The sequence below is a fragment of the Novosphingobium indicum genome, assembly GCF_014645195.1.
Taxonomy (GTDB): domain Bacteria; phylum Pseudomonadota; class Alphaproteobacteria; order Sphingomonadales; family Sphingomonadaceae; genus Novosphingobium; species Novosphingobium indicum.
In genome coordinates, this window is record NZ_BMLK01000001.1 from 170,685 (window position 1) to 224,450 (window position 53,766).

Below are 53,766 nucleotides of genomic sequence, written 5' to 3' on the forward strand. Positions count from 1 at the left end.
GCCGCGCTCGAAGACATTGTGCCAGACGGTGAAGAGCGTTTCGGGCAAGGCGGCAGCGGAATCGAGCGGCATGCCGTCCGGAACAGGGAGGCAGTGGCCGGCCTTGGCGAGGCAATACTGCGCATAGCCGCCGCCTGACACCAGAGCGCAAACCTCCTGCCCGACGGCCAGTTCGCTCACCCCTTCGCCAAGTACCGCGACGATGCCTGCAACCTCGAGGCCGGGGATCGGCGACGCGCCCGGCGGCGGCGGATAGTTGCCCTTGCGCTGCACGACATCGGGCCGGTTAACGCCCGCAAATGCCACCTTGATCAGCACTTCCCCCGGACCGGGCCGGGGAAGCGACAATGTCACGGGTTTAAGGACGTCCGGATCGCCCGGCGTCTCGAACCCGACTGCAGTCATGGTTGCGGGAAGATTAGCTAACATGAATTCTCTGTTGCCACACAGTGCCAGTGGAGGGGAACTCTTTTCCGGGCATTGACAGCAGAGAATTACAGTCCGATGCTGCACTGCAATGGACGAGGACGATCGACCGCGGCGGCGGTCGCCCGAGAGTAATCTCGGTGCCGCCAGCCTTCTCGCCAGCGAAAGCCTGGAGCGCTATTCGCTGGACGAACTGGATGCACGCATCGTTTTGCTCGAAACCGAGGTCGTCCGCATCCGCGCCCACCGCGACAAGTCCTCTGCGCACATGGCCGCTGCCGAAGCGCTGTTCAGGCCAAAGACAACGTGAACCGGCCAAGGTTCGCCTCGTTGCCCGTAGCGGCACCTCGCATCCGCCCTGAGCGTTCCTATATGTTTCTTAAACCCTGCTCCGCCCACACACTCCCCCAAGGAGAGTCCTTCCTCCCAATGAAAGTGTCCTAAATGCCAAGTTTCGCGCAAAGCCTAGAAAAGACCCTGCACTCGGCCCTGTCTCACGCGTCTGAGCGGAGCCACGAATACGCGACGCTCGAGCACCTCCTGCTCGCGCTGATCGACGATGCGGACGCAGCCCAGGTCATGCAGGCTTGCGGCGTGGACCTTGGCGATCTCGGCGATGTCGTGCGCCAGTATCTCGACCAGGAATACCAGTCGCTCAAGACCGAGGAAAAGGGCGATCCGGCCCCGACCGCCGGCTTCCAGCGCGTAATCCAGCGGGCCATCCTCCACGTCCAGTCTTCCGGCAAGGACACGGTGACCGGCGCCAACGTGCTGGTAGCCCTGTTCTCCGAACGCGATTCTTATGCCGTGTATTTCCTGCAGCAGCAGGACATGAGCCGTCTGGATGCCGTCAGCTACATCAGCCATGGCATCGGCAAGGGCGGCAAGCGCATCGAGGACCGCAGCCCCAAGGGCAACGAGGACGGCGCCTCGCCGCAGGAAGACAAGGCCGAAACCAAGGGCGCGGGCAGCAAGAAGGACTCCGCGCTCGACCAGTTCTGCGTCAACCTCAACGAGAAGGCACTCGCGGGTAAGGTCGACCCGCTGATCGGCCGCGGCCCCGAAGTGGACCGCACGATCCAGATCCTGTGCCGCCGTTCCAAGAACAACCCGCTCTATGTGGGTGATCCGGGCGTCGGCAAGACCGCCATTGCCGAGGGTCTGGCCCGCAAGATCGTCGAAGGGGAAGTGCCCGAGGTTCTGTCCGAAGCGGTGATCTACTCGCTCGACATGGGCAGCCTGCTGGCCGGCACCCGCTATCGCGGCGATTTCGAGGAACGCCTCAAGCAGGTCGTCTCCGAACTGGAGAAGATGCCGCACGCGATCCTGTTCATCGACGAGATTCACACCGTGATCGGCGCCGGTGCCACCAGCGGCGGCGCGATGGACGCCTCCAACCTGCTCAAGCCCGCGCTGTCGGGCGGCACGATCCGCTGCATCGGCTCGACCACCTACAAGGAATTCCGCAACCACTTCGAAAAGGACCGCGCGCTGCTGCGCCGGTTCCAGAAGATCGACGTGAACGAACCGACCGTGGAAGACACGATCAAGATCCTGCGCGGCCTGCGCTCGGCTTTCGAGGAACACCACAAGGTCAAGTACACCACCGACGCGATCAAGACCGCCGTCGAGCTTTCGGCGCGCTATATCAACGACCGCAAGCTGCCCGACAAGGCGATCGACGTGATCGACGAAGTGGGCGCGATGCAGATGCTGCTGCCGCCCAGCCGCCGGAAGAAGACCATCGGCGCGCGCGAGATCGAACAGGTCATCGCGACGATGGCCCGCATTCCACCCAAGTCGGTCAGCAAGGACGACAAGAAGGCACTCGAAAACCTCGAGCGTGATCTCAAGCGCGTCGTCTTCGGTCAGGACAAGGCCATCGAGGTGCTCTCGACCGCGATGAAGCTGAGCCGCGCCGGCCTGCGCGATCCGGACAAGCCGATCGGCTCCTTCCTGTTCTCGGGCCCGACCGGTGTCGGCAAGACCGAAGTCGCCAAGCAGCTTGCCGAGATCATGGGCATTCCGATGCAGCGCTTCGACATGTCCGAATATATGGAACGCCACTCGGTCAGTCGCCTGATCGGTGCCCCTCCGGGCTATGTCGGGTTCGACCAGGGCGGTCTGCTTACCGATGCCATCGACCAGCAGCCGCACTGCGTCCTCCTGCTCGACGAGATCGAAAAGGCACACCCGGACCTGTTCAACATCCTCCTGCAGGTGATGGACAACGGCAAGCTGACCGATCACCACGGCAAGACCGTCGATTTCCGCAACGTGGTGCTCATCATGACCACCAACGCGGGCGCGGCGGACATGGCCCGGTCCGGCATCGGCTTCGGCGACGTATCGAAGGCCGACGCGGGCGACGAGGCGGTGAAACAGATGTTCACCCCCGAATTCCGCAACCGTCTCGATGCAATCGTACCCTTCGCCTACCTTGCCAAGGAAACGATCAGCCGCGTCGTGGACAAGTTCATCCTCCAGCTCGAACTGCAGCTGGCCGACCAGAACGTCCACATCCAGTTCGACTCCGATGCCCGCGCATGGCTGGGCGAACGCGGTTACGACCGGCTCTATGGCGCGCGCCCGATGGGCCGCGTGATCCAGGAAAAGGTCAAGCAGCCGCTCGCCGAGGAACTGCTGTTCGGCAAGCTGGCGCTTGGCGGCGAGGTTCATGTCTCGGTTAAGGAAGATGCGCTCAGCTTCGAGCTGACGCCCTCTGCGCCGAAGGTCAGCAAGGCCAAGAAGCGCAAGGCGCCTGCCAAGAAGGCGCCGACCCAGAACACCGGCGAGCAGCCGGAGGAAAGCACCGACGACTGAGCCGCGAAGGCTCCAGTAGTCCGATAACTGCACCATGGGGTGGAACCGGAACGGGTTCCGCCCCATTTTGCTTTCATGCCCCGCGATTTTTCCTGGATCCGGCCAGAGCCCTGGGGGGTCCACGTCGTACCCGCCGATTGCTGGATAGACCCGTCACGCCCCGTCGACCGGGCGCTGGTCACCCATGGCCATGCCGATCACGCGCGCGGCGGTCATGGCAAGACCATGGCGACGCCCGAGACGCTGGCGATCATGAAACTGCGCTACGGCACCGACGAAGGCGCGCTCCCGGTCGCCTATGGTGAAACGCTCAAGTTGCCGGGCGGTGTGTCGGCCACCTGGATTCCCGCTGGACACGTTCTGGGCTCGGCGCAGATCCTGCTCGAACATGCCGGCGAGCGCATCGTCGTCACCGGGGACTTCAAGCGCCGGCCCGATCCGACATGCGCCCCCTTCGCAGTAACCCCTTGCGATGTCCTGATTACCGAGGCGACATTCGGTCTTCCGGTGTTTCGGCATCCTTCTGCTGAACAGGAGATCAGCAAAATTCTCTCGACGCTGGTGGCCAATCCGGAACGCTGCGTCCTCGTCGGCGCCTATGCGCTCGGCAAGGCGCAGCGAGTCATAGCAGAATTGCGCCGCGCGGGACATCGCGATGTGATCTGGATGCATGGCGCCATGGAAAAAATGTGCCGACTTTACGAGGACCACGGCGTGGATCTGGGCGAACTGCGTCTCGTGTCCGATGCGAAAAAGGAGGCGCTGCGCGGCAGCGTGGTGATCGCCCCGCCCTCCGCTCTCAACGACCGCTGGAGCCGCCGCCTACCCGATCCCGTCACCGCCATGGCCTCGGGCTGGATGCGCGTGCGCCAGCGGGCGCGGCAGCGGATGGTCGAATTGCCGCTGGTCATTTCCGACCACGCCGACTGGGACGAGCTCACCCAGACCGTGATCGATGTCGACCCCGGCGAAACCTGGATCACGCATGGACGCGAAGAGGCGATGCTGCGCTGGTGCCAGCTCAACCAGCGACGCGCGAAGGCTCTTGCGCTGGTGGGTTACGAGGATGAGGATGATTGAGTTGGTTCACGCAGAGGCGCAGAGACGCAAAGAGGGCGCGCCTGCGGCAAAGCCGCTTTTTCCTCCGCCCAGCGGACCATTCGCGACCGTAGTGACGAGGAAGGCGCCTTCGGCGCGGCCCTGTTCCTCCGCGTCTCCGCGCCTCTGCGTGAAACCCATTTGATGGAACGCTTCGCCGCCCTCCTCGACGCGCTAGTCTATACCCGCAGCCGCAATGCCAAGCTCAAGCTGCTGGCCGACTACTTGCGCGACACGCCGGATCCCGACCGGGGATGGGCTCTCGCCGCCCTCACCGACGGCCTCGATTTTCCCGCAGTAAAAAGCGCCACCATCCGCAACCTGATGAGTGAGCGCGTCGATCCGGTGCTGTGGACACTAAGCCGCGATTACGTCGGCGATTCTGCCGAAACGGCAAGCCTGCTCTGGCCGGAAAGCGGCGAGGCCCCCTCCCCGCCGACGGTCAGCGAAGCGGTCGACCAACTCTCACGCATGACCCGCGCCAATGTCATGGCCGAACTGCCCAAGCTGCTCGACCGGCTCGATGCCAATGGCCGCTATGCCCTGCTCAAGCTGGCGACAGGCGCCATGCGCATCGGAATTTCCGCAAGGCTGGGCAAGACCGCCTTCGCGCAGGCCTTCGATGTCGCTGTGGAGGATGTCGAGGAGCACTGGCACGGGCAGGAGCCTCCCTATACCGAACTGTTCGCTTGGGCCGCCCATGGCGCCGCGCCCCCGGATACCGAAAACCGCCCGCTGTTCCGCCCGTTCATGCTCGCGCATCCGCTCGAAGAAGCCGAAGTCGACCTGAGCGAGTTTGCCGCAGAGTGGAAATGGGACGGTATCCGTGTGCAGGTCGTACGAGCCGGCGGCGAAACGCGGGTCTATTCGCGCTCGGGCGACGACATTTCCGGTACCTTCCCCGAGATCACGCGGGCGCTCGACGTCGATGCGGTGCTCGATGGCGAATTGCTCGTGCGTGGTAGTCATCAGGGCGGCGAAACGGGTGGTGCCGCCAGTTTCAACGCCCTGCAGCAGCGGCTCGGCCGCAAGACCGTGTCGAAGAAGATGCTGGCTGAATTGCCCGCCTTCGTGCGGCTCTACGATGCGCTGATTGTCGAAGGCGCGGACTTGCGCGGGTTGCCCTGGAGCGCGCGGCGCAAGCGGCTGGAGGCCTTGGCAGGCGATCTCGACCCGGACAGGTTCGATGTATCGCAGATCATAGAGGCCGAGGACTTCGCTGCGCTAGCTGCTTTGCGTGAACGTGCGCGGGACGATGCCATCGAAGGCGTCATGCTCAAGCGCCGCGACAGCCCCTATCTTGCCGGCCGCAAGACCGGGCTTTGGTACAAGTGGAAGCGCGATCCGCTGCTGATCGACTGCGTGCTGATGTATGCCCAGCGCGGATCGGGTAAACGTTCCTCGTTCTATTCGGACTACACCTTCGGCTGCTGGGACGGTGACCCGGATGCGGGCGCCGACCTCCTGCCGGTTGGCAAAGCCTATTTCGGTTTCACCGACGAGGAACTGAAGTGGCTGGACAAGTACGTGCGCAACCACACCGTCGACCGCTTCGGCCCGGTACGCGAAACCGACAAGTCGCTTGTTTTCGAAGTGGCTTTCGATTCCGTCCATGCCAGCAAGCGGCACAAGTCCGGCCTTGCCATGCGCTTTCCCCGCATCAGCCGCATCCGCGCCGACAAGCCCGCGCATGAAGCCGACCGGATCGAGGCTCTCCGCGCCCTCGTCCGCGATTGACCCCGATCAAGGTTCCACGTGAAACGCTTGCGCTAAGGAGGCATCATAAGCCCCCACCGTACGGAGAGTTCAGCCTGTGACCGTCGACGCGCCTGCCAAGCCGACCGCCAATCCCAATGCGCCGTTCTACCGCCTCGGCGGAGCGCCCGTATTCGAGGCGATCTGCAACCGCTTCTACGATCTGATGGAGCAGGACCCGGCCTATGCCGAACTGCGCGCCATGCACGCACCTGACCTCGCGCCGATGCGCGAATCGCTGCCCAAGTTCCTTGCCGGTTGGGCCGGAGGCCCGCGCGACTGGTTCGAAGCCAATCCGGGCCGCTGCATGATGAGCATCCACAAGCCCTTCACCATCACCAAGGACACTGCCGGCCAGTGGGCCGAGGCGATGGAACGCGCGATCGCAGACGTCGCCCCCGAACCCGCAGACATGGCCAAGGCCATGGGCGAAGTGCTGGGCGATCTCGCACGCGGTATGGGGCGCTGATCCCCCTCGTCAGTCGGTATTCGGGGCGCTAAAACCCGCCCTGTGCATAATCTCGATCGACCCCGAAAGACACTGGCGGCCTTTCTCTCCGCACTCGCGGGATATGTCGACGCTGTCGGCTATCTGTCGGCGGACCGATACTTCGTGTCGTTCATGTCCGGTAACACCACGCGGTTCGCGACCGATCTGATTACCGAGGGGGTCCGTGCCGCTATTCCTGCGCTGTTGATCACAGGATTCGTGCTGGGCGTGGCGGCAGGCAACGTCACCGCCTACAAGGCCGGGCCGTGGCGCAAGCCGGCGGTGCTCTCGCTGGTGACGTCACTCCTGCTGCTGGGCGGAATCTGCACGGCACTGGGTTATCGCTCGGCCATGATGGGCTGCCTCGTGCTGGCCATGGGGGCGCTCAACAACGCCCTGCAGCGGGATGAGATCCCCGTTCCGCTGACCTATCTTACTGGGGCACTTGTGCGGATCGGGCAAGCATTGGGCACGGCCATCACCCGGCGGCGCGACCAGACGCCAGCCTGGCCATTTTTCGCCATGTGGGCCTCACTCGCCGGGGGCGCAGCTTTCGGCGCACTCGCATTCCTCTCGCTTGGACGGGCGAGCCTGTGGATAGGGGTTATAGCCTCCGCCGTGCTGACACTGGCCGGATATCGGATCGCACGCGCTAACCTTCGATCCTGAACTGCTTCTCGCGCGAAGTTGCGCCGCGCAACAGCTCCAGCCGGGACGGCGCCAGCCCCAGCGCTGCTGCGAGAAGCCCACGAACAGCATTGTTGGCCTTGCCGCCTTCGGGTTTAGCTCGAACTTTCGCGAGCAGGCGCCCTTCGGAAATCTCCAGCGCCTCCACGCGCGCGCCCGGCGTCACGCGCACGGCAAGCCGGTCTCCGTCCACCAGCGCGCGAACGGCCTCTGGATCGGGCAAGACGGCTTTCGGCTTGGCCATCAGTCCTTCAGGCCGAGCGCCTCGGCATGCATGCGGCCATTGATGACGTAGCCGTTCACCCCGGCCTGGTTGCCCTCGACCGCGGCATCATCGAGATCGCGCAGGTACTTGGCCGGGCGGCCCATCCAGAGCTGGCGCGCACCGATGCGCTTGCCGGTGAGCATGGCCCCGGCGGCCAGCATCCCGTCGCTTTCGATATAGCTGCCGTCCATGACGATCGCGCCGAGGCCGACGAAGGCGCGGTCCTCCAGCGTGCAACCATGCACCATGGCCATGTGGCCGATCAGCACGTCCTCCCCGATGATCGCCGGGAAACCGTCCGGATTCGAAGGCTTGGGGCTGTCGCAGTGAACGACGGTACCGTCCTGAATGTTGGTCCGTGCCCCGATTACGACGCGGTGCACGTCGGCACGGATCACGCAGTTGTACCAGACGCTGGCATCAGGCCCGATTTCCACATTGCCGATGATCCGGCAACCCGGCGCAATGAACGCGCTCGAATGGATTTTCGGGGCCTTGCCGTTGATCGCGGCCAGGGTGATGTCGGTACGCTCAGTCATCACAGCTCCAGTATCTTCTCCCAGCGGATGTAGGGCAGGATCGATGCATAGTCATCCCTCCAGACCCGGCCGGTCGGCGGATCGAGCGGTCTCCATGCCACGTCGGGACGGTGCGCGCGCATCCGATCCAGCACCTCCGGGGTGCGGGCGAGCGCGATCCAGCCGGAATAGGTCAGAAGCCGCGAGTCGTACTGCGGGTCCATTCGTAGCAGCGCCGCCATGCCGCGTTCGCGCGCGATGGCCGACAGCACCGGCTCGAGATCGATGAACCGGTTGGAGATATGGATCAGCAGGATACCATCTGACGTCAGCGCGCGCTGATAGACCCCAACCGCTTCCGCCGTCAGCAGATGCAGCGGAATCGAATCGGAGGAAAACGCATCTATCGCGAGCGCGTCGAAGCTGCCGGGTGGTTCTTTCTCCAATTGCAGCCGCGCGTCGCCGATAACGACGCGGGCATCGGGCGCGCAGACCTTCAGGAACGTGAAGGTGCCCTTACGGGAGAAGGCCTCCACCACCGGATCGATCTCGAAGAAGGTCCAGTCCTGTCCCGGCTGGCGATGGCAGGCCAGCGTTCCCGTGCCTAGCCCGACCACGCCGACGCGCGCGCGGTCCCCATAGAGCGCCGGCACCGCATCGAACGCCAGACCCACGCCCGATGTGGGACCATAGTAGCTGGTGAGTGCACGCTCCTCGCCCGGCCGCGTCGATTGCTTGCCGTGGAGCGTCGTGCCGTGGACGAGGTAGCGCTGCTCACTCTGCTTGTCCTCGCGCACATTGTAGATGCCGAAGTAGCTGCGGGTACGCGACCCTTCCAGGCTGCCCATCATTGTCAGCGCGCCGCCTTGCCCGACCATCGCCATGGCCAGTACCGCGACGAACAGCGGACGGAAGGGCGTCAGCATCATGCCGATCCCGACGAGGAACACGGTGGTGATCAGCGCAGCGAAATGGGTGCTGGCCTCGTACGAGAAGTCGTAAAGCTGCTTCGAGAGAAAAGCGGCCATTGCCACCAGCAGGATCACGGCGAGACGGAACGAGGCAGGCTCCATGCCTTCCTTCTCATGCCAGCGAAGCAGCGGTTCGAGCGGCATCAGCATGGCGGCGGCGAGCAGCAGCAACGGATGTTCCCACACCCAGTCGAACACCAACGGCGCTATGAGCGCGGTAAACAGGCCGCCCAGCGCCCCGCCGAGCGACATGAAGAAGTAGAACCTTGTGAGATTGCCCGTACCCGGTCGCAGGTCATAAAGCCGCGAATGCAGCGCGGTCGCCACGCAGAACAACAGGACGCATGGCCCCAACAAGCCCCACACCCCGTTGATACCGGTGGAAAGCATCGCGTAGCTGCCGGCGAAGACCATCACGATCGGCGCCACCAGCGTGATGGCACGCGCAGCCTGCCGCCGATCGGCGAAGGCAAGGCTGAAGCTGAGCAGGTAAAGGCCGAGCGGGATAACCCACAGCAGCGGGACGGCCAGAATGTCGGTGGTGATATGCGTCGTTGTCGACAGCATGAGCCCGGACGGGACCGCAGAAAGCGCAAGCCACAGCAAGATGCGGCGCAGCGCAATCGCTTCGCGCGGCAAATCTTCAACCCGGTCCTTGCCGGCATCCAGGCTCTTTCGCCGCGCCAGAATGCACAAAGCTACCAGCACGACTAGCAACGCATACCCGCTTGCCCATGCCCAGCTCTGCTGGTCCAGCGTCAGGAAAGGCTCCGCCAGCAGGGGATAGGCGATCAGGCCGGCGAAACTGCCGAGATTGGAGGCCGCATAGAGCGCCCATGGCGCGCCCGCCTCGGGACCGGCCGCAAACCAGCGCTGCATCAGGGGAGCCTGCGCGGAGACGACCACGAAGACCGGCCCGATGCTCAGCCCCAGCAGCAGCGGCACCCAGAGCACCTCGCGGCCCGCTCCGGAGATTGGCAAGTCCACCAGGGCAACAGGCAGGGTCAGGGCAGCGAGGGCAAAGACTGCCAGGTGGATCAGGCTCTGATAGCGCAGCGATACTTTGCCGAGAAAGTGCGCGTAGCCATACCCGGCGAGCAGCAGCCCCTGATAGACCAGCATCGCGCTGTTCCAGACGTTGGGCGATCCGCCCAGCCTCGGCAGGGCCATGCGCGCCACCATCGGCTGCACCAGAAAGAGCAGGATACTGCCCAGCAGGATTGTCGCCACGAAGAGCGGGCGATGGGCAGCGGCGGCCGAACGCGTCACGCCGTGCGCGAGTCCCAATCCTCGCGCGTGACGCTGTAGGTGACATGCCGCAGCAGCGGACTCGCAGGATCGACCTTGGGATGGTCGAAGTCGCCTTCCGCGAGCCGCGTCATCCCCATGCGCTCCATCACCGCGCGGCTGCGCTGGTTACCGTCGCTGGTGATTGCATAGACGGCAGGATCGGGCAGGTTGGCAAAGGCCCAGTCGATACTGGCCCGTGCCGCCTCGCTGGTGTAGCCCTTGCCCCAACAGTCGGCGGCCATGCGCCAACCGGCTTCAGGCTGATCGACTACCGGACCGACACTGCCGCGAATGATCCCGCACCAGCCGATCAGCCGTGCATCCTCCCTGCGCTCCATCGCCCAGAAGCAATGCCCGACATCGGCCTGCAATCCCTGCATCCGGGCAACGAGCGCTTCGGTCTGCTCATACGAAAGCGGAGCACCGAGCGTCGCCATGACGGTCGGGTCCGAGCAGATCGCATGAAACGCCGGGACATCCTCGTCACGCCAGCCTCGCAGGACCAATCGCTCGGTTTTCAGGCAGAAGTCAGCCATTGAGGAGACGGGCGGCGTGGGCGGCATGGTAGGTCAGCACGCCCGAGCACCCCGCGCGCTTGAATGCGAGCAGCGTTTCCAGCACCAGAGCATCGCGCTCGCCCGCGCCTGCGGCCACGGCAGCCTCGATCATCGCGTATTCGCCGGAGACCTGATAGGTGAAGACCGGAACTTCGAAGGTCTCCTTCACCCGCCGCACGATATCGAGATAAGGCAGGCCTGGCTTGACCATGACGCTGTCGGCGCCCTCGGCGAGGTCCATTTCGACCTCGCGCAGGGCTTCCTCGGCATTGGCCGGGTCCATCTGGTAGGTCTTCTTGTTGCCCTTGAGCAGACCGCCCGAACCGACCGCATCGCGGAACGGACCGTAAAAGGCGGAGGCGTATTTCGCCGCGTAGCTCATGATCTGGACATTGCGATGGCCCCCATCCTCGAGCGCATCGCGGATCGCACCGATGCGGCCGTCCATCATGTCCGAAGGGGCAATGATGTCAGCCCCCGCCGCCGCCTGGTTGAGCGACTGGCCGACGAGCATTTCCACCGTCTCGTCATTGAGGACATAGCCGGCCTCGTCGATCAGCCCGTCCTGCCCGTGGCTGGTATAGGGATCGAGCGCCACATCGGTCAGCAAACCGATGGAATCGCCGAGCGCATCGCGAATCGCACGGATCGCACGGCACATCAGGTTGTCCGGATTGAGCGCTTCCTTGCCGTCCTCGCTGCGGCGGTCGGGCTGGGTGTTCGGGAACAGGGCGAGACAGGGAATGCCCAGATCCACAGCCTCTTTGGCACGAACCACGACCTGATCGACGGACCAGCGCGACACCCCGGGAAGCGAGGCAACGGGCTGTTCGATGGCATCGCCTTCGGTGATGAAGAGCGGCCAGATCAGGTCTGCAGGCGCAAGCTGCGTCTCGCGGTGCATGGCACGGCTCCAGGCCGTGGCGCGCACGCGGCGCAGGCGGGTGTGGGGATAGGTTCCGGACATGGCCGGGTGATTGCCGGAAAATGCCTTGCGGTTCAATTGCGCAAGATGCGCCGCGACTTGCGCAATCGGCGTCGTCAGCCGACCTTCTTGGGTGCCAGCCGGTCGATCTCGCGTTCTGCTTCGGCATGGGCGCTCGTAACCGGGGCGATCGTGCCAAGCGCCGCGCCCGGTTCAACCGTCAGCAGGGACTTGAGGCGGGCCTTGAAAGCCTCGCGTTCCTCGCCCGCGATCTGCGGCCGCGACATGATGCTGAGACCGGCGGGATTGATGGTGTGGCCGTTGCGATAGGCCTCGAGATGCAAGTGCGGTCCTGTCGAAAGGCCGGTGGAACCGACATAGCCGATCACCTGCCCGGCCCGCACATGCGTGCCCGAAGAGACGGCAATACGGCTCATGTGCGCGTAGCCCGTGCCGAGCCCGCCGCTATGTTGAATCCGCACGTATTTGCCATGCCCGCCATGGCGGCCGGCATAAGTAACGGTCCCATCGGCGACAGCGTAGATGGGCGACCCGTAGCGGGCACCGAAATCCAGACCCGCATGCATACGCACGTACCCGAGGATCGGGTGACGGCGCATGCCGTAGCGCGAGGTGATGCGGCCCGCGACCGGCTGACCGATCGGCACCGCGCGGGGCCTGTCGATCGAGGATGCCGAGAACATCTGGTCACCCTTGCCCCAGCGCAGCAACTGCAACCGCGGCTTTCCGTCGCGCTCGATGCCCGCATAGAGCAGCTTGCCCACCTGACGCTCGCCCTTGGCCGAGCGCTTGTAGGCGACAATCATGTCGTATTCGTCCGACGAGCCGATATCGTCTTCAAGCCTGAGATACTTGTCGACGGCCTGCAGGTACGACTGGATCGCCGCAACTGGCGCGCCGGCGTTGCGGGCAGAGCGGTAGAGACTCGAGCCGACCGTTCCGCGAATGCGCAGCGGCGTCTCGTCCACGGCGATGGGGTGACGAACGAGGGACAGGTTGCCGTCGTCGCCGCGTTCGATGGAGAGATCGAGATCGAACCGCGCACGGAAATCGATGGCATCGAGCGCACGCGGCGCGTTGGGTGCGGCACGTTTGCCCAGTGTAATGTCGAACTGGGTACCCGATGCGATGTCGTTCACGGGCAAAGCATTGGCGACGAGTTCGGAAACGCGCGAAATGTCGCTTCCGCCCACGCCGGCCCGCTCGAGCATGCGGCCAAAGCTGTCACCCTGCCCCAGCGTCGAGACCAGCTGGATGGTCGGACGCTCCGGAACGTGCGCAAGCGGTTTCACCAGAGTGCTTGCGCCCATGTGACGGCCACTGTCGGCACCGAGCGCCAGTGGCGCTATGCTCTGGCTGCGGAACTCGTCGCGTTCGCGGTGTTCCACCGGCATGGCGGTAGCCGCTTCGACTTCGGAAAAGTCGGGCCACAGGGCGATCGCGGCAGCGCTCAATCCCAGGAATGTGGCGAGGCCGCGCATCCATTTGCGACTACCGATCTCGCTGGCGAGGTCAGGCGCAAGATCGACATGCGCGCACCAGGCTTCGAAGCGGCGGCAGCGATCTGCGAAACGGTCGAACAATCCCGGGCGTTCAGCGGGCTCATCGGGAGCATGGAGCCAGACTTCCTCCGGCGACGCCGGAGCGGCAACGACCTGCGCATGCGAAAGGGATGCTGCCTCTGCGCCATCGCGGATATATCCGCCGTTTTCTTCAAGCGCCTTGAACAAAACGCCCCGCTTCCCGTTTAAACTGCGTGTGCAACCCGTGGATCCCCTTCAACGGGGAGAAGATCCAAATGCGGACCTTCGCCATTTTTTCTGCCCGCTCAAGGTTAATGCACCCCTAATCCTGTGGATTCTTGCCGGGTTTTTCGGTGAGCCGACACTTGCGAGCGGCAGGCGGGGGTGCCACATTCACACGCGAGATGGTTCACGCTCCGCACGTCTCCTCACGTCAGGACACCCCAAGCGGGGTGAAGGCGGTGCTCGGGCCGACGAATACCGGCAAGACGCACCTCGCCATCGAACGCATGTGCGCGCATTCCAGCGGCATGATCGGCTTTCCCCTGCGCCTGCTGGCGCGCGAGGTCTACGACCGGGTCTGCCACATCAAGGGCGAAAAGAGCGTCGCGCTGATCACCGGCGAAGAACGCATCGAGCCCAAGGAAGCGCGCTACCTGCTGTGCACGGCAGAAGCGATGCCGATCATGGACCGCTCGATGGCCTTCGTCGCCATCGACGAGGCGCAGCTCGCGGCCGACCGCGAGCGCGGCCATGTCTTTACCGACCGCCTGCTGCATGCACGCGGCCGCGAAGAGACGATGATCCTCGGCTCCTCCACTCTTGAACCTATGGTCAAGGCGCTCGTGCCCGAAGCCGAGATCGTCACCCGCCCGCGCTTTTCCACGCTTACCCATGCCGGCGCGAAGAAGCTCAGCCGCATTCCGCCGCGCAGCGCCATCGTCGCGTTTTCGGCCGAGCAGGTCTATGCCATCGCGGAAATGTTGCGCCGCTTCCGGGGCGGAGCCGCCGTCGTCATGGGAGCGCTCAGCCCGCAGACGCGCAATGCGCAGGTCGAGCTCTACCAGTCGGGCGAAGTGGACTATCTGGTCGCCACCGACGCCATCGGCATGGGGCTCAATCTCGATGTCGAGCATGTGGCCTTTGCCGGCCTTTCCAAGTTCGACGGCCGCCGCCATCGCCGCCTGACCACAGCGGAAATGGCGCAGATCGCGGGTCGCGCCGGACGTCACCAGAAAGACGGCAGCTTCGGCACGCTGACCGGGTCGGGCGGACACGATTCCGAATTCGAACCCGAAGAAATCTACGCCATTGAAGAACACCGTTTCGCACCGCTGACAAAACTGTTCTGGCGCGAACCCGAACCGCGTTTCGACAGTCTGGAACGACTCATCGCCGATCTCGAGACGCCGCCGCTGCGCCCGGAACTGGCGCCCGCACCCGAAGCGATCGATCTCGCTGTGCTCAAGCGGCTATCCGACGACCCGCAGGTGGCCGAGACCGTGCGCAATGCAGCGCAAGTGGAGCGCTTCTGGGATGCCTGCCGCCTCCCCGATTTCCGCCATCAGGGCGTGGAAACGCATTCGCGCTTCGTCGCCCGGCTCTGGCAGGACCTGCGCGAAGGCGAACTCGGCGCCGATTTCGTGGCCGGACAGATCGCCCAGCTCGACCGCACCAGTGGCGATATCGACACGCTGCAGGGACGCATCGCCGCGATCCGTTCATGGGCCTACATCGCACAGCGACCCGACTGGGTCCTGGCGCGCGATGAGATGGCCGCCCGGGCCCGTGCAGTCGAGGCTCGACTCTCCGATGCGCTTCACGGCAAGCTGACTGAACGATTCATCAATCGCAGGACCGCTGTACTTATGAAGAAACTGGGGCCCGACGCGGGGCTGTTGTCCGTCCGTCTGGAGGACGAGGAAGTTCTGGTGGAAGGCGAGCATATCGGCTCGCTGCGCGGATTCGCGTTCAAGGTCGATCCCGGTACGCGATTGTCCGATCGCAAACTGCTGCTCGCAGCCGCAGAGAAACACCTCGCCTCGCTGCTGCAGGAGCGCGCCGATGCCCTGTCCGATGCCATCCACGCCGGAACGGCAGAGATCACGCTGGAAGACGGCGCTCTCGTCTGGGACGGCGAAACGATCGCCACGCTCTACGCCGGACGCTCACTGCTCACGCCCGTGCTCGTGCCGGACCGGACGCTGGATGCCATTCCCGGCCCATCGCGCAAGGCGCTGGTGGCAGCTCTCGAAACCTGGCTGGAAAGCGCACTTTCGCCGCTCGATCCCTTGCGCAAGCTCGATGAAGCGAGCCGCGCCGAAGATGCCGGCCCGGAACTGCGCGCCCTGCTGATCACGCTGGTGGAACGTGGCGGGATGACGTCACGCGAACAATCGGGTGTCGACAAGCTCGACAAGCAGCGGCGGACCATGCTGGCGAAGCTCGGCGTTCGCGTTGGAGCGCTGGATCTGTTCGTGCCGGCCATGCTCAGGACCCGGCCCATTGCCTTGTGGCAACTGCTCGCCCGTCTTGCCGGCAAGACGGGAACGGGCGGCAACCCAGAGGCGGAAATGCCGCCCGCCCTGCCCGCAACCCGCCACGGCCGCGTGCCCGGCTACCGCAATCTCGGCAAGCAATTGGTCCGGCTCGACATGGCGGAAAAGCTCCTGCGCGAAGCGCATGAAGCGCGCAGTGCGGAAAATGCCCGCGATTTCAAGCTCGATCCGGCACGGGCGGTCTCCATGGGGCTGACGACCGGCAGCTATTCCAAGCTGCTGCGTCTTGGCGGCTTTCAGGCAATCGTGCCGCCGCCTCTCGCGGAAGAAGCCCACGGGCCCCCTGCCCCGGTGCGCTGGCGCTGGCGGCCTCCCCGCCGACAGGCGCGGCAGCAGGAACATCCGGCCCGTGTACGCAAGGACAGTGCCTTTGCCGCGCTCGCGGACATGGTGCGGTGATACGCCGGCCGCTCGCGATCATCCTGGCAGATGGAAGCGGTGCCTGCCGAAGGGCGATTCAGTGAGGGTAGACAAGCTGCTTTGGTATCTGCGGCTGGCAAAGACCCGCCCCGTCGCCCAGGCGATGGCTGAAGGCGGCCACATGCGGCTCAACGGCCGGAGGGTGGACCGTGCCCACCAGAAGATCGCGACCGGAGACGTGCTGACCATGCCCGTCGGCGGCGCCGTGCACGTCATCGAGATCATCGCCCTTCCACCGCGCCGCGGACCCGCGCCCGAAGCAAAAGCCTGCTACAGAGTGCTTGACGGACAGGCCGTTGATCCCATAGCAGCGTCCGTCAACGATGCCTGAGAGAAGGAATTTGCAGCCATGACCTATGTCGTCACCGACGCATGCATCCGGTGCAAGTACACGGATTGCGTGGAGGTCTGCCCCGTCGATTGCTTCTACGAAGGCGAGAACATGCTCGTCATCAACCCCAGCGAATGCATCGACTGCGGCGTGTGCGAGCCCGAGTGCCCGGCCGAAGCCATCCTTCCGGATACCGAGAACGGTCTGGAACAGTGGCTTGAGCTGAACACCAAGTATTCGGCCGAATGGCCCAACCTGACCTCCAAGAAGGATGCGGCCCCCGATGCCGATGACTTCAAGGACGAGGAAGGCAAGTTCGAGAAGTACTTCTCGGCGGAGCCGGGCGAGGGCGATTGATCGCTGCGGACGAAAGTCCGTCAAGCCCCTGACATTTCACGGGACGGTCTCATTTTTGACTGCCCCGTGATCGATATGTCCGTATCGAAATCGGACGATTGCGCTTCCGCTGGGTGAGCCGGAGGGATTCCTCCGCTCGCCTCTGGATATTTTGTCACATCGATGCTATATAATGTGTCAACTGCCCGGGCGGTCTGCTCGTCTGGCAGGCGTTTTCATTGCGAGGCAGGGTTCGAAAGCAAGCGGTTGGGAGAGTGATCTGACCGGGCGGCGGAGGTTTTGCCTCCAGGTCGCACGCCCCCCGGAACACCCTCCGCTACAAATTGCATCGCCCCCTGCAGGTGAAAGGACGATACATGGCAACCAAGGCCGACGCCTTCGATGTTGGAGACTACGTTGTATACCCGAAGCACGGTGTTGGCCGTGTGATTGAACTGCAAAAGCAGGAAATCGCCGGGATGCAGCTCGAACTTTATGTTCTGCGTTTCGAGAAAGAACGCATGACGCTGCGTGTTCCGATGAACAAAGTGGAATCGATCGGCATGCGCAAGCTGTCTTCGGACAAGACGCTGCGCGAAGCGCTCGACACCCTCAAGGGCAAGCCAAAGGTAAAGCGCACCATGTGGTCGCGCCGCGCGCAGGAATACGAAGCCAAGATCAATTCGGGCGATCTCGTTTCCATCGCCGAAGTAACCCGAGACCTGTTCCGCGCCGACGATCAGCCGGAACAGAGCTATTCCGAACGGCAGATCTTCGAGGCGGCTTCGTCGCGCCTGGCCCGCGAACTAGCGGCCATGGAAAAGACCGACGAGCCGGCCGCGCTGCAGAAGATCCTCGCGATCCTCAACGAGCACGCGCCGAAGTACTACGAGAGCGCCGAAACCGCCTGATCCGGCGTTTTTCGATGCACAGGAGGCCGCTTCCGCAAGGAGGCGGCCTTCTTGCTTTGAGTCTTTGGCTTTCAGGCAATCGTTCATTGCCCCGTTACCCCGATCATGAGATGACCCGGGCATGAGAGCCCCCCGTCTTCTTCCCGTTCTGGGCATTTGCCTGCTTCCCATGCTGTCGGGCTGCATTGCCAAGACGGCAGCAAACGTCGTGACTGCGCCGGTTCGCGTGACCAGCAAAGCCGTGGACATGGCCACGACCAGCCAGTCCGAAGCCGACGAAAAGCGTGGCCGGCGCATGCGGGAATACGAGGAAGACCTGGGCAAGCTGGAACGGCGCTATCAGAAGCATATGCGCCAGTGCGACGACGGCAGCGATTCCGCCTGTCTCAAGGCGCGCAACGACTATGCGGACATCCAGCAGCTTCGCGCATCGGCGCCTTACTGAAACGCCTCAGGCTGCCGCGCGGCGCAACCGGTCGTTGATCGCGGTACCTATGCCGTCGTGCGGAATCGGCGCCACGGCAATCCGCTTCTGCTGGGAAGCCGCCGCTTCATGCAGGAGCGCATAGAGCCGGGCGGCCGCTTCATCGAGATCGCCCGATGCCGACAGCGTGACGTCACCAGCGACATCGCCGAAACCGATGTGGAACTCGTCCGCCTGCGCGGTGGGGGCATCGAGACGCACGGGCTTTCCCGGCGCGTAGTGGCTTGCAAGTTGTCCGGGGGCCTCGATCGCCTGTGACGTCACGGCCTCGCTCGAGGTCCCGAGCACGGCAGCAATGCGCCTTTCGGAGATCGGTCCCGGACGGAGGACCTGCCAGCGCCCGCCTTCGCGCAGAGCGATGATCGTGGATTCGAGCCCCGCTTCGCAGGTACCCGCGTCGATCACGGCATCGATCCGATCCTCCAGCGACGAGACGACATGCGCCGCATCGGTCGGGCTGACACCGCCACTGCGGTTGGCCGAGGGCGCTGCCAGGGGCAGGCCCGTCTCCGCAATCAAGGCGCGCATGACCGGATGAGCCGGACACCGCAGCGCGACTGTTGCAAGCCTTGCCGTGACAGCAGCTGCCACTGGCGCATCATCACGCAGCGGCAGGACCAGAGTCAGCGGCCCCGGCCAGAACGCGTCCGCAAGCTGCAGTGCACGTGCATCGAACGTCGCCAGTGCCTGTGCCGCCTCGAGGCCGGCAACATGAACGATCAGCGGATTGAAACTCGGCCGCCCCTTGGCCTTGTAGATCGCAGCCACGGATTCGTCGCGATCCGCACGCGCCGCAAGGCCATAGACTGTCTCGGTGGGCACCGCGACTAGTCCACCCTCGCGCAGGATTCGCGCCGCCTCGGCAATTCCTTCCCGATCGGGCGTCAGAATGGCGGGTCGGCTGGCGTGATCCATGCCCCGCCGCTATAGCCGCGCGCGACGAAAGCCAAGGAAAAGCGTGCGAATGACATCCCCCTCGCCCGATCAGACTGCCGATCAGACCGAACTTCTCGCCCGTATTGCCGAAGCGCTGGACCGGCTGGCGCCGCCGCCTCTCGCATCCTGCGACTGGCTGAGGCATCCGGCCTATGTCTGGACGGGTGAAGCGGCCCGACCCGTGCCGGTGCTCGATGCTCCTGCGCTCGGCCTGCTGCAGGGTATCGACGATCAGAAGGATCGGGTCGTCACCAATGTCGAACGCCTAGCTGCAGGCCATGCCGCCCACGACATGCTGCTGTGGGGATCGCGCGGCATGGGCAAGTCCGCGTTGCTGCGCGCCGCGATCCGTTCGGCGCAGAACGTCCATCCCGGCAGCATCGCCCTGGTGCAGGTCGCGCAGGAAGCGCTCTCGGGCGTCGCTGGCCTGTTTGCAACTCTGGGCAAGATTGAACGCCATTTCCTCGTTTTCATCGACGATCTGGGCTTCGAGGAAAACGATGGGTCCGGCCCGCGATTGCTCCGTTCCTGGCTTGAAGGCGGCGTCGAGGCACGCCCCGGCAACGTCCGTCTCGCAGTGACCTCGAACCGCCGCGCGATCGTGGCCCGCAACATGTCGGAGCAGGACGATCCCATAAATCCGCGCGATGCCGTCGATGATCGTCTCGCCCTGGCCGACCGTTTTGGTCTTTCGATCGGCTTCCACAATTGCGATCAGGACGCCTACCTCGCGATCATCGCAGGCTATGCGCGCGCGTTCGGCCTCGACTGGGAAGAAAGCGACGCGCTGGAATGGTCGCGCCGCCGCGGTGCCCGTTCGGGACGCGTGGCTTGGCAATACGTCAACGAACTCGCCGGCCGCGCGGGCAAGACCATCTGATCACCGATCTGGCCAGGCCGGATCAGGGAAGCAGCTTGTCCGTCTCATCGCGGAAACCCGCTTCAAGCTGACCGCCACCACCGGGCAGCGTCGGGTCCTTGAGTTCCTTCTGCGGCTCCAGATGGCCGGTTTCCACCGGCTTCACCTCGGGCGAAGGTTCCGCGCCCGGCTTGACGACACGCCAGATGATCCCGGCCGTATCGTCGCTGACGAGCAGCGCGCCGGTCTTGTCCCAGGCCACCCAGGTGGGGCGGCCATGGGTCGTACCTTCACCGGTGTTGAACCCGGTCAGCACGCGCTGCGGTTTCACGTCCTTGGGATTGCCGTTGGCATCGAAGGGGATGAAAACGACATCGTAGCCTACCGCCGGGCGACGGTTCCACGACCCGTGGCGCGCAATGAAGGCGCCATTGTCGAACTTCTTACCCAAGCGGCTGCCGCCCTTGTCGAACACCATGCCGAGGACGGCCGTATGCGCGCCCATCGCGTATTCGGGCTTGCGGGTATATTCGATCATGTAGGTCTGCATCGGCCACTGCACGCGGTCGTCGAAGGTGTTCTTCCAATAGACCCAAGGCCAACCGTACTGCGCGCCGACGGGCACGTTGGTGAAGTAGTCGGGAACAAGATCCGGGCCCAGCATGTCACGTTCCTGCACGGTCGCCCAGAGTTCACCGCTCGATGGATTCCAGTCCATGCCGTTGGGGTTGCGCATGCCCGCCGCGAACTGACGGCGCTTACCAGTGTCAGTATCAATTTCCCAGATCGATGCGCGACCGGCCTCTTCCTCCATCCCGTTTTCGGCGATGTTGGAGGCGGAGCCAACGGCAACGTAAAGGTGCTTGCCATCCGGGCTCAGCACCAGATTGCGCATCCAGTGGTTTCCGCCGGGCCACAGGTCCATCAGCTTCTTGGCGGAACCTTCCAGCTTGGTGGCGCCCGGTTCGAAGGGAAATTCGAGAATTTCGTTGTGATTGGCGATGTAGAGCTTGCCGTTGCCATAGGCCATGCCCGAGGGCGAATGCATGTCGGCAGTGCGGAAATCGAATTTCTGCTCGGCCTTGCCGTCCCCATCGGCATCGCGCAGCAGCATGATCGTATCGGGCGAAGGAACACCGGCACCGACCTTGTTCATCATCCAGCCCATCACCATGCCGGTAATCCCGCCGCTCTCCGGACGCGGTGGAGCATTGGTCTCGGCAACCAGAACGTCACCATTGGGTAAGGTGAGCATCGTGCGCGGATGGTCGAGACCTTGCGCGAAACGGCTGACTGTCAGTCCGTCCGCCGCCTTAGGCTTCTCGTTCTCGCCCCAGCCGACCGTCTCGAGTAGCTTTACGCTCGGCAGCCACTGCGGATCGGGTTCGACCAGCTTCGGGTCCTTGCCTGCGGTCGCATCGCTGGGAAGGTCCGAGGAATTGGAATATTGAGTCCAGGCCACCACCCCGATCAGGACGAGGATAATGGCAACTATGGCAAGGGCAGCCTTCTTGAGGATCGAGCGCATGGCAAGGAGATAGGCCCACGCCGCCTAGGCGGCAACCGCGAGTTGCGCTAACGGAGGCCCTATGTACGACTTTGCCCCCCAGCACGACCTTGAAAAGCCTGAACTCTATAGCGCCCTCTCGCGCGCAGCGAGCGCTCTGGTGGAAGGGGAGCCCGATCCGATCGCCAACATGGCGAATATGGCAGCCCTGATCTGGCAGTTTGTCCCCGACCTCAACTGGGCCGGATTCTATCGCGTGGTTCCCGGCGCGAAAGGCGATGAACTCGTTCTCGGTCCCTTCATCGGCAAGCCTGCCTGCATCCGCATTCCCATCGGCAGCGGTGTGTGTGGAACGGCTGCAGCCCTTGGAACAACGCAGGTCGTGGCCGACGTTCATGCCTTTCCCGGCCATATCGCCTGCGATGCGGAAAGCCGTTCCGAGCTGGTCGTGCCTGTCGTCAGCAATGGCCGCGTGATCGCCGTGATCGATCTCGACAGTCCGAACCCGGGCCGCTTCGACCAGCAAGATGCATCGGGAATGCAGCTGGTAGCGCAGGTGGCAGCGCTCTCTATCTGAGCGCTGAACTGCACCGATTCGGGACATCGCCGAAGGATCCGGGCAAAACGCTTGGTTTTCTGCGGATTGCGATGCTAAATTTCGCGTTAACTTACGGAACTAACCGTAACGCTTTCGCGAAAGGGTACTCCCGATGCGCTTACCAGTTTCCGCTGCGGCTGCAGCATTCGCCATTCTCGCCACGCCAGCCATGGCGCAGGACGCCCCTCCGCCAGCGCCTGTTCCCTATCCCGGCGCTCCGGTCGGTGCGCAGGTGCCGTACCCCGGTGGCCCGCAGTACGGCAGCTATGATCCCATGGCAACGCGCGAAGCCTGGCTCGCCGATTGCCGCAAGCGGCTTTCGAAGCGCGACTCCGGTGTGGGCGGCGCCGTAATCGGGGGTGTAATTGGCGGGCTCGCGGGTAACCGTATCGCCGGCAAGGGCAACCGTACGGTGGGTACCGTGGCCGGGGCAGCGATTGGCGCGGTGGCCGGGGCCGCGATCGACAAGGCCGAGGACTCCGGCCGGAACCGCGATGAGTGCGAAGCCTATCTCGACAATTACTACGCCCAGTACGCGCGCGGCGGTTATCCCGGCTATGGCTATGGGTACGGACAGGGTTATGGTTACGGCAACCAGCAAGGCTATTACCCCGCGTACGGATATGCCGCGCAGGGTTGCTGCATGACCCAGCCGATGATGGCGGTTCCCATGATGATGGTTCCGGTTACGCAAGCGCAGCCGCAGTGCAAGGAGACCGTGGAATACGTCTACGAAGACGTGCCGGTCCGCCCTGTTCCGAAAAAACGTTACATTCCCAAGCGGACCAAGATCGTGCCCGACAAGCGCGTGAAAACGGTTCCCGACAAACGCATCAAATCGGTGAAGTAAAAAAAGAGGCCGGAGAGTACGAACTCTCCGTCCTCTTTTTTCAGAACAGCGTGGAAACGCCCAGATGCGGATCCACCCAACCGTCGTAGATCATCTTGCCTGCGACGTAGAGGATCACGACCAAGCCCAGATACGCAATCCAGCGATAGCGCTCGATATACCGGGCGATGAAGTTGGCTGCCACGCCCATGAGGATAACCGAAAGCAGCAGACCGACGATCAGGATACCCGGATGATCTCGTGCCGCACCCGCCACCGCGAGAACATTGTCGAGGCTCATCGAGACGTCGGCCAGGGCAACAGCCCATGCGGCACCGGCAAAGCTCTTGGCCGCATGCAGCCCGCTTTCCTCGTCGCCCTCGATCTCGGGAGAACCGGCGCTCTGCCCGCTATGGTGCAATTCGCGCCAGAACTTCCAGGCCACCCACAGCAGCAGCAGACCGCCTGCAAAGATCAGCCCGACAATCCCCAGCAGCCAGGTCACCATCAAGGCAAAGACGATGCGCAATACGAGCGCAGCGCCGATGCCGATCATGATGACCTTCTTGCGGTCGGCCGCCGGCAGTCCTGCTGCCAGGGCGCCGACGACAATCGCGTTGTCGCCGGCGAGCAGGAGGTCGATCATCAGAACCTGACCGAAAGCGGCCAGCGCCGCCGGTTCGGAAATGTTGGAGAAATCGGCGATGATATGCTGCCAGATTTCTGCCGGACCTCCGAGCGAAGCCGCTTCGGCTAGCATTCCCAGGATGATCAAAACTCCAGACCCCGCTTACTGGTTCATCGTGGCGAAGAAGTCCTCGTTGGTCTTCGAGTCCTTCATCTTGTCGAGCAAAAACTCCATGGCGTCGACAGTTCCCATCTGCATGAGAATTCGGCGCAGCACCCACATCTTCGAGAGCTGATCCTTGGGAACCAGCAGCTCTTCCTTGCGGGTACCGGACTTGCCGACATCGAGCGCCGGGAAGATGCGCTTGTCGGCCACCTTGCGGTCGAGCACGATTTCCGAGTTACCGGTGCCCTTGAATTCTTCGAAGATGACTTCGTCCATGCGGCTGCCGGTATCGATCAGGGCCGTGGCGATGATCGAGAGCGAACCGCCCTCCTCGATGTTACGCGCGGCACCAAAGAAACGCTTCGGACGCTGCAGGGCATTGGCATCGACACCGCCGGTCAGGACCTTGCCCGAGCTGGGCACCACGGTGTTGTAGGCACGGCCCAGACGGGTGATCGAGTCGAGCAGGATGACGACATCGCGCTTGTGCTCGACGAGACGCTTGGCCTTCTCGATCACCATCTCGGCAACCTGGACGTGGCGCTGGGCCGGTTCGTCGAAGGTCGAGGAGATGACCTCACCTTTCACCGAGCGCTGCATGTCGGTGACTTCCTCGGGACGCTCGTCGACGAGCAGCACCAGCAGAAAGACTTCCGGATGGTTGTCGGTGATGGCCTTGGCCATGTTCTGCAGCAGAACGGTCTTACCCGTACGCGGCGGCGCGACGATCAGCGCACGCTGGCCCTTGCCCTGCGGGCTGATGAGATCGATGACGCGTGCCGACTTGTCTTTGACCGTCGGATCGAGGCTATCGAGCTTGAGGCGCGAGTCGGGATAGAGCGGCGTCAGGTTGTCGAAGTTGACACGGTGACGCACCACATCGGGATCGTCGAAATTGATGCTGATGAGCTTGGTAATGGCAAAATAGCGCTCGCCATCGCGCGGCGCGCGGATTTCGCCTTCAACCGTGTCACCGGTGCGCAAGCCCCACTTACGGACCTGGTTGGGCGAGACGTAGATATCGTCGGGACCGGCAAGATAGTTCGCCTCCGGGCTGCGCAGGAAGCCGAAACCGTCGGTAAGAACCTCGATCGTGCCCTGGCCGACGATTTCCTCGCCGTCCTCTGCCACTTCCTTGAGGATGCCGAACATGAGATCCTGCCGGCGCATGGTCGAGGCGCCTTCGACGCCCATTTCCTCCGCCATTTCGACCAGTTCTGCCGCGTTTTTCTTCTTGAGTTCTTTGAGATGCATTTTGTGTAGATTCCGAATGGAAAAAGAGATGTCGGCCGGCGGATCGTTGGGCTTGGGGAAAGCAGACCCGGGCATGCGAAAGGGCTTCGCTGCCCCGTGCCGGAGTACCGTTCAAATAAGCGTTGCCATCGCTACGGTCAACGTATCATCGGCCGGCGCGCGTACAAAGCGCGTCGGAACGATCATTTATCAGGGTCGGCCTGCGCCTCTCGGCCTTCCTTGATGATCTTGCCGAACGCGGACAACTTGCCGGCTTTGGCCTTCATTTCGGCTGAACACCGTTCCGCATCGGCCTGTATCTCGGTGCGGTAGGTTTGCGTGGTTGTCAGTTCGCGCAGACTTTCCACCGTTGGAAAGTCCGGCTGACGTCCCTCGATCCGGCCTACGTAGAACATCATCGCCCCGATAACGCCGGACTTTTCACTTTCGGTCATGCCCTCGCTGTGCGCCACTGCAATCGCGAAGACGCCCATGCATCGCAAGTCGCTTTCGATAGCAGGATCGACCCCCGCCAGAGCCGCCGCTGCCACCAGACCGACGATCATGACATGTCTCCCCTAGAACGGTTTGACGACCACCAGCACCACGATGATCGCAGCGGCAAGGCCCGGCACTTCGTTAAGCAGGCGCAGCTTCTTGCCGGTAAGCGGCCTTTCGCCTTTCGCCAGCTTCTTCCCATAGCTCACGAGCCAGCCGTGATAGCCGCTGAGGGCAACCACGAAGAGCAGCTTGGCATGGAGCCAGGGAGCAACCCACCAGCTGCCGGCATATGCCAGTGCGAGACCGAATACCCAGACGAGAATCAGCGATGGCGTCAGGATGATCTTGCGCAGCTTGGCCTCGCGATCGATCCAGCGCGCTTCCTCGGCCGAACCGGGCTCGGCCTCCTGATGATAGACGAAATAGCGGGGTAGCATGAACAACCCGGCCATCCAGAAGATCACGAAGATGATGTGCCCGGCTTTCAGCCAGAGGTAGGTGGTCTGCAAGATCTGCTCCATGAGGTCAGCCTCTTAGCGCCTGCCCCCGGCGCGTGTCAGCCCCTGTTTGTCGTCGCAAGGTCCAAGTCTGCCGATCAGCGTTCCCAGGCCCGCAGCACACCGAGCAGCCGCTCGACGTTCTCGATCGGCGTATGCTGGCCAATACCGTGCCCGAGATTGAACACATGCGGACGCCCCGCAAAGGCATCGAGCACATCGCGTGCCTGACGGTCCAGATCGTCGCCGCCAGCCAGCAGCAGCAGCGGATCGAGATTGCCTTGCACGGGCATGCCGTCCGGAAGATTCCCGGCCGCCCAGACGGGATCGACGGTTTCATCCACACCCACGGCATCGACACCGGTTTCGCGGGCATAAGCGACCAGCTTCTCTCCCGACCCCTTCGGGAAACCGATGATCGGCGTTTCGGGATGACGCGCCTTGAGGGCCGAGACGATCCGGGCATTGGGCGCGATCACCCATTTCTCGAATTGTGCCGGGGCAAGACTGCCTGCCCAGGAATCGAACAGCTGCACGGCTTCGGCACCAGCCTCGATCTGACCGGAAAGGTATTCCACAGTGACCTCGATCACCGCATCGATGATCGCCTGGAATGCCACCGGATCGCGATAGGCCATGGCCCGGGTCTCATGCTGATCGCGGCTGCCTTCGCCAGCCACCATGTAGGTCGCGACGGTCCAGGGTGAGCCTGCAAAACCGAGCATGGTTTTGTCCACAGCCAGCGAAGTCCGCACTTTCCGTACGGTTTCGTAGATCGGTGAGAGCCGCTCGGGCACCGCTGTCAGCCCTTCCAGCGCATGATCGACGAGCTTGGGGGACAACTTCGGTCCTTCGCCTGCCAGGAACCTGAGATCCTGACCCATCGCATAGGGCACAATCAGAATGTCGGAAAACAGGATAGCGCCATCGAAGCCGAACCGGCGGATCGGCTGCAAGGTAATCTCGGTTGCCGCGTCGGTATCGTAGACCAGCGCAAGGAAGCCGCCCTTTTCGGCGCGCAGTTCCCGGTACTCGGGAAGGTACCGTCCCGCCTGGCGCATGAGCCAGACAGGCCGCTTGGTCGCATTCTCACCACGGAGCGTGTTCAGGAGGAGGCCGGGCATCGCGTTTCGGATCCGATCAAAATAATTTAGAATTTTTATAAAAGATTGATGGAGTCTGTTGGTCCTGTGGATATCGGGGACGAGCGCGCCTTGCCCGATTTGTCCCGCGATGAACAGGGTGAAGTGACCGAGCCGACTCTGAGCAGCGCCGTGGTCAAGCAAAGGTTGTTCGCCTTGTCCACAGGGTGTGGAACCGCGCCCCAGGCTGTCCACAAGTCGGGCTGGGGAATGCGGGTAGCGGGCAGGAAATCGGCCCTGCGAGTTGTCACCGGATCGATCCCGTGGTTTATGCCGGAAGATATCCACAAGGAGCCCGAACTCCCGCAAAAAGGCACTTCATGGCGCGTTTCAACCTGCATCTCCTCTCGGACTCGACCGGCGAAACGCTGGAGATGATCGCTAAGGCTGCGCTTGCCCAGTTCGACGATTCCGACGTTCTTCGTCACTTCTGGCCGATGGTGCGCTCGCAGCAGCATCTCGACCGGATCATGGGCGAGATTGCCGCCCATCCGGGTCTGGTGTTTTACACACTGGTCAACGAGGAAACGCGCGGCCGGCTGGAGGAGCGGTGCCAGGCGCTCGGCCTTCCGGCCATTGCCGTGCTCGATGGTGTGACCGACGCGCTCGAGGCGCATCTCGGGCAGGAAGCCAAGGGGCGCCCCGGCCGCCAGCACAGGCTCGACGATGCCTACTTCGCGCGGGTCGATGCGATTCAATATACGATTGCCCATGACGACGGCATTGCCTGGGAAGATTGGGAAGAGGCCGACATCCTGCTGGCCGGAGTCTCCCGCACGAGCAAGACGCCGACGAGCATCTATCTCGCCAATCGTGGATACAAGGTGGCGAACATTCCCATTGTTGTGGAAAGCCCGCCGCCGCCTGCCCTGTTTGGACTCAAGCGCCCCATGGTGGTGGGTCTGACCACGGCGCCGGAGCGCTTGATCCAGGTACGCCGTAATCGCTTGCTTTCGCTCAGCCAGTCGCCGGACACAGACTATGTGCAGATGGAAAAGGTCGAGAGCGAAGTGAAATATGCCCGGCGCATGTTCGCCGACAATTCCTGGGCGGTCATCGATGTCACGCGCCGCTCGATCGAGGAAACGGCGGCTGCGGTGATCAATCTCTATAATGAACGTAAGGCGGCCGGCATTCAGGGTCAGGTCGGTCCGAAGCCGATCTGAAGAACCAGGAAATACCGATGATCGTCCTTGCCTCCCAAAGTGCGTCGCGCCGCGCCATGCTCGAAGCTGCCGGAATCCCCTTCCGGGCACAGCCCGCCCACGTCGACGAGCGGGGTATTGAACTGGCGCTGGGCGATGCCGGCCCGGCCAAGATCGCTCTCGAACTGGCAAAGGCAAAGGCGCTGGCCGTGTTTGCCGAAGAGGAAGTCGTGCTGGGAAGCGATTCCCTTGTGGCATGCGGGGGGAGACGCTTCGACAAACCGGCCTCGCGCGAACAGGCCGCCGAGCATCTGCGCTTCTTTTCGGGCAAGGTCATGGAATTGCACAGCGCTGCGGCCCTGGTTCGTGACGGGGACGTGCTTTGGGCTGAAAACGCCGTGGCCCAACTGCATGTGGCCGATCTGTCCAACTCTTTTATAGAGAGCTATCTGGAAGCCGAATGGCCGGCCGTTGCCGGCTGCGTCGGCGTCTTCCGTATCGAAGCACGCGGCGTTCAGCTGTTCGAAAAGATCGAGGGTGACTATTTCACCATCCTTGGCATGCCGCTGCTCAAGGTGCAGGCGGCTTTGCGCAAGTTGGGAGTGATGCAGCAGTGAACGTGCCTTACGCCGAGGTGATCGGCGATCCGATAGCGCAATCGAAATCGCCGGCGATTCACACCTTCTGGCTTAAGAAACTGGGGCTGGAAGGCCATTATAGCCCTTGCCTTGTCGAGTTGGCCGGTCTCGAGGCCTATCTCGCCGAACGCCGATCCGATCCCGACTGGCGTGGCTGCAATGTCACTATGCCACACAAGCTCGCGATCGTCCCCATGCTCGACCGGCTCGATCCGCTCGCGGCCAAGATCGGAGCGGTGAACACCGTCGTGCGCGAAAACGACGGAACGCTGACGGGATACAACACCGACGCTCCCGGTTTCCTGGAACCCTTGCGCGATGAACTGGCTAAAACACACCTGTTCCGTATGGCGCGTGTACTCGGCACGGGAGGTGCAGCTCGCGCGATCGTTGCGGCACTGGCGCAAGAGCACTTCGTCATTGTCCTGGCCGGCCGCGATCCGGGCAAGGCGCGGGCAATGCTCGATGAACTGGCGTCCGGTAAGGATCACCACGCGATCGATCTTGCCCATTTCGTGCATCCGACCGACTTTGCTTTCGATCAGCGCGAGGGCTGCATGGATCTGATCGTCAATGCCAGCCCGCTTGGCATGACCGGGCAGCCGCCGCTGGCGTTCGATTTCAGCCATGCCCCGCCGGGCAGTGTCGTTTACGACATCGTTACCAGCCCGCTCGATACACAGTTCCTCAAGGAAGCGCGGGAAGCCGGATTTTCAACGGTCGATGGTCTATCCATGCTGATCGGGCAGGCGGATAGTGCTTTCGAGCATTTCTTCGGCCGGAAGCCTCCGCGCGAAGACGATCAGACATTGCGGGACCTGATCCTGTCATGACGAAAGAGAAGAAGCGGCAGACCATCCTCGGCCTCACCGGTTCGATCGGCATGGGCAAGTCGACCGTGGCGGGCATGATGCGTGATTTGGGGGTGCCGGTGTTCGATGCCGATGCTGCCGTCCACGAACTGCAGGGACCGGGCGGTGCGCTGTTGCCGGCCATCGAGGCAGAATTTCCCGGGACGACCGGACCGGACGGAGTCGACCGGCAGAAACTGGGCGCTGCGGTATTCGGTGACTCCGAAAAGCTCAAGCGACTCGAGGAAATCGTGCATCCGGCCGTCGCGGCCATGCGCAGCGGCTTTCTTCGGGACAATGCGGATGCCCCTCTCATCGTCTTCGACATTCCACTGCTCTATGAAAAAGGGGGGCAGCAGGGACTTGATGCCGTAGCGGTGGTGTCGGCGCCCGCTTCCGATCAACGCGAACGTGTTCTTGCGAGGCCGGGCATGACCGTGGAAAAGTTCGAGCAAATTCTGGCACTTCAGGTGCCCGATGCGGAAAAGCGTGCGCGTGCCGATTTCGTGATAGATACCGGTACAAGCCTGACACAGACGCGCAATCAGGTAGCCGGTATCGTCAGGACGCTGGAACGAGCAGAATAATCGTCGGCAGGCCCTTGCGCAGGGGGCTATGCAGGCAGATATGGGAAGAGATGCGAGAGATCATCTTCGATACCGAAACGACCGGTTTCGACCCCAAAAGCGGGGACCGCATGGTGGAAATCGGCTGCATCGAAATGATCAACCGAGTTCCTACCGGCAAAACATTTCACGCGTATTTCAATCCTGAACGCTCGATGCCCGCTGAGGCGGAGGCCGTGCACGGCCTTTCGGATGCTTTCCTGGCTGATAAGCCTCTGTTTTCCGAGCTTGCGCAGGATTTTCTCGATTTCATCGAAGATAGCCCGATGGTCGCTCACAACGCCGGGTTCGACTTCAACTTCATCAATGCCGAGCTGACGCTTTGCGGCCTGCCCATCGTCGGGAAAGACCGCATGGTAGATACCGTGGCACTGGCCAAGGTGCGTCATCCCGGTGCCAAGCTTTCCCTCGATGCCTTGTGCTCGCGCTATGGCATCGATCGCAGCCACCGCACCAAGCACGGCGCGCTCCTCGACGCAGAACTGCTCGCGCAGGTCTATGTCGAGCTTCGCGGCGGCCGCCAGATCGGCCTCGAGCTTGTTGCGGAAACCACTGAAATCGTGACGGAAGTCAAAGTCCTCGTTCGCAAGGACCGGATATACCGTCAGCCGCGTCCCCACGCGGCCACCGGCCAGGAACTGGCGGCTCACGCCGAGTTTCTCAAGTCGGTCGATACCCCGCTCTGGGGTGCATGAACTCTAGTACTGAGGAGAATTCGCTCATGGATATTCGCGTCTCCGGTCATCAGGTCGACACTGGTGAAGCCCTGCAGACTCACGCCAACGAGCGACTGATGGCGATCATCGAGAAGTATTTCAGTCGAGCGCTGTCATCGCACGTCACCTTTGGGCGAGCTCCGGCCGGCGCGTTCCGATGCGATATCATCATGCATGTGATGCAGAACCTCGTGCTCAAAGGAACGGGTGTTGCGCATGACGCGCATGTCGCCTTCGACCAGGCGGCCGAGAAGATCGACAAGCAGCTGCGTCGCTACAAGCGCCGTCTCAAGGATCGGCACGAGCAGGCCCAGCACGCAATGGCGGTGGAAGACGCGGCCTACGAAGAGGCCGGGTATACGATCTTCGAAGAATCGCCGGCTGATCGCGACGAAGAAGCGGAAACCGATGCGCCCGTCGTCATCGCCGAAACGCGAGTCGACGTGCCGGAAGCGACTGTCTCCGACGCGGTAATGATGCTCGACCTGCGCAACACTACGGCACTGTTCTTCAAAAACGCTGGAACTGGGCGGCATAATATGGTTTACCGCCGCGGCGACGGCTCGATCGGCTGGGTCGAACCGCACTGACGCTGCCGCAGCGTGCCGAACTTCTGATCGGAAGATAGGGGAGAAACCCCCCGGGTGACCGGGGGTTTTGGGGCATGCATCAATTGGAAACCGATCAAGCCTAGAATTAGATTTGTCATGACTGGTCTTTTTAACCTGCTGCCCGAGGCCGTGACCACGGCGCGTGCGGACAGCAAGGACATCATTCTGGGAAAGCTCGCGGCACAGTTTGCCGGGGTCTATAATCTTGATCGCGATACCGTGCTCAAACGGATCGTGGAACGCGAAGAACTCGGCAGCACCGGGTTCGGTCGCCGGATTGCGATACCGCATGCCCGCATTCCAGGACTGGGCCGGCCCGTTGCAGCGTTCATTCGCCTGGAATCGCCGGTCGAGTTCGATTCTGCCGACGGTATGCCGGTGGACCTGGTCTTCGGCCTTTTGTCTCCGGAAGGCGCGGGTGCCGCGCACTTGCATGCGCTCGCAGCGATTTCGCGCATGATGCGCGATGAAACCATGCACGAAGCGCTGCTGGCTGCGCCGGGGCCGGAAGTGCTGTTCAGTCTGCTCAGCAACGTCATCGATCGCGATGTCGCATGATATGACGGACGGGGAGGCGCCAGAAGTCTCCGGTGCCAATTTGCACTGGCGGGCTCTGGAAGGCCTTTACGCATCCGCGCCGATCAACCACAAGTTTCGCTCGTCTCTCGAAATCGTTGGCGAAGGGTTGTCGCGCATCACCTTTCTGATCGAGCCCGACTGTTTTCACGCGGCCGGCGCCGCGCATGGTACGATCTATTTCAAGATGCTGGACGACGCGGCTTTCTATGCTGCGAATACGCTGGTGACGGACCGCTTCCTGTTGACGACCTCGTTCAACCTCCACTTCAGCAAGCCTATCAAGGGTGGCCGTGTGGTCGCCGAGGGTCGCTGGGTCAGTGGGCGCCGCCGCGTCCTGGTGGCCGAATCGTGGCTGCTGGACGAGGAAGGCGAAGAGGTCGGGCGCGGAACCGGCACTTTCATGCGCTCGCGCATCGCGCTGTCCGGTCTGCCTGGATACACCGCCTCCAAGGTTTCCTGACCCATGGATGCGCGGCTTCCGACTCATATCGAAGTCTCAGGGCTGATCCGCAGCGTCGATGCCGCGGGAGGCTTTGCCACGGTAATCAGGAAAGGTGAACGCGACGCAGGGACGATCATGGTCGTACTCACGGAAAACGGCGCGAATACACGAGCTTACGAGCGTATGCCGCAGCTGGACGGGACCCGCGACTGGCATTGTGTTCGCAACCAAGATATTGATAAAAAACAGGAATTCGAAGACTTCCTGACCCGGCGGGGTGAGCAGGATCCCGACCTCTGGATCGTGGAGCTGGATATCGCACAAGGTGAACGCTTCATCGGGCTCGCGTAAATTTCTTTGTTGACTTGCAAGCTTTGCAAGTTAAGGGGCCCCTCGCAGATGCGCAGGCGGCATGAAAAGACATTTCGGTCTTTGTGCTGGCACGCAGACGGGGAATCGTCGGCAGGTTCGAACGTGAGGTAAAATGCTCCCGAAAGAGCATTCACGATCAGACCTGTGTCAGAGGGTTCACCGCATTTGACCAAGGCAATATGCGTAGCAAGGTTCAGTGGGCGAGCGCGATGGCGCTGGCCGCGACGGTGTTTACCGCTTTGTTTAGCGCCCAGGGTTCGGGCGCGGCGGCGTCGGAGATGATTCCGACTCTCGTCGAACAGAAACCCAAAGTGGAATTCGTTTCCCAGCCGGTTGTTCAGCCGCTCGCCAAGGAAGGTGAAGAGGCTCCCGCAGAGGAAGCAGTCGAAACCGCCCCCGAGAGCGAAGTGACCACGTTGGCGCAGCTCGTGTCCGAGCAGAGCATGCCTGGCAAGATGAGCCGCCAGATGCGCTGCCTGGCTGGGGCAATCTATTTCGAAGCCCGTGGTGAAACGCTCGAGGGCCAGCTGGCAGTCGGCCGCGTGATCGTTAACCGCGCCGCGTCAGACCGGTTCCCCGACAGCTACTGCGGCGTCGTATACCAGCGCTCGCAATTCTCGTTCGTCCGTGGCCGCTCGATGCCCACGATCCACGAACATTCCAACAGCTGGCGCCGTGCTGTGGCGATCGCGCAGATCGCTCAGGCCGATAGCTGGGTCAGCCCGGCCAAAGGTGCTCTGTTCTTCCACGCAGCACGTGTTTCACCGAAGTGGCGCCTCACTCGAGTGGGCCGCATCGACAATCACATTTTCTACCGTTGATGAACGGGCGGGGACCGGTTTGGTTCCCCGCCTGACCGGTTACGCGCGCAACTGAACCCAGACGGGCGCGTGATCGCTGGCCTTTTCCCGGCCGCGATGGGCCTTGTCGACACCGCATGCGACCAGTCGGTCGGCAAGTTCCGGCGAGAGCAGTGCGTGGTCGATCCGGAAGCCATGATCGCGTTGCCATGCGCCGGCCTGGTAGTCCCAATAGGTCCACACGCCGCCACGCGGGTTGTGTGTTGCCAGGGCATCGGTCCAGCCGTCGCCAAGGAGGCGATAGTAGGCGTCGCGTGATTCCGGCTGCATCAGGGCGTCTGAGGCCATGGCAGGGGGTGACCAGACGTCGCGGTCGGTCGGAATGACGTTGAAGTCGCCGGTGACGATGGCCGGTACTTCCTCGGCTTTGATCGCGGCCATGCGTTTTCGCAGCCGCCCCATCCAGCGTAGTTTGTAATCGAACTTGGGTCCGGGCAGCGGGTTGCCGTTGGGCAGATAGATGCACACGACGCGCAAACCGAAGACATCGGCTTCCAGATAGCGCGAGTGATCGTCCTCGGGTTCCCCGTCCAGGCCGCGCCGGACTTCGACAGGCTGTTCGCCGTCAGCGAGGATGGCGACGCCATTGAAGCTCTTCTGGCCGTGCCAGATGCCCTTGTAGCCCAGCTTCTCGAACTCGGAGATCGGGAGGCCTTCATCCTGCGACTTGATTTCCTGCAGGCATGCAACGGCTGGCCGGGTCTCGTCGAGCCATTCGAGCAGGCGCGGCAGGCGGGCCTTCACACCGTTGATGTTGAACGAGGCGATTTTTCTCACACGGAGAAACTCGATCCGCATCCACATCCGGCGGCGGCATTCGGGTTTTCGACCCGAAAAGCGGCGCCACCGAGAGATTCGACGAAATCGACGACGCAGCCGTCGACGAGATCAAGGCTCATCGGATCGACCACGAGCCGGACGCCATCGGTTTCAGTGACGAGGTCGTCTGTTTCGGGCGCGTCGGCGAGCCCGAACTTGTACTGGAAGCCGGAGCATCCGCCGCCCTCGACCGAGAGGCGCAGGATTGCCGGCGTGCCCTGCTTTTCTGCAATGGCGGCGACGCGGGCAGCAGCTGACGGGCTGAGAGTGAGGCTTTGTTGGTCCATGTCCGGAATGTAAGCGCCTCTGCCCCACGCGGCAAGGCGGGAGGGCCGGAAACCGGCTGAATCAGGCCGTGCGGATGTAATCCCGCATGGCGGCCGCTTCTGCTTCCATTGCGTCGATCCGGTATTTGACGAGATCGCCGATCGAGACGAAGCCGATCATCCTGTCATTCTCCACGACGGGGAGATGGCGAATGCGCCGCCGGGTCATCAGGGCAAGGGCACTTAGAACCGGGGTGCCGGGGTCTACGGTTACGGCTGGCTTGGTCATGACGTCGCCGACCGTCATGTCGAGCATCTCGTGGCCGAATTCACGCAATCGGTAGATCACGTCACGTTCGGAGAAAATCCCCGCGATTGCGCCGTTTTCCATGATGGGCAATGCACCGATGCGCCGATCGGCAAGGATGCCGGCGGCTTCGCGTACAGTTGCGGAGACGTCGCATGTGAGGACGGCGTCGCGGCCTTCGATGAGGCGACCAATGGTCATCGTCAACTCTCCCTGTTCTGCTTGGGCCTGCTCCCCGAAAGCAGGCCGGGACAGAGTATCACAGGCCTTGAAGGTTCGCCACTTCGTCCCGCTGTTTGTGCGGCCTGTCACGAGAGGCTTGCGAGAGTGCCCGTCAGCCCTCACATGGGCCAGATGGTTCCCCCCTCACCTCTTGAAGATCCTAAGAATGCGGCACACGCCTGGGCGCGGTATCTGCGCATCATGCGCTGGATGATGCTGGCGACCGTGGGGCTCGTGGCCGTGGCGATTATCCTGCTGTACAAGTCGAACGGGATGGTCTCGATCCACTTCTACATCGCGACGGCCCTCGGGATCGGGTTCACCATGCTGCTGACGTCGGCCCTGATGGGGCTGGTATTCCTTTCCAGCGGTACCGGGCACGACGACTGCATCATCGATCCCCTGGAGGACGAGGATTCGCTGCGATAGCGGCTGGCGGCGCTATAGGTCAGTCCTGCTTGGGCCTGAGGCGGTTTTCCTCGACCGGCTGACCACCGATAAGGTGCTGCTGGATGATCTTCTCCAGCGCCTCTTCGTCGCATGAGTGGTACCATACGCCATCCGGCCAGACGACCGCGACGGGCCCGGCCGCGCAGATGCGCAGGCAATCCGCCTTTGTGCGTGCGACACCGCCCCGGCTGTCGAGGTCAAGCTGCTTGAGGCGCTTCTTCAGATACTTCCAGGCTGCGCGCCCCTTCTCCGGGGAGCAGCACTCCCCTTTCTGCGGTTCGGCGCAGATGAAGATATGGCGATGAATGCCGTTGCCGCCGGCCTTGGCCAGTGCATCCTGCGCGCGTTCGATGTCGGATGCGGTATTCGTCATGCGCGCAGCATCCACGGTTCGATGGAAGTTGCAAAGCTTTCAGGCAGTGGCGCCGGTCCATCGGGTCCCACGGTTACGAGGACCGTGCGGGCGAAGACGATCGGCGTTCCATGCTGCGTGACGACCTGGACGAGCCGGTGACTGGTCCGACCGACATGCTCCATGGCGCAGCCGATTTCGACGCTGTCAGGATAGGCGGCCTCGCCGAGATATTCGATGGCCACGCTGGCGACCATCGATGTCATGCCCACCAGAAGATTGCGATAGCCGCACTGACGGTGGAAGCGAACGCGCGAATCTTCCAGCAGACCTGCCATCGCCACGTTGTTGACATGCAGGTTTACGTCGAGATCGCCGAAACGGGGTTCGATCGTTGTCGTGAAGGGATAGCGCGCGGGATTGAGAAGCGCGGGATCGGGTTTCGCCATGTTCTGCGAAGTAGGCAGCGCTACCCCGCAGGTCCAGTCCGGAATTGGCCGGGCTCAGACCTTCTTGCCGACGATCCGAGAGATTTCTGCCGCGACCAGGCGTTCGACAAGCGGTGGAAGGTTCTTGTCGAGCCACTCGGCAAGCGCCGGGCGCAGCAGTTCACGCGTCAGGTCCTCGAGCGAGGTCTCGCCCGAACGGACGATTTTCGGCGGTGCGCTGGGTTCGGAGAGCATGGCAAGCGCTGCAAGTGATTCGCGCATCGAATCGCGGACCTGATCACGGATCAGCGACGGTTCGATCTCGTCTTCCGTGGGGCCCTCGGTGACCTGCGCGGTTTCCTGCAGCTCGAGAACGTCCTCTTCGGGTTCGGACTGCGCGAGGGGGTTTTCCTCGATCACACCGACATTGGCCCGGCGCTGCCGCTCGATACGCGCACCGGTGCGATTGTCACGGGCAATAACCTGCTTAATCGACTGGAGGATCTCCTCGACCGAAGGTTCGCCGTTCTGATGCATTTCCAATGTCCCCCTGGTGCACCCTTGCAGGACGCAAGCATCGACCTGCCCCGAATCGGAGCTGGCCCTTACTCCTCCGGAATGTCCCCATCCTGGACCGGCGTGTCAACGGTGCTCGTCGAACGCACGACAGGTGCTGGATCGTCGTCCCAATCGAAGAACTTGCCGCGTACCCGCTTGTAGTTGAGATTCGGGTCGTAGAGGATGTCGCTGTCGAGGCTCAGGTCGCGCGCCTCGGCCCTGCCCATGGCGGCCAGCAGATTGAAGCCGGCGACGTAGGCGTTGCGCCGCGCCGTAACCAGCTGCACCTGCGCATTGAGCGATTCCTGTTCGGCGTTCAGGATGTCCAGAATTGTGCGGTTGCCGACGGAGTTTTCCGCCCGCACGCCTTCGAGGCTGAGCGCTGCCGCCTCCACCGCGACTTGCGAGGACCGGATAACGTCGTTGGCAGCAACCCAGGAGGTATAGGCGGAGCGAACCTGAGCAATCACGCTGCGTTCGGTCGCGATTTCGCTTTCGAGAGCGGCCGATGCCTGGGCCTGCGCCTGACGGCGTTGCGCCGCGGGCAGACCACCCTGGAATATCGGGATCGAGATCTGCGCGCCGGCCTGCCCGGTCGTTTCGCTTTGCGCGAACGCAGCTGAACTCAGGCCACCAAGTGTGTTGAAATAGTTGTTGTATGCACCCGATGCGAAGAGGCTGACACGCGGCAGGCGTCCGGCGCCGGCAACGTCAATGTCCTTCTTCGCGGCTCTGGTCTGCTCGCGGGCGGCAATCAGATCCGGGTTGTTTTCCAGAGCGATGTCGACAGCTTCTGAGGGCGTTTCCGGAAGGTTCGGCAGCGGCGGCGGAGCGGCCAGGTCTTCCGGAGCTTTGCCGACCAGCTGGATATAGGTTTCGCGCGCAGCCGCGAGGTTCGCCTCGGCCGCGCGGGCATCGCTCTGCGCGATGGCAAGGCGCGATTGCGACTGGGCGACGTCGGTGCGGGTGAGGTCGCCGATCTCGAAGCGGTCGCTCGTGGCCTGAAGGTTGACCTTGAGGACGTTGACGTTCTTGCGGTTGAGCCCGACGATGGCGCGGTTCCGGATCACGTCCATGTACGCCGCGACGACCGATGCGAAGATCTGGCTTTCAGTGCCGCGCAGACCAGCCTGACCGGCTTCTACGCGGATCTTGGCGGCGTTGATGCGGTTCTTGACCGCCCCGCCGGAGTAAATCGGCACACCAAGCTCGACATTGCTCGTCAGTGCCCGGTCGGGGTTTGAGAACGCGTTGGGGCTCTGCTTGACGAATTCGGTGTATCGGCCGCTGGCATTCACGCTGGGCAAGCCCGACGCGCGTGCGATCGGCACGTTCTCGTCCGTTCCGCGTTGCTGGGCGCGGGCCGACTGCAACGAAGGGTTGGTCTGGTAGGCCATGACCAAGGCCTCGCGCAGGGTATCTGCACGAACCATAGTACCCGCGGTTGTGGCGAACAGGGCGACGCTGGCCAGCAACCCGGCCCGACGCGCGAACCGGGCCACGGTCAGAAGCTCCAGCGCTTGGGTGCCGCGAATTCGGGAAGGGCGGGAATACCGAGTTCGGCAAGCGGAAGCAGGGAGACCGAACCCGCGGCCTTGCAGCCGGTGGCGAGGCGGCTCACGCCGCGTACGACCAGACCGGTCACGATCCGCCCACCTTCGGCGAGCTGCCGTCCGAGCACTTCGGGAAACTCTTCCACGGCGCCATCGACGATGATCAGGGAATAAACGCCTTCGCCGGACAGGCTGGAAACAGCCGAAGGATCGACGGCGTCGAGCGTACCGACAAGCGGGCGCAGCAGCGCTGCCAGGTAACCCTCAGCGTCTCCGACCAGCAGAACCCTGTCGGTTTTCGTCGGCGCGGCCTCGGCGAGCATCTTGCCGTGAACCAGCGGAGCGGCAAGGAAACGACCGTTCCCAAGCGGAATGGCACGGTCGATATAGGCGGCATCGCGCAGCGTTTCGGGAACGTAGTCCTCGCGGGCGACGTGGGCCATCGCCGAAAGAACCCAGGGTTCGTTCACGCCGCTTGTGCGCAGCTGGCTGACGATCATCGCGTGGCGGGCGGCGGACTTGGCGGCGGCGGTCTGTTCGGCCTCTGGCGCCGACCGATCCTCGGTCAAGGTCATCTGGTGCAATTCCCTCATGCATTCACGGATTGCGCGCTGGGCGCTTCGGTTTTCCGCAACAACGGCACTTTCTGCGGGGCCTTCTAGGCCAAGGTGCCATGGAGGCCAAGCGCTTTGACGATACCCTTGTCGATCCACGCAAGCGGTTCGACGATCACTTTGACGATCCTTGGCGCCCGGATTATGGGAGCGGCGCGAAATTCACGTGATCCGCTTAACCGGGAGCGCTTAGTCCATGGCCGAAATGGTGACCATCCGCGAAGACGACCTGATCGAAAGTGTCGCCGACGCTCTGCAATACATCAGCTATTATCACCCGATGGACTACATCCGGGCGCTCGGCGAAGCCTACGAGGCCGAGCAGGGCCCGGCCGCCAAGGACGCGATCGCGCAGATCCTCACCAACAGCCGCATGTGCGCCGAAGGGCATCGCCCGATCTGCCAGGACACCGGCATCGTCAACGTCTTCATCGAGTGGGGCCAGAACTGCCGGCTCGAATCCGATCGCTCCTTGCAGGAAGTGGTCGATGAAGGCGTGCGCCGCGCATACGGTAACAAGGAAAACAAGCTGCGCGCCTCGGTGCTGGCCGATCCCGCCTTCACCCGCCGCAACACCAAGGACAACACGCCGTCGGTGCTCTCGGTATCGATGGTCCCGGGTAGCAAGGTCTCGGTGGACGTCGCGGCCAAGGGCGGAGGCTCGGAAGCCAAGTCCAAGTTCAAGATGATGAATCCCAGCGATTCGATCGTCGACTGGGTACTTGAGATGCTGCCGCAGATGGGCGCGGGCTGGTGTCCGCCGGGGATGCTGGGCATCGGCATCGGCGGTACTGCCGAGCACTGCGTCAAGCTGGCCAAGCAGAGCCTGATGGACCCGATCGACATGGGCCAGCTCAAGGCACGCGGGCCTCAGAACGATATCGAAGCACTGCGCATCGAGATCTTCGACAAGGTCAATGCCATGGGCATCGGTGCGCAGGGACTGGGTGGTCTTTCGACCATTCTCGACGTCAAGATCCTCGACTGGCCGTGCCACGCGGCGAACAAGCCCGTCGCGATGATTCCGAATTGTGCCGCTACGCGCCATGCGCACTTTACGCTCGACGGTTCGGGTCCGAGCTATCTCGAAAAGCCGAACTTGGCCGAATGGCCCGAAGTCGAGTGGAAGCCGAGCAAGGAAGCGATCCGCGTCGATCTCGACACGCTGACCGCCGAGGACGTGAAGAGCTGGAAGCAGGGCGACCGCCTGCTGCTCAACGGCAAGATGCTGACCGGCCGCGATGCCGCGCACAAGCGTATCCAGGACATGCTGGAGAAGGGCGAGGAACTCCCCGTCGAGTTCAAGGGTCGCGTGATCTACTACGTCGGCCCGGTCGATCCGGTACGCGACGAGATCGTCGGCCCGGCTGGCCCGACCACTGCGACGCGCATGGACAAGTTCATGGACATGATGCTCGCACAGGGCCTGCTCGCCTGCGTCGGCAAGGCCGAGCGCGGACCGGCGGCGACCGAGTCGATCGCCAAGCACGAATCGGCTTACCTGATGGCCGTGGGCGGCGCCGCCTATCTCGTTGCGCGCGCGATCAAGGAGGCCAAGGTCGTCGGGTTCGAAGACCTCGGCATGGAAGCGATCTACGAATTCACCGTCGAGGACATGCCGGTGACGGTCGCGGTCGATTCCGAAGGCAAGAACGTCCACCAGCTCGCCCCGCTGGTGTGGAAGGAAAAGATTGCCAAGGAAGGCCTGCTCGCAGACTAAGGGCTTCCTTCGACAAACGACCCATGCGCGCCGACCGATGGATTGGCGTGCAGGGTCGTTTTCGGGCTATCCGGGGCGGTCATGACGGATATGGTTGAAAACCCGCGCGTGCCCGCGCGGCTGGTGCTTCTCTCGCTCGCTGCGCTGTGGACGTGTTATTTCGCGGTAGCGACCTTGCGCGGGGCCTTCATCGGCTTCGATTTCGCCTGGCCTATCGTGTCGCGGCGCCTGACGATCTGCATTGTCTCAATGCTGGTCATGGCCTCCGTCTGGCCCTTGCTGCAGATGCTCGACCGCAAGTCGAACCTGGTGCGGCTTCTTGTCGTGCTGGTGGGGGCCTTGCCGCTCGCATTCGTCCTGAGCTTCATCAACAACGTCATCTTTGCGGACATCGAGGTCACCAAGAGCCAAGCGCAGGACGTGATCGAGGATCCGTCCGGCAAGGTGCGGATCACGCGTGACGATGCCGGCAACATTCTCGTGGATCTGCCGAAGGCCGCCCGTTCCTCCTCGCAGCCGATGGACGAGAGCAGCGAGGCCGCCGAAGACCTGGCCCCGGTGATGGAGGACGACGGTTCGGGAATCACCATCCACACACGCAGCACCCGCGACAAGAGCTACACGCGTCTCGATGCGCTGGCCGATAACGCTTTTGGCCGGTACTTTCTCGTCCTCGCCTGGGCGGCGCTCTACTTTGCACTGGCCAAGGCAGAAGAGGCCCGCGCGGCCGAGCGGCGGGAAAGCGAATACCGGCGTGCTGCCGAGGCCGCCGAGCTGCGCAGCCTGCGCTATCAGGTGAACCCGCACTTCCTGTTCAACACGCTCAATTCGCTCTCCGCGCTGGTAATGACCGGGCGCAAGGAGGACGCGGAGCACATGATCCAAACCCTTTCGACCTTTTACCGGCGCACGCTTTCGGGTGACCCGACCAACGACATTCGGCTGGTGGACGAGATCGAGCTGCAGAAACTCTATTTCGCGATCGAGGCGGTGCGCTTCCCCAATCGATTGCTGACGCAAATCGATATTGACCCCGACGCCATCGATGCGATGGTGCCGGGCATGATCCTGCAGCCACTCGTCGAAAATTCGGTGAAGTACGCCGTCGCCGCGACACAGCGACCGGTAACTGTAAGCATCAAGGCGCGCCGTGAAGGCGGACAGCTCGTGCTGACAGTCGGCGACGATGGGCCGGGCGCCGAGCGAAGCAAGGCCGAAGGCTGCGGTATCGGTCTCGCCAACGTGCGTGACCGCCTGAAGGCACGGTTTGGCGGCGCCGGCACGCTGAAGTTCGGCAAGCGTCCGGAGGGCGGCTTCGAGACGGAACTGCGTATGCCGCTGGAGCTCGGCCGTGTCTGAACCCAGAGACGGAGCCGACCAGAACGACACGCCCTTGCGCACGCTGATTGTCGACGACGAGCCGCTCGCAGTCGAGCGCATGCAGGTGATCTGCGCAGGTATCGACGATGTGAACGTTATCGGCACCGCCAGCGACGGTCAGGCCGCCTTGCGGCTGGTCGCTGCGCTCAATCCGGATCTAATTCTGCTCGATCTGACGATGCCGGAGACCGACGGCCTGACGGTCGCCCGCCAGCTGTCTGGCGAGGAAAGTCCGCCGGCGGTGATCTTCGTCACCGCGCACGACGAGTTCGCCGTCGAAGCCTTCGATCTGGACGCCGTGGACTATGTGCTCAAGCCAGTGTCGCCGGATCGTCTGCAGCGCGCCGTGGGACGGGTGATTGCCCGGCGGGGACAGCGCGCGGAACCGCAGTCCAGCCAGTGGCTAGAGGAGTTCTGGGTTCCGCACCGTTCGGAACTGGTGCGTATTCCCGCCAGCGACGTGCAGCGCATCGATGCCGAACGCGATTACGTCCGGCTGCATGTCGGCGATCAGAGTTTTCTTCTGCTGCAGACGATCACCAGTCTGGAAGAACGGCTCGATCCCGAGCAGTTCATTCGCATTCACCGCAGCCATATCGTCAGGCGCGATTGCGTATCGGGCTTGCGGCATGAGGGTCTGGGTGTCTGGTCGGTGGAAATCGCCGGTGGCGAGGCGCTGAGGATTGGCCGAACGTACCTGCCGGCAGTGAAAAAAATGGCGGGCCGCTAGGACCCGCCAGTCTTTTTCCGGGTTATTATTTTTTTGGGACCTCAAGAAACTCTTGAAGAAGGGCGGCTTGCGCATGGTGTCGCGCAAGCCCGGTCCCTTGCTCGCATCAGCCGCCCAGGCGGGCGTCCGACGTTGCGTTGTCGATAGCAACTGCCATCACGTCCTTGGCGCGGGTCCGCGCCTGACGGTAGCAGTTGCGGGCGTGCTTGCTGGGAAGGCTCGAGCCGGTGACGCGGACATCGTAGCCGCAGGCGTCGCGAGCAGCAGCATCAAGGCGACGTTCGAGCGTACGCTGGCCGTCTGCGGAAGTGAGGTCGAGGTCGCTGTATTCCACGCGAACCTGGGTGCGTTCGCCGGCACCGGCGAAGGCCGGAGCGGTGGTCAGGGCGAGGCCGAGCAGGGCGGCGGTAGCGGCGATCGGTGCATTCTTGAACATTTTGGTCTCCTCCTCTTGAGAGCCTGCCTGGGGGGCTGTGCGGCTCGATGAGTTTGTTGTGCGCCCGATCGCCCGACCAATCACGCGAGGTTCGATTGTCGCCGGTCGAAGCTCGACCAAATGCGGCTTTTGCTGACGAACGACATTTGTAGTCGATGAACGACTTGGCGTTTTATGGCGGTCCGATCTGGATCGGTAGGCGTGAGTCGCGCGGCCCCGTTGCGCAGTGCTGGCCAGTTCGCCGTCGTGGCGGTACAAGCGCAGGCAATGCTGCCTCTCGTCGTCGTATTTTGCCTTGGTGTCGTGAACTTTGCCGCGCACAAGGCGGTGCTGGAAAGCGGTCACCCCATCCTGGTGCAGGTGCCATGGCTGTTTCGGTCGCTCGGAGGTCGTCTCAGCCTTATCGTCGAATTCGTTATGCTGCTGGGTGCCATGATCATGGCAGCGGCAGGATCGATGGGCTGGACATGGGTCTATGCGCTTTACACACTGCTCAACGGCTTTTCCGCGTGGTTGATTGCGAGCGGCAGGGTCTAGCGGGAACCGGGGGGGTGATGCCCGGTTGATGATGGCATGACCAAAACACGTTCCGATCATCTCACCACACAAAAGGTCTGGCTTGTCTGCAACGCCGCGAGCGGGAGCAACAGCGCGGAGGCCGTCGAGGCGGTGACAGCCGCATTCACCGACGTTGGTCTCGATCTGCAGCGCACGATCCAGTTTCCGGACGAGGCGGCGCCTGACGCTGATCTCCTTGAGCGGGAGCGTGTCGGCATGCTCGCCGTATTCGGCGGTGACGGGACGGTTCATGCGGCGATGAAGCAGGCAGCGGGATGGGATGGCCTGGTTCTGGTGCTGCCCGGCGGCACCATGAACATGCTGTCCAAGCGCATTCACGGCGACGTGCCGGCGCAGGACATCGTCGCGCGTCTCGCCGGAGGAAAGGTGCATTGCACAAGGCCGATGGTGGTGCGTACGCAGCACGGGATAGCGCTGACCGGGCTTCTCGCAGGCCCCGGCGCCATCTGGAACGAGGTGCGCGAAGCGCTGCGCAGTGTCGATTTGCTGGAAGTGGTTGCAACGACACAGCAGGCTATCCGCTATTCGACAAACGGCCCGAAGGTGCTGTGTCAGGAGGTCGACTGCGGGCGTGAGGAAGGCTATGCCGCCATCACAGTGACCCCGCAGGAAGATGGCCTCGAAGCAAACGGCTACTACGCCGAGACGCTCGGCGACTATGCCGGACAGGGTATTGCCCTGCTCAACCGCAATTTTCGCGATGGCCCCCATGATGAATTGGGCAGGCACGGCAAGGTGCGATTGTTCTGTCCGGAAGGAGAGCCAATGGGCCTGTTGATCGATGGGGAACCTTTCAACGGCGGGTCCGAAGAGCTGTTCGAGCCGGTTCCGTGCGACATGAATCTGGTGACGACGGTTCAAGGAAATGCGGGCGATGCACGGTAAAGTTTCGCAGATGCCTTGCGGACCGATCAGGCTGTTCCACCTGAGCGACATTCACTTCGGGCTGGAAGACCGCCGCGCGATCGCCTGGGCGAAGGAATGCATCGAGGGCGAGCGCCCCGATGCCGTTGCCATAACCGGCGATCTGACGATGCGGGCGCGCAGCCGGGAATTCAAGGCGGCCTGTGAATGGATCACCGCGCTCGACGTGCCTGTCACGGTCGAGGTCGGCAATCACGACATTCCCTATTTCAACCTCTACCAGCGGTTTTTTGCGCCTTACCGAAGGTTCCGGGCAATCGAGAGCCTTGTCGAGTCGCAGCTTGATCTGCCGAACCTCGCCATCGTGCCGCTGCGCACGACGACCCGTGCGCAATATCAGCGCTTTCCCTGGTCCAACGGTTGGGTAACCGAACGCGCGCTGGCTCATTGTCTCGAAGCGATCGATGCTCAGCCTGAAGGAACGCGCGTTCTGGTCGCCGCGCACCACCCGCTGACCGAGCGGCGCGAACGCGACAACAAGCTGCTGACGATCAATGGTACGAAAACCATGGAAGCGCTGGCCGGACGGAAAGTCATGGCTATACTTTCAGGACACATCCACGATCCTTTCGATCTGGTTGCACAGACATCTGCCGGGCCCTTGCGGATGGTCGGTGCCGGTACGCTTTCGAGGCGTATCCGGTCCACGCCGCCGAGCTTCAACGAGATCATCATCGACGGGGACGATCTGCGCGTCGAAGCGCGTAATCTCGAGCATGTAGCCACGCCAGCGATGCAAATTCCGGAGGTCCCGGAAAATGCACTGCCGCCACGTGAGCCGGGGGATCCGGTTTCGCCCGTGGGGACGGTGCCGTCAGTAGATCCGCCGGTGAACTGAATCGGACATGCAGGCTGTCGAATCAGAAAGGCCGCACCGTCTTCGTGACGGTGCGGCCTCTTTGTTGGGACTGCCGGGGAAGGGGACACGACCCCGGCAGCTCTCCTCCCTGACTTGTACTCTCAGTAGTCGTGATCGACTGAACCGATGCCGTTGATCTGACTGCGCAGCGTCTTCGGCTTGCGTGTGAGGGTAAGATGGCCCGCGCCATTGATCGTGACGTCGACGAGGTTGGTTGCGCCGATGGTGACGTTGCCGACGCCATCCATACGGACGGTTGCATCTTCGACGTCGAGCTTTTCGAGGTCGATGTTGCCGGCCCCTTCGCTGGTGACCATGATCTTGCGGACCTTGCCCCCAGCATCGAGGTTTACTGCGCCTTCGGATTTCAACCGGAACTGGTCCTGCTGCATGTCGATGAGCGTCACGTCGCCAGGGGCATCGAGATCGAGACCCGAGATTTCGGGCGCGGTGATCTTCACCTTGAGTCCGTGACGCATGTTGACGGTGCCGGGGATCGACAGGTGGCCGTCTTCCCAGACCACGCGGTCGACCAGCTTGTTCGGGCCCGACACGATCATCTCGGCCTTGTCACCGCGGGTGAAGCTCAGCTCCACCGGGATTTCCATGGCAAGCCGGGTGCCGGGTTCGACCGTGAAGGTACGGCTCTTGCGGGGGCCGGCGTAGTCGTCATCGTCGCCGATGTCCCAATGCCAGCCGTCGTTTTCACGGAACTCCTGCCGGAACTTGTCGCCGCCAACCAGCCAGGCTGCGCTGAATGCGACGATCGACAGGATCACGCCGCTGGCGAATACGATGAGCAGCTTCCTGAACATCTCATGTTTCCTTTCTATCGTCTTTTCAGGCTTCGGGATTGATGGCGGGCTGGATCACCCGGTAGTGCAAGCGGCCGAACCACATCAGTGCGTTGATGACCCAGATGCTGATCAGCGTAAGCAGGGCACCCGCGGCAACCGAGCCGCTCATGATGCCGAGGCCTGCCAGAAGGGCTACGAGCCAGCCGCCGGGAAATCCGCTAAACGGACCGACGATGAATACGAAGCCACCGCTGATGAACACGGCCACGACAGCCACGAAGAGGGCGGCGACCACACCGATGATCGGCAGAACGATGGGCAGCAGGATCAGGATGTCGATCGTTGCCAGGCCCATGAAAGCCAGAATGGCGGCCATGGCCGATGACGGTGAGCGATCGGCTTCCCAGTTCCGGAAGCCTGCCTCGAAGCGCAGTTCGCGGGCGAGGCGGGCGGGATTGCCGAGGGCGTCTGCGACCTCCTCTTCGCTTCTGCCGTCGGCGAGACCGGCTTCAAAGTGATCTTCGTAGTCGCCGACGATCTCGTCGATATCGTTCTGCGGCATGCCCTTGAGGCCTGCCTTCAGGCGTTTGATGAATTCATTACGCTTCATGGCTGGTTTCCCCTTCCTGGCTCTGGGGCTCTTCCGAAGAGGCGGTGACGGCGCCGTCGATCAGGCCGTCGACCGCGGCGGTGAAGCCGCGCCATTCCTCGACCTGTGCGGTCAGCCGCGAACGGCCGGTTTCGGTGATGCGGTAGTACTTGCGGGGCGGTCCCGAGGGCGATTCCTCGAGATAGGTGGTCACCAGACCCTCCGACTGCATGCGGCGCATGAGCGGGTAGATCGTGCCTTCGCCCATATCGACCGCGTCGGCCATGCGGCTCGCGATCTCGTAGGCGTAGCTGTTGCCGCGTGACAACAGCGCCAGCACGCACAGGCCGAGCACCCCTTTCTTCAACTGGACTTCGATTTCGGACATCGAATCATCTCCTGCGGATGAGCAGTGTATATGGCAAGCTACTGTTCAAAGCAAGGTACCAATTTAAAGGAGGTACATGTCGATACATGTGACCATTCTTATGCTAGGTATTGATCAATAGGCTATGATATTAAAGTGAGTAAAAACAATGGTATATAATGCGATGAGGTGGTTCGCTTGCGGTCTTCATGCTCTGCAGAAGTGACGTGCTCGGCTGAAACGGGCCTTGTTATCGGCTTGATGGCTGTTGCCTGGCGCACTGGAATTGGCGCGATTCGCGTTGTTGATTCGGATTCGGTGCAATCGCCTGAGAGGTCATCTATCCTCCCGTTTCGAGGCTATCGGTATTCGCGTAGCTGCGAAGACTTGTCCGAAAAGGAGAGTGGGATGTCAGTTGCCGAGGAGAACCGGGCTGCGCTTACGCGGGCCTTTCACGATCTGAAAACGGGTAATGCCGACGCTTTCATGGCGCTGTTCTCCGACGAGATCAGCTGGCGGGTGATGGGAAGCAGCCATTGGTCGAAGGAGGCAAAAGGCCTCGCGAATGTCCAGAAGGACCTGATGGCGCCGCTCTTTGCACGATTTGCCACGCCCTATCTCAACATGCTCGAACTGGTGCTGGCCGATGGCGACCACGTCGTGGTGCTGGCGCGCGGCGATACGATGACCACGGAAGGACAGCGCTATAACAATGACTGTTGCTTCGTCTTCCGGCTCGAGGCGGGCAAGATCGTTTCGGTACGGGAGTATCTGGACACGAAGCTGGCCGATGCCGTGCTGGGTACCGGCTGATCCGCGCCTGGCACACTGCAAAGAAAAGGGGCCGCGAGTTGCCTCGCGACCCTTTTTTCGTAAGCCGTAGCTCGCGAGACGCTTAGCGCTTCGAGAACTGGAAGCTCTTGCGGGCCTTGGCGCGGCCGTACTTCTTACGCTCGACCACGCGGCTGTCGCGGGTGAGGAAGCCGGCAGCCTTGACCGTGCTGCGCAGGGCGGGCTCGTACTTGCTGAGGGCCTGCGAGATGCCGTGCTTCACGGCACCGGCCTGGCCAGAGAGACCACCGCCCTTGACGGTGGCGACGACGTCGTACTGCTCTTCACGACCGGTGATCGTGAAGGGCTGCGCGATGACGAGGCGCAGGGTCGGACGGGCGAAGTAGACTTCCTGATCGCGGCCGTTGACGGTGACCTTGCCGCTGCCGGGCTTCAGCCAGACGCGGGCAACGGCGTCCTTGCGGCGGCCGGTTGCATAGGCGCGGCCCTGAGCGTCGATTTCCTGTTCGCGCAGCGGCGCGTTGGAAACGGGAGCAGCAACTTCGGTTTCGCCTTCGGGGGCGTTGCCAGCGATGTCCTTGAGGTCGGACAGGCTCGAAACGGTATCGTTCTCGGACATTATGCGCCCACCTTGTTCTTACGGCTCATGGAAGCGACGTCGAGGGGCTCCGGCTGCGTGCCGCCATGCGGGTGCTCGGAACCGGCATAGACGTGCAGGGCGCGCATCTGATCACGGCCAAGGGGGCCGCGCGGGATCATGCGCTCAACGGCCTTCTCGAGCACGCGCTCGGGGAAGCGACCGGCGAGAACCTTGTCCGCGGTGATTTCCTTGATGCCGCCGGCGTAGCCGGTGTGCTTGTAGTAGGTCTGCTGCTTCAGCTTGTTGCCAGTGAAGCGGACCTTTTCGGCGTTGATGACGACGACATGATCGCCGCAATCGACGTGCGGGGTGTAGCTCGGCTTGTGCTTGCCGCGCAGCAGATCGGCGATCACGACCGCGAGGCGGCCAACCACCAGACCTTCGGCATCGATCAGATGCCACTTCTTTTCTACCTCGGCCGGTTTGATCGACCGGGTGACCTTCGTAAGCGCCTTCATGGCTGGTCTATCCCTTAATTTCGTGCGCACGCCGTGAGAATCGCATGTATTCGCGAATCTCCCGCCGCACGGGAAGGCGGGCAAATCGTCGAAATAGGCGTGTAAGTCAAGCTGACTGCGGATTTCCAGAGAGGTAATATAATACCGTAAAGTCTATCCGGCGATGGCTCGCAGCCAATCGAGCGTTCCCATTGCCGCCGAATCGCAGTGCCATCCGACCACCGCCGGTTCATCGTAGGGATGGATGTCGGCCAGCCGGTCGATGGCCTGCTCCAGCAGATCGGCATTCGTCTTCAGAAGGGCGCCGTTCTCCCGCGCCATATCCTTGTGTCCGTTCCATGCGAACATGGAAGTCATGGCCGGTAGCACGTTTCCGCACGCGATAAGGCGTTCGTCGAGCAGCGTGTTGATCGCTGCAAGCGCGGCCTCTTCGTCGGGGAAGGGGCACCAGATCAGCGCGGCTTGCGTCATGGCGCGCTCAGCAGGTTCACCGGATCGCGCCGGCCGAGCGCGTGCGCACCCCATACCGTAGCGGCGACCAGCAGCGCGCCGCACAACTGGTGGGCGACCGCGAGCCAGAGGGCGACGCCAGACCATATGGTGGAGATGCCGAGAACGATCTGCAGGCCGAATGCCATGTGAATGGCAACGGAAATGATGCGCTGGCGCCGGTCGCGCAGGCGGCGGGCCATGACGATCAGGACGGCGACCACGACCCAGGCCCACCAGCGATGGACGAGGTGCGTGAGATAGGGATCGTTGAACAGGGCATGGAAGAACCCGCCGGACCAATCGACGCCCTCGGGAAAGAAACGCCCTTGCATGAGCGGCCAGGCGTCGAGGCTGAACCAGCCGGCTCCGGCGACATAACCGGCCCGCATGCCCGCGACCATGGCGCCCATGAGCAGCTGGAAAAGCAGAACGAGGAGCGTCACGACGCCGAACCGCGTGATGTGCACCGGAGGTTCCCCGACGCGCAGGTTCTTGAGGTCGAGTGCGGTCCAGACGAGGCCGCCCAGCGTCGTAAGCGCAACCAGCAGGTGCGCGGCGAGGCGGAAGTGGCTCACGCGGTCGGCCGCTTCGGGGGTGAGCCCGGAAGAGACCATCCACCAGCCCACGGCGCCCTGAAGTCCACCCAGTGCAAGGAGTGCGAGCAGACGCGGCTTGTAGCCCAGCGGAATCGTGCGCTTGTACCAGAACCAGGCCAGCGGCAGGGCGAAGGCCAGGCCGATGATCCGGGCGAGCAGGCGATGAACCCATTCCCAGAAATAGATGAACTTGTACTGTGCCAGCGTCATCCCGGCAGGACCGTTGATATCCAGATATTGCGGGATCTTCTTGTAGTCGGCGAATTCGGCCTGCCACTGGGCATCGGTCAGCGGCGGGATGGCGCCAGTGATCGGTTTCCACTGCGTGATCGAGAGGCCGGATTCGGTAAGCCGGGTAATCCCGCCCACGGCAACGATAAGGATGACGAGCGCGGCCACGATCTGAAGCCAGCGAACCATGGGGGTAATATCGTCGGTTGTACCGATCAGGGGGCGACCGTCGGTGACTTTCATGGGTGTTCGACTTTCATGGACGCATTTCCTGCGATTTCACGGCGCAATGTGCAAGGGCTGTGATTTTGAACGCTCCGGCGCGGGACGGGCTTGAATGATGTTACAACATTACATATCTGCACTCGCATGCGCAGCGCCATCATAGCGATTCGGGACCGGCTGGACCGGGCAGGGGTTCTCCTGAGCGGCCTGTGCATGGTGCATTGCGTGCTCGGCGTGGTCCTCGTTGGCGTTCTGGGACTGGGTGGCGGTGTGCTGATGTCTCCTGCGATTCACCGCTACGGTCTGGTTTTGGCGCTGGCTGTCGGCCTCGTTTCGCTGGGCTTCGGCGTCATGCGTCACGGGCGGCTCGGTCCGCTGGTGCTCGGCGGTTTCGGTCTGGCGCTCATGGCGGCGGCGATTGCCGTGGGGCACGGCCTTCCCGAGGCGGTCCTGACGGTGCTGGGCGTCTCGCTTGTCGCTTTTGCGCACATTCGGAACTTGCACGCGGCCTGCTGAACGCTATCTGCGGGGCATGGCTCCGGAAACCTCAGGCGAACTCAAACTGACCGTGAATGGCGAAATGCGCCGCATCGCTGCCGGTGCGACGATTGCCGATCTGGTCGAAAGCCTTGGCCTCAACCCGCAGAAGGTCGCGGTGGAGCACAATGCCGAGATCGCGCCGCGCTCGACGCTTGCCGATGTGGCGCTTGCCGATGGCGATGTGCTGGAGATTGTCCACTTCGTAGGCGGCGGCTGAGCCCGCCGCGCTTCCCGCCCGCCCTTAGAACCGCTGCGCTCCCGAAAGGATGCGAACCTTGACCGATACCCCTGCCGCCACCGCCGACACCTGGACCGTTGCCGGGCGCACGTTCACCTCGCGCCTGATCGTGGGGACCGGCAAGTACAAGGACTTTGAACAGAACGCGGCTGCCGTGGAGGCGAGCGGAGCCGAGATCGTGACCGTGGCAGTGCGCCGGGTGAACATTTCGGATCCCAAGGCGCCGATGCTTACCGACTTCATCGATCCGAAGAAGATCACCTATCTGCCCAACACGGCGGGGTGCTTCACGGCCGATGATGCGATCCGCACGCTGCGGCTGGCGCGCGAGGCCGGCGGCTGGGATCTGGTGAAGCTGGAAGTGCTGGGCGAGGCCCGCACGCTCTATCCCGACATGCGCGAGACGCTGAAGGCCTGCGAAGTGCTGGCCAAGGAAGGCTTCGCGCCGATGGTTTACTGCGTCGACGATCCGATCGCCGCCAAGCAGCTCGAGGAAGCCGGCGCTGTCGCGATCATGCCGCTGGGCGCACCGATCGGCTCGGGACTCGGCATCCAGAACAAGGTGACTGTGCGCCTGATCGTCGAGGGGGCGAATGTGCCGGTGCTCGTCGATGCCGGGGTCGGCACCGCGTCCGATGCGGCGGTCGCGATGGAACTCGGCTGCGACGGCGTGCTGATGAACACCGCGATTGCCGAAGCGAAGGACCCGCTTCGCATGGCCCGCGCCATGAAGCTGTCCGTGCAGGCGGGGCGCGATGCCTATCTGGCCGGCCGGATGGCGACGCGGCGCTATGCCGATCCGTCGAGCCCGCTTGCCGGACTCATCTGAGTCGCGGCAACGGGCAGGGGGCTTTGGTAAACGCCCTCGCGCAAAAGTCTTAGGATTTGTGCGTGCATCGGGGCACGTGACAGGCGTTCTGTCGCCTACCGGCGTTAAGCCCTGAGCGCGCACGAACGGGGATCGTTGGCGCAATTCCGCGCTATGCGATGGTTAATCGTTTTATTTCCAAATACTTACCATATACGTAGTACACAAACGTTTGCATAGTTAACGGCTTCGTAACCGCCGGAATGGTTAACTGCGACTCGCGAAGGGGGGTTCCTTCGAGTCACAGTTAAAGAAGGTCACGGGGGTACACGGCCATGACTTATGCGGGCACAGCAACTCTGACGATCAGCGAACTGCGCGAGTTCGCGGGCTTCACGTCATGCGAGCAGCGCTACATCCGGCGCAGCCTCGACATCGGTCTCGGCCGTCAGGATGCTTTCAAGCTCTGGGCGCGCGACGAAGCCGAAGCGGCAGCGATTCGCAAGCAGTACGTTGCCTATCAGGATCTCAAGGCGCTGCGCGTCATGAGCCCGGATGACGTCGGCTTCGAGGACATCGAGGTGTTCATGGGCAAGCTGGTCCGCATGGCCGCCTTCGACCTTGCGCAGGAAAAGCTCAGCAGCTTCTCGGCCTTCCGCTTCCTTTACGAGC

The 53,766-nt window shown here is 62.9% G+C and carries 66 protein-coding genes (2 of these 66 running past the window's edge); 36 read left to right on the forward strand and 30 right to left on the reverse strand.

The window, feature by feature from the left end; translation table 11 throughout:
• Positions 1–429, reverse strand: partial view of an NAD(P)H-quinone oxidoreductase gene (locus tag IEX64_RS00790; protein WP_188817269.1) — the 5' end (the start) only. 573 nt of this gene lie to the left of the window's left edge; 429 of the gene's 1,002 nt are visible here — the first part of the coding sequence; its start codon is at positions 427–429; the stop codon falls past the left edge of the window.
• Positions 430–517: 88 nt separating this feature from the next.
• Here IEX64_RS00790 and IEX64_RS00795 point away from each other — a divergent pair, with 88 nt between their 5' ends.
• The 6 genes from IEX64_RS00795 (at position 518) to IEX64_RS00820 (ending at position 7,261) form a co-directional block, all read left to right on the forward strand.
• Entirely contained in the window at positions 518–736 is a 219-nt protein-coding gene (locus IEX64_RS00795; RefSeq protein WP_188817271.1) for a DUF1192 domain-containing protein, read from the forward strand.
• 134 nt (positions 737–870) lie between these two features.
• On the forward strand, positions 871–3,249 hold the full coding sequence (gene clpA / locus IEX64_RS00800) for an ATP-dependent Clp protease ATP-binding subunit ClpA (RefSeq protein WP_188817273.1): 2,379 nt from the start codon (positions 871–873) through the stop codon (positions 3,247–3,249).
• A 75-nt stretch (positions 3,250–3,324) separates the two neighbouring features.
• Positions 3,325–4,329 (forward strand): ligase-associated DNA damage response exonuclease, encoded by a 1,005-nt coding sequence (locus IEX64_RS00805; protein ID WP_188817275.1) that lies wholly within the window; start codon positions 3,325–3,327, stop codon positions 4,327–4,329.
• Positions 4,330–4,491: 162 nt separating this feature from the next.
• Positions 4,492–6,084 carry a cisplatin damage response ATP-dependent DNA ligase gene (locus IEX64_RS00810; protein WP_188817277.1) on the forward strand — a complete coding sequence of 531 codons (1,593 nt, stop codon included), beginning with the start codon at positions 4,492–4,494 and terminating at the stop codon, positions 6,082–6,084.
• A gap of 76 nt (positions 6,085–6,160) precedes the next feature.
• Positions 6,161–6,571 carry a group II truncated hemoglobin gene (locus IEX64_RS00815; protein WP_188817279.1) on the forward strand — a complete coding sequence of 137 codons (411 nt, stop codon included), beginning with the start codon at positions 6,161–6,163 and terminating at the stop codon, positions 6,569–6,571.
• A 42-nt stretch (positions 6,572–6,613) separates the two neighbouring features.
• Positions 6,614–7,261: a YoaK family protein gene (locus tag IEX64_RS00820; protein WP_188817281.1), complete on the forward strand. Its 648-nt coding sequence runs from the start codon at positions 6,614–6,616 to the stop codon at positions 7,259–7,261.
• Here the strand turns inward: IEX64_RS00820 and IEX64_RS00825 are convergent.
• From IEX64_RS00825 to IEX64_RS00850, 6 genes are all read right to left on the reverse strand, one after another.
• Complete coding sequence (locus IEX64_RS00825) at positions 7,245–7,523, reverse strand: DUF167 domain-containing protein (RefSeq protein ID WP_188817283.1); 279 nt, start codon at positions 7,521–7,523, stop codon at positions 7,245–7,247. The genes IEX64_RS00820 and IEX64_RS00825 overlap by 17 nt on opposite strands.
• Entirely contained in the window at positions 7,523–8,083 is a 561-nt protein-coding gene (locus IEX64_RS00830) for a gamma carbonic anhydrase family protein (protein ID WP_188817285.1), read from the reverse strand. Before IEX64_RS00830 ends, IEX64_RS00825 begins: the two co-directional genes overlap by 1 nt.
• Positions 8,083–10,302 carry a spermidine synthase gene (locus IEX64_RS00835; RefSeq protein ID WP_229709993.1) on the reverse strand — a complete coding sequence of 740 codons (2,220 nt, stop codon included), beginning with the start codon at positions 10,300–10,302 and terminating at the stop codon, positions 8,083–8,085. The genes IEX64_RS00830 and IEX64_RS00835 overlap by 1 nt, the downstream gene beginning before the upstream one ends.
• Positions 10,299–10,859, reverse strand: a complete 561-nt coding sequence (locus IEX64_RS00840; protein WP_188817287.1) for a GNAT family N-acetyltransferase — start codon at positions 10,857–10,859, stop codon at positions 10,299–10,301. The genes IEX64_RS00835 and IEX64_RS00840 overlap by 4 nt, the downstream gene beginning before the upstream one ends.
• A complete protein-coding gene (gene hemB / locus IEX64_RS00845; RefSeq protein WP_188817603.1) occupies positions 10,852–11,847 on the reverse strand; it encodes a porphobilinogen synthase in 996 nt (331 codons plus the stop codon). The genes IEX64_RS00840 and hemB overlap by 8 nt, the downstream gene beginning before the upstream one ends.
• 74 nt (positions 11,848–11,921) lie before the next feature.
• Entirely contained in the window at positions 11,922–13,556 is a 1,635-nt protein-coding gene (locus IEX64_RS00850) for a M23 family metallopeptidase (protein ID WP_188817289.1), read from the reverse strand.
• Positions 13,557–13,753: 197 nt separating this feature from the next.
• Here IEX64_RS00850 and IEX64_RS00855 point away from each other — a divergent pair, with 197 nt between their 5' ends.
• The 5 genes from IEX64_RS00855 (at position 13,754) to IEX64_RS00875 (ending at position 18,350) form a co-directional block, all read left to right on the forward strand.
• Positions 13,754–16,306: a helicase-related protein gene (locus IEX64_RS00855; protein ID WP_188817605.1), complete on the forward strand. Its 2,553-nt coding sequence runs from the start codon at positions 13,754–13,756 to the stop codon at positions 16,304–16,306.
• A gap of 61 nt (positions 16,307–16,367) precedes the next feature.
• Positions 16,368–16,658: an RNA-binding S4 domain-containing protein gene (locus IEX64_RS00860; protein WP_188817291.1), complete on the forward strand. Its 291-nt coding sequence runs from the start codon at positions 16,368–16,370 to the stop codon at positions 16,656–16,658.
• A gap of 18 nt (positions 16,659–16,676) precedes the next feature.
• Complete coding sequence (fdxA, locus tag IEX64_RS00865) at positions 16,677–17,015, forward strand: ferredoxin FdxA (RefSeq protein ID WP_188817293.1); 339 nt, start codon at positions 16,677–16,679, stop codon at positions 17,013–17,015.
• Between the two features lie 356 nt (positions 17,016–17,371).
• Positions 17,372–17,905, forward strand: coding sequence for a CarD family transcriptional regulator (locus IEX64_RS00870; protein ID WP_188817296.1), 534 nt, complete (start codon positions 17,372–17,374; stop codon positions 17,903–17,905).
• A 121-nt stretch (positions 17,906–18,026) separates the two neighbouring features.
• Complete coding sequence (locus IEX64_RS00875) at positions 18,027–18,350, forward strand: hypothetical protein (protein WP_188817298.1); 324 nt, start codon at positions 18,027–18,029, stop codon at positions 18,348–18,350.
• A 6-nt stretch (positions 18,351–18,356) separates the two neighbouring features.
• On the opposite strand, the gene IEX64_RS00880 is transcribed toward IEX64_RS00875, so the two are convergent.
• Positions 18,357–19,304: an L-threonylcarbamoyladenylate synthase gene (locus IEX64_RS00880; protein WP_188817300.1), complete on the reverse strand. Its 948-nt coding sequence runs from the start codon at positions 19,302–19,304 to the stop codon at positions 18,357–18,359.
• Between the two features lie 49 nt (positions 19,305–19,353).
• Between IEX64_RS00880 and IEX64_RS00885 the strand changes: the two genes are divergently transcribed.
• Positions 19,354–20,205, forward strand: a complete 852-nt coding sequence (locus IEX64_RS00885; protein WP_188817302.1) for a DUF815 domain-containing protein — start codon at positions 19,354–19,356, stop codon at positions 20,203–20,205.
• Between the two features lie 22 nt (positions 20,206–20,227).
• Here the strand turns inward: IEX64_RS00885 and IEX64_RS00890 are convergent, their stop codons facing one another.
• Positions 20,228–21,712 (reverse strand): PQQ-dependent sugar dehydrogenase, encoded by a 1,485-nt coding sequence (locus IEX64_RS00890; RefSeq protein ID WP_188817304.1) that lies wholly within the window; start codon positions 21,710–21,712, stop codon positions 20,228–20,230.
• A 61-nt stretch (positions 21,713–21,773) separates the two neighbouring features.
• Here IEX64_RS00890 and msrC point away from each other — a divergent pair, with 61 nt between their 5' ends.
• Entirely contained in the window at positions 21,774–22,268 is a 495-nt protein-coding gene (gene msrC / locus IEX64_RS00895; RefSeq protein WP_188817306.1) for a free L-methionine (R)-S-oxide reductase MsrC, read from the forward strand.
• Positions 22,269–22,401: 133 nt separating this feature from the next.
• Entirely contained in the window at positions 22,402–23,139 is a 738-nt protein-coding gene (locus tag IEX64_RS00900; protein ID WP_188817308.1) for a glycine zipper 2TM domain-containing protein, read from the forward strand.
• Between the two features lie 40 nt (positions 23,140–23,179).
• Here the strand turns inward: IEX64_RS00900 and IEX64_RS00905 are convergent, their stop codons facing one another.
• From IEX64_RS00905 to hemE, 5 genes are all read right to left on the reverse strand, one after another.
• Positions 23,180–23,893 (reverse strand): TerC family protein, encoded by a 714-nt coding sequence (locus IEX64_RS00905; protein ID WP_188817309.1) that lies wholly within the window; start codon positions 23,891–23,893, stop codon positions 23,180–23,182.
• A gap of 15 nt (positions 23,894–23,908) precedes the next feature.
• Positions 23,909–25,165, reverse strand: coding sequence for a transcription termination factor Rho (gene rho / locus IEX64_RS00910; RefSeq protein ID WP_188817310.1), 1,257 nt, complete (start codon positions 25,163–25,165; stop codon positions 23,909–23,911).
• A 182-nt stretch (positions 25,166–25,347) separates the two neighbouring features.
• The gene (locus tag IEX64_RS00915; RefSeq protein ID WP_188817313.1) at positions 25,348–25,710 is read right to left on the reverse strand and encodes a hypothetical protein; all 363 of its coding nucleotides are present in this window, start codon (positions 25,708–25,710) and stop codon (positions 25,348–25,350) included.
• Between the two features lie 12 nt (positions 25,711–25,722).
• Positions 25,723–26,166 carry a CopD family protein gene (locus IEX64_RS00920; RefSeq protein WP_188817315.1) on the reverse strand — a complete coding sequence of 148 codons (444 nt, stop codon included), beginning with the start codon at positions 26,164–26,166 and terminating at the stop codon, positions 25,723–25,725.
• Between the two features lie 74 nt (positions 26,167–26,240).
• Positions 26,241–27,266: a uroporphyrinogen decarboxylase gene (gene hemE, locus IEX64_RS00925; RefSeq protein WP_188817317.1), complete on the reverse strand. Its 1,026-nt coding sequence runs from the start codon at positions 27,264–27,266 to the stop codon at positions 26,241–26,243.
• 338 nt (positions 27,267–27,604) lie between these two features.
• Here hemE and IEX64_RS00930 point away from each other — a divergent pair, with 338 nt between their 5' ends.
• The 10 genes from IEX64_RS00930 (at position 27,605) to IEX64_RS00975 (ending at position 34,085) form a co-directional block, all read left to right on the forward strand.
• Positions 27,605–28,450 (forward strand): pyruvate, water dikinase regulatory protein, encoded by an 846-nt coding sequence (locus tag IEX64_RS00930; RefSeq protein ID WP_188817319.1) that lies wholly within the window; start codon positions 27,605–27,607, stop codon positions 28,448–28,450.
• 17 nt (positions 28,451–28,467) lie between these two features.
• Positions 28,468–29,046, forward strand: a complete 579-nt coding sequence (locus IEX64_RS00935) for a Maf family protein (RefSeq protein WP_188817321.1) — start codon at positions 28,468–28,470, stop codon at positions 29,044–29,046.
• The gene (locus tag IEX64_RS00940) at positions 29,043–29,900 is read left to right on the forward strand and encodes a shikimate dehydrogenase family protein (protein WP_188817323.1); all 858 of its coding nucleotides are present in this window, start codon (positions 29,043–29,045) and stop codon (positions 29,898–29,900) included. Before IEX64_RS00935 ends, IEX64_RS00940 begins: the two co-directional genes overlap by 4 nt.
• Positions 29,897–30,505: a dephospho-CoA kinase gene (gene coaE / locus IEX64_RS00945; protein ID WP_188817325.1), complete on the forward strand. Its 609-nt coding sequence runs from the start codon at positions 29,897–29,899 to the stop codon at positions 30,503–30,505. The genes IEX64_RS00940 and coaE overlap by 4 nt, the downstream gene beginning before the upstream one ends.
• A gap of 50 nt (positions 30,506–30,555) precedes the next feature.
• Positions 30,556–31,239, forward strand: a complete 684-nt coding sequence (dnaQ, locus tag IEX64_RS00950) for a DNA polymerase III subunit epsilon (protein ID WP_188817327.1) — start codon at positions 30,556–30,558, stop codon at positions 31,237–31,239.
• 26 nt (positions 31,240–31,265) lie between these two features.
• Positions 31,266–31,850, forward strand: a complete 585-nt coding sequence (hpf, locus tag IEX64_RS00955; RefSeq protein ID WP_188817329.1) for a ribosome hibernation-promoting factor, HPF/YfiA family — start codon at positions 31,266–31,268, stop codon at positions 31,848–31,850.
• A 117-nt stretch (positions 31,851–31,967) separates the two neighbouring features.
• Positions 31,968–32,429: a PTS sugar transporter subunit IIA gene (locus tag IEX64_RS00960; RefSeq protein WP_188817331.1), complete on the forward strand. Its 462-nt coding sequence runs from the start codon at positions 31,968–31,970 to the stop codon at positions 32,427–32,429.
• A gap of 1 nt (position 32,430) precedes the next feature.
• Positions 32,431–32,910 carry a PaaI family thioesterase gene (locus IEX64_RS00965; protein ID WP_188817333.1) on the forward strand — a complete coding sequence of 160 codons (480 nt, stop codon included), beginning with the start codon at positions 32,431–32,433 and terminating at the stop codon, positions 32,908–32,910.
• A gap of 3 nt (positions 32,911–32,913) precedes the next feature.
• Positions 32,914–33,243, forward strand: a complete 330-nt coding sequence (locus tag IEX64_RS00970; RefSeq protein WP_188817335.1) for a DUF1491 family protein — start codon at positions 32,914–32,916, stop codon at positions 33,241–33,243.
• A gap of 200 nt (positions 33,244–33,443) precedes the next feature.
• Entirely contained in the window at positions 33,444–34,085 is a 642-nt protein-coding gene (locus tag IEX64_RS00975; RefSeq protein ID WP_188817607.1) for a cell wall hydrolase, read from the forward strand.
• 39 nt (positions 34,086–34,124) lie between these two features.
• Here the strand turns inward: IEX64_RS00975 and xth are convergent, their stop codons facing one another.
• The 3 genes from xth to IEX64_RS00990 form a co-directional block, all read right to left on the reverse strand.
• A complete protein-coding gene (gene xth, locus IEX64_RS00980) occupies positions 34,125–34,901 on the reverse strand; it encodes an exodeoxyribonuclease III (protein ID WP_229709994.1) in 777 nt (258 codons plus the stop codon).
• Positions 34,898–35,230: an iron-sulfur cluster insertion protein ErpA gene (gene erpA, locus IEX64_RS00985; protein WP_188817339.1), complete on the reverse strand. Its 333-nt coding sequence runs from the start codon at positions 35,228–35,230 to the stop codon at positions 34,898–34,900. The genes xth and erpA overlap by 4 nt, the downstream gene beginning before the upstream one ends.
• Positions 35,231–35,291: 61 nt before the next feature.
• On the reverse strand, positions 35,292–35,717 hold the full coding sequence (locus IEX64_RS00990) for a CBS domain-containing protein (protein WP_188817341.1): 426 nt from the start codon (positions 35,715–35,717) through the stop codon (positions 35,292–35,294).
• Positions 35,718–35,870: 153 nt separating this feature from the next.
• Here IEX64_RS00990 and IEX64_RS00995 point away from each other — a divergent pair, with 153 nt between their 5' ends.
• Entirely contained in the window at positions 35,871–36,167 is a 297-nt protein-coding gene (locus tag IEX64_RS00995) for a hypothetical protein (protein ID WP_188817609.1), read from the forward strand.
• 19 nt (positions 36,168–36,186) lie between these two features.
• Here IEX64_RS00995 and IEX64_RS01000 read toward each other — a convergent pair whose 3' ends face one another.
• From IEX64_RS01000 to IEX64_RS01020, 5 genes are all read right to left on the reverse strand, one after another.
• The gene (locus tag IEX64_RS01000) at positions 36,187–36,561 is read right to left on the reverse strand and encodes a (2Fe-2S) ferredoxin domain-containing protein (RefSeq protein ID WP_188817343.1); all 375 of its coding nucleotides are present in this window, start codon (positions 36,559–36,561) and stop codon (positions 36,187–36,189) included.
• Positions 36,558–36,989, reverse strand: a complete 432-nt coding sequence (locus tag IEX64_RS01005) for an acyl-CoA thioesterase (protein WP_188817345.1) — start codon at positions 36,987–36,989, stop codon at positions 36,558–36,560. The genes IEX64_RS01000 and IEX64_RS01005 overlap by 4 nt, the downstream gene beginning before the upstream one ends.
• 54 nt (positions 36,990–37,043) lie before the next feature.
• Positions 37,044–37,505 carry a DUF2497 domain-containing protein gene (locus tag IEX64_RS01010; protein WP_188817347.1) on the reverse strand — a complete coding sequence of 154 codons (462 nt, stop codon included), beginning with the start codon at positions 37,503–37,505 and terminating at the stop codon, positions 37,044–37,046.
• Between the two features lie 68 nt (positions 37,506–37,573).
• Positions 37,574–39,028: a TolC family outer membrane protein gene (locus tag IEX64_RS01015; protein WP_188817349.1), complete on the reverse strand. Its 1,455-nt coding sequence runs from the start codon at positions 39,026–39,028 to the stop codon at positions 37,574–37,576.
• Positions 39,029–39,030: 2 nt separating this feature from the next.
• Complete coding sequence (locus tag IEX64_RS01020) at positions 39,031–39,654, reverse strand: protein-L-isoaspartate O-methyltransferase family protein (RefSeq protein WP_188817351.1); 624 nt, start codon at positions 39,652–39,654, stop codon at positions 39,031–39,033.
• 235 nt (positions 39,655–39,889) lie between these two features.
• Here IEX64_RS01020 and IEX64_RS01025 point away from each other — a divergent pair, with 235 nt between their 5' ends.
• The 3 genes from IEX64_RS01025 (at position 39,890) to IEX64_RS01035 (ending at position 43,523) form a co-directional block, all read left to right on the forward strand.
• Entirely contained in the window at positions 39,890–41,413 is a 1,524-nt protein-coding gene (locus tag IEX64_RS01025; RefSeq protein WP_188817353.1) for a fumarate hydratase, read from the forward strand.
• An 81-nt stretch (positions 41,414–41,494) separates the two neighbouring features.
• Positions 41,495–42,772 carry a sensor histidine kinase gene (locus IEX64_RS01030; RefSeq protein ID WP_188817355.1) on the forward strand — a complete coding sequence of 426 codons (1,278 nt, stop codon included), beginning with the start codon at positions 41,495–41,497 and terminating at the stop codon, positions 42,770–42,772.
• Entirely contained in the window at positions 42,765–43,523 is a 759-nt protein-coding gene (locus tag IEX64_RS01035) for a LytR/AlgR family response regulator transcription factor (protein ID WP_268238432.1), read from the forward strand. Before IEX64_RS01030 ends, IEX64_RS01035 begins: the two co-directional genes overlap by 8 nt.
• Positions 43,524–43,629: 106 nt before the next feature.
• Here the strand turns inward: IEX64_RS01035 and IEX64_RS01040 are convergent, their stop codons facing one another.
• Positions 43,630–43,959, reverse strand: a complete 330-nt coding sequence (locus IEX64_RS01040) for a UrcA family protein (protein WP_188817357.1) — start codon at positions 43,957–43,959, stop codon at positions 43,630–43,632.
• 201 nt (positions 43,960–44,160) lie between these two features.
• On the opposite strand from IEX64_RS01040, the gene IEX64_RS01045 reads away from it, so the two are divergent.
• From IEX64_RS01045 to IEX64_RS01055, 3 genes are read left to right on the forward strand one after another with little or no spacing between them, the layout of a single operon-like run.
• Positions 44,161–44,496 carry a hypothetical protein gene (locus tag IEX64_RS01045; protein WP_229709995.1) on the forward strand — a complete coding sequence of 112 codons (336 nt, stop codon included), beginning with the start codon at positions 44,161–44,163 and terminating at the stop codon, positions 44,494–44,496.
• Positions 44,497–44,532: 36 nt separating this feature from the next.
• On the forward strand, positions 44,533–45,423 hold the full coding sequence (locus tag IEX64_RS01050) for a diacylglycerol kinase family protein (RefSeq protein WP_188817359.1): 891 nt from the start codon (positions 44,533–44,535) through the stop codon (positions 45,421–45,423).
• On the forward strand, positions 45,413–46,300 hold the full coding sequence (locus IEX64_RS01055; protein ID WP_229709996.1) for a metallophosphoesterase family protein: 888 nt from the start codon (positions 45,413–45,415) through the stop codon (positions 46,298–46,300). The genes IEX64_RS01050 and IEX64_RS01055 overlap by 11 nt, the downstream gene beginning before the upstream one ends.
• Before the next feature lie 122 nt (positions 46,301–46,422).
• On the opposite strand, the gene IEX64_RS01060 is transcribed toward IEX64_RS01055, so the two are convergent.
• From IEX64_RS01060 to IEX64_RS01070, 3 genes are read right to left on the reverse strand one after another with little or no spacing between them, the layout of a single operon-like run.
• Positions 46,423–47,136: a GIN domain-containing protein gene (locus IEX64_RS01060; RefSeq protein WP_188817361.1), complete on the reverse strand. Its 714-nt coding sequence runs from the start codon at positions 47,134–47,136 to the stop codon at positions 46,423–46,425.
• A gap of 25 nt (positions 47,137–47,161) precedes the next feature.
• Positions 47,162–47,728: a DUF1700 domain-containing protein gene (locus tag IEX64_RS01065; protein WP_188817363.1), complete on the reverse strand. Its 567-nt coding sequence runs from the start codon at positions 47,726–47,728 to the stop codon at positions 47,162–47,164.
• Positions 47,718–48,095, reverse strand: a complete 378-nt coding sequence (locus IEX64_RS01070) for a PadR family transcriptional regulator (RefSeq protein WP_188817365.1) — start codon at positions 48,093–48,095, stop codon at positions 47,718–47,720. The genes IEX64_RS01065 and IEX64_RS01070 overlap by 11 nt, the downstream gene beginning before the upstream one ends.
• Positions 48,096–48,482: 387 nt before the next feature.
• Here IEX64_RS01070 and IEX64_RS01075 point away from each other — a divergent pair, with 387 nt between their 5' ends.
• Positions 48,483–48,887, forward strand: coding sequence for a nuclear transport factor 2 family protein (locus IEX64_RS01075; protein ID WP_188817367.1), 405 nt, complete (start codon positions 48,483–48,485; stop codon positions 48,885–48,887).
• Positions 48,888–48,969: 82 nt separating this feature from the next.
• Here the strand turns inward: IEX64_RS01075 and rpsI are convergent, their stop codons facing one another.
• From rpsI to IEX64_RS01095, 4 genes are all read right to left on the reverse strand, one after another.
• On the reverse strand, positions 48,970–49,485 hold the full coding sequence (gene rpsI, locus IEX64_RS01080; RefSeq protein WP_188817369.1) for a 30S ribosomal protein S9: 516 nt from the start codon (positions 49,483–49,485) through the stop codon (positions 48,970–48,972).
• On the reverse strand, positions 49,485–49,964 hold the full coding sequence (gene rplM, locus IEX64_RS01085; RefSeq protein WP_188817371.1) for a 50S ribosomal protein L13: 480 nt from the start codon (positions 49,962–49,964) through the stop codon (positions 49,485–49,487). Before rplM ends, rpsI begins: the two co-directional genes overlap by 1 nt.
• Positions 49,965–50,117: 153 nt before the next feature.
• Positions 50,118–50,435, reverse strand: coding sequence for a divalent-cation tolerance protein CutA (gene cutA / locus IEX64_RS01090; protein WP_188817373.1), 318 nt, complete (start codon positions 50,433–50,435; stop codon positions 50,118–50,120).
• A complete protein-coding gene (locus IEX64_RS01095) occupies positions 50,432–51,526 on the reverse strand; it encodes a COX15/CtaA family protein (RefSeq protein ID WP_188817376.1) in 1,095 nt (364 codons plus the stop codon). The genes cutA and IEX64_RS01095 overlap by 4 nt, the downstream gene beginning before the upstream one ends.
• Before the next feature lie 126 nt (positions 51,527–51,652).
• Between IEX64_RS01095 and IEX64_RS01100 the strand changes: the two genes are divergently transcribed.
• From IEX64_RS01100 to IEX64_RS01115, 4 genes are all read left to right on the forward strand, one after another.
• Positions 51,653–52,024 carry a MerC domain-containing protein gene (locus IEX64_RS01100; protein WP_188817378.1) on the forward strand — a complete coding sequence of 124 codons (372 nt, stop codon included), beginning with the start codon at positions 51,653–51,655 and terminating at the stop codon, positions 52,022–52,024.
• A gap of 16 nt (positions 52,025–52,040) precedes the next feature.
• On the forward strand, positions 52,041–52,265 hold the full coding sequence (gene thiS / locus IEX64_RS24740; protein ID WP_188817380.1) for a sulfur carrier protein ThiS: 225 nt from the start codon (positions 52,041–52,043) through the stop codon (positions 52,263–52,265).
• Between the two features lie 49 nt (positions 52,266–52,314).
• Positions 52,315–53,115, forward strand: coding sequence for a bifunctional sulfur carrier protein/thiazole synthase protein (locus IEX64_RS01110; protein WP_188817381.1), 801 nt, complete (start codon positions 52,315–52,317; stop codon positions 53,113–53,115).
• A 314-nt stretch (positions 53,116–53,429) separates the two neighbouring features.
• On the forward strand, positions 53,430–53,766 hold the 5' portion of the coding sequence (locus IEX64_RS01115) for a hypothetical protein (RefSeq protein ID WP_188817384.1). The gene runs 191 nt beyond the window's last position; only the first 337 of its 528 coding nucleotides appear in the window; it begins with the start codon at positions 53,430–53,432; its stop codon lies off the right edge, out of view.

Bases quoted from the DNA above. Each gene is read 5' to 3' on its own strand.
- erpA (WP_188817339.1), bottom strand. From the start codon at position 35,230: ATGGACCAACAAAGCCTCACTCTCAGCCCGTCAGCTGCTGCCCGCGTC.
- clpA (WP_188817273.1), top strand. From the start codon at position 871: ATGCCAAGTTTCGCGCAAAGCCTAGAAAAGACCCTGCACTCGGCCCTG.
- IEX64_RS00825 (WP_188817283.1), bottom strand. From the start codon at position 7,523: ATGGCCAAGCCGAAAGCCGTCTTGCCCGATCCAGAGGCCGTTCGCGCG.
- hpf (WP_188817329.1), top strand. From the start codon at position 31,266: ATGGATATTCGCGTCTCCGGTCATCAGGTCGACACTGGTGAAGCCCTG.
- IEX64_RS01040 (WP_188817357.1), bottom strand. From the start codon at position 43,959: ATGTTCAAGAATGCACCGATCGCCGCTACCGCCGCCCTGCTCGGCCTC.
- IEX64_RS00810 (WP_188817277.1), top strand. From the start codon at position 4,492: ATGGAACGCTTCGCCGCCCTCCTCGACGCGCTAGTCTATACCCGCAGC.
- rho (WP_188817310.1), bottom strand. From the start codon at position 25,165: ATGCATCTCAAAGAACTCAAGAAGAAAAACGCGGCAGAACTGGTCGAA.
- IEX64_RS00870 (WP_188817296.1), top strand. From the start codon at position 17,372: ATGGCAACCAAGGCCGACGCCTTCGATGTTGGAGACTACGTTGTATAC.
- IEX64_RS00890 (WP_188817304.1), bottom strand. From the start codon at position 21,712: ATGCGCTCGATCCTCAAGAAGGCTGCCCTTGCCATAGTTGCCATTATC.
- IEX64_RS01055 (WP_229709996.1), top strand. From the start codon at position 45,413: ATGCACGGTAAAGTTTCGCAGATGCCTTGCGGACCGATCAGGCTGTTC.
- IEX64_RS01095 (WP_188817376.1), bottom strand. From the start codon at position 51,526: ATGAAAGTCACCGACGGTCGCCCCCTGATCGGTACAACCGACGATATT.
- IEX64_RS00885 (WP_188817302.1), top strand. From the start codon at position 19,354: ATGACATCCCCCTCGCCCGATCAGACTGCCGATCAGACCGAACTTCTC.
- IEX64_RS00990 (WP_188817341.1), bottom strand. From the start codon at position 35,717: ATGACCATTGGTCGCCTCATCGAAGGCCGCGACGCCGTCCTCACATGC.
- rpsI (WP_188817369.1), bottom strand. From the start codon at position 49,485: ATGTCCGAGAACGATACCGTTTCGAGCCTGTCCGACCTCAAGGACATC.
- cutA (WP_188817373.1), bottom strand. From the start codon at position 50,435: ATGACGCAAGCCGCGCTGATCTGGTGCCCCTTCCCCGACGAAGAGGCC.
- IEX64_RS00930 (WP_188817319.1), top strand. From the start codon at position 27,605: ATGGCGCGTTTCAACCTGCATCTCCTCTCGGACTCGACCGGCGAAACG.
- IEX64_RS01110 (WP_188817381.1), top strand. From the start codon at position 52,315: ATGCGAACCTTGACCGATACCCCTGCCGCCACCGCCGACACCTGGACC.
- IEX64_RS00915 (WP_188817313.1), bottom strand. From the start codon at position 25,710: ATGATCGTCGGTCTGGTGGCAGCGGCGGCTCTGGCGGGGGTCGATCCT.
- IEX64_RS01060 (WP_188817361.1), bottom strand. From the start codon at position 47,136: ATGTTCAGGAAGCTGCTCATCGTATTCGCCAGCGGCGTGATCCTGTCG.
- IEX64_RS00840 (WP_188817287.1), bottom strand. From the start codon at position 10,859: ATGGCTGACTTCTGCCTGAAAACCGAGCGATTGGTCCTGCGAGGCTGG.
- coaE (WP_188817325.1), top strand. From the start codon at position 29,897: ATGACGAAAGAGAAGAAGCGGCAGACCATCCTCGGCCTCACCGGTTCG.
- msrC (WP_188817306.1), top strand. From the start codon at position 21,774: ATGTACGACTTTGCCCCCCAGCACGACCTTGAAAAGCCTGAACTCTAT.
- IEX64_RS00795 (WP_188817271.1), top strand. From the start codon at position 518: ATGGACGAGGACGATCGACCGCGGCGGCGGTCGCCCGAGAGTAATCTC.
- IEX64_RS01100 (WP_188817378.1), top strand. From the start codon at position 51,653: ATGCGCAGCGCCATCATAGCGATTCGGGACCGGCTGGACCGGGCAGGG.
- IEX64_RS01005 (WP_188817345.1), bottom strand. From the start codon at position 36,989: ATGGCGAAACCCGATCCCGCGCTTCTCAATCCCGCGCGCTATCCCTTC.
- hemE (WP_188817317.1), bottom strand. From the start codon at position 27,266: ATGCCCGGCCTCCTCCTGAACACGCTCCGTGGTGAGAATGCGACCAAG.
- IEX64_RS00805 (WP_188817275.1), top strand. From the start codon at position 3,325: ATGCCCCGCGATTTTTCCTGGATCCGGCCAGAGCCCTGGGGGGTCCAC.
- IEX64_RS00900 (WP_188817308.1), top strand. From the start codon at position 22,402: ATGCGCTTACCAGTTTCCGCTGCGGCTGCAGCATTCGCCATTCTCGCC.
- IEX64_RS01010 (WP_188817347.1), bottom strand. From the start codon at position 37,505: ATGCATCAGAACGGCGAACCTTCGGTCGAGGAGATCCTCCAGTCGATT.
- IEX64_RS00995 (WP_188817609.1), top strand. From the start codon at position 35,871: ATGGTTCCCCCCTCACCTCTTGAAGATCCTAAGAATGCGGCACACGCC.
- IEX64_RS00855 (WP_188817605.1), top strand. From the start codon at position 13,754: ATGGTTCACGCTCCGCACGTCTCCTCACGTCAGGACACCCCAAGCGGG.
- IEX64_RS01050 (WP_188817359.1), top strand. From the start codon at position 44,533: ATGACCAAAACACGTTCCGATCATCTCACCACACAAAAGGTCTGGCTT.
- thiS (WP_188817380.1), top strand. From the start codon at position 52,041: ATGGCTCCGGAAACCTCAGGCGAACTCAAACTGACCGTGAATGGCGAA.
- IEX64_RS01030 (WP_188817355.1), top strand. From the start codon at position 41,495: ATGACGGATATGGTTGAAAACCCGCGCGTGCCCGCGCGGCTGGTGCTT.
- IEX64_RS00880 (WP_188817300.1), bottom strand. From the start codon at position 19,304: ATGGATCACGCCAGCCGACCCGCCATTCTGACGCCCGATCGGGAAGGA.
- IEX64_RS00935 (WP_188817321.1), top strand. From the start codon at position 28,468: ATGATCGTCCTTGCCTCCCAAAGTGCGTCGCGCCGCGCCATGCTCGAA.
- fdxA (WP_188817293.1), top strand. From the start codon at position 16,677: ATGACCTATGTCGTCACCGACGCATGCATCCGGTGCAAGTACACGGAT.
- IEX64_RS01065 (WP_188817363.1), bottom strand. From the start codon at position 47,728: ATGAAGCGTAATGAATTCATCAAACGCCTGAAGGCAGGCCTCAAGGGC.
- hemB (WP_188817603.1), bottom strand. From the start codon at position 11,847: ATGTCCGGAACCTATCCCCACACCCGCCTGCGCCGCGTGCGCGCCACG.
- rplM (WP_188817371.1), bottom strand. From the start codon at position 49,964: ATGAAGGCGCTTACGAAGGTCACCCGGTCGATCAAACCGGCCGAGGTA.
- IEX64_RS01020 (WP_188817351.1), bottom strand. From the start codon at position 39,654: ATGACCTTGACCGAGGATCGGTCGGCGCCAGAGGCCGAACAGACCGCC.
- IEX64_RS00920 (WP_188817315.1), bottom strand. From the start codon at position 26,166: ATGGAGCAGATCTTGCAGACCACCTACCTCTGGCTGAAAGCCGGGCAC.
- IEX64_RS00970 (WP_188817335.1), top strand. From the start codon at position 32,914: ATGGATGCGCGGCTTCCGACTCATATCGAAGTCTCAGGGCTGATCCGC.
- IEX64_RS00960 (WP_188817331.1), top strand. From the start codon at position 31,968: ATGACTGGTCTTTTTAACCTGCTGCCCGAGGCCGTGACCACGGCGCGT.
- IEX64_RS00830 (WP_188817285.1), bottom strand. From the start codon at position 8,083: ATGACTGAGCGTACCGACATCACCCTGGCCGCGATCAACGGCAAGGCC.
- IEX64_RS00965 (WP_188817333.1), top strand. From the start codon at position 32,431: ATGACGGACGGGGAGGCGCCAGAAGTCTCCGGTGCCAATTTGCACTGG.
- IEX64_RS00875 (WP_188817298.1), top strand. From the start codon at position 18,027: ATGAGAGCCCCCCGTCTTCTTCCCGTTCTGGGCATTTGCCTGCTTCCC.
- IEX64_RS01075 (WP_188817367.1), top strand. From the start codon at position 48,483: ATGTCAGTTGCCGAGGAGAACCGGGCTGCGCTTACGCGGGCCTTTCAC.
- IEX64_RS01000 (WP_188817343.1), bottom strand. From the start codon at position 36,561: ATGACGAATACCGCATCCGACATCGAACGCGCGCAGGATGCACTGGCC.
- IEX64_RS00975 (WP_188817607.1), top strand. From the start codon at position 33,444: ATGCGTAGCAAGGTTCAGTGGGCGAGCGCGATGGCGCTGGCCGCGACG.
- IEX64_RS01025 (WP_188817353.1), top strand. From the start codon at position 39,890: ATGGCCGAAATGGTGACCATCCGCGAAGACGACCTGATCGAAAGTGTC.
- dnaQ (WP_188817327.1), top strand. From the start codon at position 30,556: ATGCGAGAGATCATCTTCGATACCGAAACGACCGGTTTCGACCCCAAA.
- IEX64_RS01070 (WP_188817365.1), bottom strand. From the start codon at position 48,095: ATGTCCGAAATCGAAGTCCAGTTGAAGAAAGGGGTGCTCGGCCTGTGC.